The organism is Lacibacter sediminis (assembly GCF_014168535.1).
Lineage (GTDB): Bacteria > Bacteroidota > Bacteroidia > Chitinophagales > Chitinophagaceae > Lacibacter > Lacibacter sediminis.
The window spans coordinates 4,152,351-4,210,021 of sequence record NZ_CP060007.1; the positions used below are offsets into that span (position 1 = coordinate 4,152,351).

At 40.2% G+C, this 57,671-nt stretch carries 51 protein-coding genes (2 of these 51 cut by a window edge); 25 read left to right on the forward strand and 26 right to left on the reverse strand.

The window, feature by feature from the left end; genetic code table 11:
• Positions 1-47, forward strand: the final stretch of a protein-coding gene (locus tag H4075_RS17645) for an MBL fold metallo-hydrolase (RefSeq protein WP_182802140.1). 1,360 nt of this gene lie to the left of the window's left edge; only the last 47 of its 1,407 coding nucleotides appear in the window; the start codon falls outside the window, past its left edge; it ends in the stop codon at positions 45-47.
• A gap of 30 nt (positions 48-77) precedes the next feature.
• Here H4075_RS17645 and H4075_RS17650 read toward each other — a convergent pair whose 3' ends face one another.
• From H4075_RS17650 to nadB, 6 genes are all read right to left on the reverse strand, one after another.
• Entirely contained in the window at positions 78-743 is a 666-nt protein-coding gene (locus H4075_RS17650; protein ID WP_182802141.1) for a response regulator transcription factor, read from the reverse strand.
• On the reverse strand, positions 721-1,536 hold the full coding sequence (locus tag H4075_RS17655; protein WP_182802142.1) for a sensor histidine kinase: 816 nt from the start codon (positions 1,534-1,536) through the stop codon (positions 721-723). The genes H4075_RS17650 and H4075_RS17655 overlap by 23 nt, the downstream gene beginning before the upstream one ends.
• Entirely contained in the window at positions 1,509-1,760 is a 252-nt protein-coding gene (locus tag H4075_RS17660; RefSeq protein ID WP_182802143.1) for a hypothetical protein, read from the reverse strand. Before H4075_RS17660 ends, H4075_RS17655 begins: the two co-directional genes overlap by 28 nt.
• Positions 1,761-2,190: 430 nt before the next feature.
• Positions 2,191-2,643 carry a hypothetical protein gene (locus H4075_RS17665; RefSeq protein WP_182802144.1) on the reverse strand — a complete coding sequence of 151 codons (453 nt, stop codon included), beginning with the start codon at positions 2,641-2,643 and terminating at the stop codon, positions 2,191-2,193.
• A 125-nt stretch (positions 2,644-2,768) separates the two neighbouring features.
• Entirely contained in the window at positions 2,769-3,653 is an 885-nt protein-coding gene (locus H4075_RS17670) for a lysophospholipid acyltransferase family protein (RefSeq protein ID WP_182802145.1), read from the reverse strand.
• 37 nt (positions 3,654-3,690) lie between these two features.
• Positions 3,691-5,292 (reverse strand): L-aspartate oxidase, encoded by a 1,602-nt coding sequence (nadB, locus tag H4075_RS17675; protein WP_182802146.1) that lies wholly within the window; start codon positions 5,290-5,292, stop codon positions 3,691-3,693.
• 303 nt (positions 5,293-5,595) lie between these two features.
• Here nadB and H4075_RS17680 point away from each other — a divergent pair, with 303 nt between their 5' ends.
• From H4075_RS17680 to H4075_RS17695, 4 genes are all read left to right on the forward strand, one after another.
• Positions 5,596-6,903 carry a hypothetical protein gene (locus H4075_RS17680; RefSeq protein WP_182802147.1) on the forward strand — a complete coding sequence of 436 codons (1,308 nt, stop codon included), beginning with the start codon at positions 5,596-5,598 and terminating at the stop codon, positions 6,901-6,903.
• Between the two features lie 143 nt (positions 6,904-7,046).
• On the forward strand, positions 7,047-9,329 hold the full coding sequence (locus H4075_RS17685; RefSeq protein WP_182802148.1) for a hypothetical protein: 2,283 nt from the start codon (positions 7,047-7,049) through the stop codon (positions 9,327-9,329).
• Positions 9,330-9,332: 3 nt separating this feature from the next.
• Positions 9,333-9,623, forward strand: a complete 291-nt coding sequence (locus tag H4075_RS17690) for a DUF1360 domain-containing protein (protein ID WP_255460225.1) — start codon at positions 9,333-9,335, stop codon at positions 9,621-9,623.
• 12 nt (positions 9,624-9,635) lie between these two features.
• Positions 9,636-9,893 carry a hypothetical protein gene (locus H4075_RS17695; RefSeq protein ID WP_182802149.1) on the forward strand — a complete coding sequence of 86 codons (258 nt, stop codon included), beginning with the start codon at positions 9,636-9,638 and terminating at the stop codon, positions 9,891-9,893.
• Between the two features lie 2 nt (positions 9,894-9,895).
• Here the strand turns inward: H4075_RS17695 and H4075_RS17700 are convergent, their stop codons facing one another.
• The 5 genes from H4075_RS17700 to H4075_RS17720 all read right to left on the reverse strand — a co-directional run bounded on the left by H4075_RS17700 (position 9,896) and on the right by H4075_RS17720 (position 15,434).
• The gene (locus H4075_RS17700; RefSeq protein WP_182802150.1) at positions 9,896-10,678 is read right to left on the reverse strand and encodes a hypothetical protein; all 783 of its coding nucleotides are present in this window, start codon (positions 10,676-10,678) and stop codon (positions 9,896-9,898) included.
• Positions 10,679-10,688: 10 nt separating this feature from the next.
• The gene (ispG, locus tag H4075_RS17705) at positions 10,689-12,719 is read right to left on the reverse strand and encodes a (E)-4-hydroxy-3-methylbut-2-enyl-diphosphate synthase (protein ID WP_182802151.1); all 2,031 of its coding nucleotides are present in this window, start codon (positions 12,717-12,719) and stop codon (positions 10,689-10,691) included.
• A gap of 103 nt (positions 12,720-12,822) precedes the next feature.
• Positions 12,823-13,461 (reverse strand): tetratricopeptide repeat protein, encoded by a 639-nt coding sequence (locus tag H4075_RS17710; protein WP_182802152.1) that lies wholly within the window; start codon positions 13,459-13,461, stop codon positions 12,823-12,825.
• The gene (locus tag H4075_RS17715; RefSeq protein WP_182802153.1) at positions 13,458-14,453 is read right to left on the reverse strand and encodes a VWA domain-containing protein; all 996 of its coding nucleotides are present in this window, start codon (positions 14,451-14,453) and stop codon (positions 13,458-13,460) included. Before H4075_RS17715 ends, H4075_RS17710 begins: the two co-directional genes overlap by 4 nt.
• A gap of 174 nt (positions 14,454-14,627) precedes the next feature.
• Positions 14,628-15,434, reverse strand: a complete 807-nt coding sequence (locus H4075_RS17720) for a class D beta-lactamase (protein ID WP_182802154.1) — start codon at positions 15,432-15,434, stop codon at positions 14,628-14,630.
• A gap of 224 nt (positions 15,435-15,658) precedes the next feature.
• Here H4075_RS17720 and H4075_RS17725 point away from each other — a divergent pair, with 224 nt between their 5' ends.
• Complete coding sequence (locus tag H4075_RS17725) at positions 15,659-16,240, forward strand: hypothetical protein (RefSeq protein ID WP_182802155.1); 582 nt, start codon at positions 15,659-15,661, stop codon at positions 16,238-16,240.
• Positions 16,241-16,242: 2 nt separating this feature from the next.
• On the opposite strand, the gene H4075_RS17730 is transcribed toward H4075_RS17725, so the two are convergent.
• Positions 16,243-16,764: a hypothetical protein gene (locus H4075_RS17730; protein ID WP_182802156.1), complete on the reverse strand. Its 522-nt coding sequence runs from the start codon at positions 16,762-16,764 to the stop codon at positions 16,243-16,245.
• Positions 16,761-17,960, reverse strand: coding sequence for a glycine C-acetyltransferase (gene kbl / locus H4075_RS17735; RefSeq protein WP_182802157.1), 1,200 nt, complete (start codon positions 17,958-17,960; stop codon positions 16,761-16,763). The genes H4075_RS17730 and kbl overlap by 4 nt, the downstream gene beginning before the upstream one ends.
• Positions 17,961-18,105: 145 nt before the next feature.
• On the opposite strand from kbl, the gene H4075_RS17740 reads away from it, so the two are divergent.
• The 7 genes from H4075_RS17740 to H4075_RS17770 all read left to right on the forward strand — a co-directional run bounded on the left by H4075_RS17740 (position 18,106) and on the right by H4075_RS17770 (position 23,927).
• Positions 18,106-18,303, forward strand: coding sequence for a hypothetical protein (locus H4075_RS17740; protein WP_182802158.1), 198 nt, complete (start codon positions 18,106-18,108; stop codon positions 18,301-18,303).
• An 86-nt stretch (positions 18,304-18,389) separates the two neighbouring features.
• Positions 18,390-18,875, forward strand: a complete 486-nt coding sequence (locus tag H4075_RS17745) for an RNA polymerase sigma factor (protein WP_182802159.1) — start codon at positions 18,390-18,392, stop codon at positions 18,873-18,875.
• 50 nt (positions 18,876-18,925) lie between these two features.
• Positions 18,926-19,996: an anti-sigma factor family protein gene (locus H4075_RS17750; RefSeq protein WP_182802160.1), complete on the forward strand. Its 1,071-nt coding sequence runs from the start codon at positions 18,926-18,928 to the stop codon at positions 19,994-19,996.
• Between the two features lie 25 nt (positions 19,997-20,021).
• Positions 20,022-20,873 carry an outer membrane beta-barrel protein gene (locus tag H4075_RS17755; RefSeq protein ID WP_182802161.1) on the forward strand — a complete coding sequence of 284 codons (852 nt, stop codon included), beginning with the start codon at positions 20,022-20,024 and terminating at the stop codon, positions 20,871-20,873.
• Between the two features lie 153 nt (positions 20,874-21,026).
• Positions 21,027-21,434 carry a DUF4332 domain-containing protein gene (locus tag H4075_RS17760; RefSeq protein ID WP_182802162.1) on the forward strand — a complete coding sequence of 136 codons (408 nt, stop codon included), beginning with the start codon at positions 21,027-21,029 and terminating at the stop codon, positions 21,432-21,434.
• 276 nt (positions 21,435-21,710) lie between these two features.
• Positions 21,711-22,268 (forward strand): L,D-transpeptidase family protein, encoded by a 558-nt coding sequence (locus tag H4075_RS17765; protein ID WP_182802163.1) that lies wholly within the window; start codon positions 21,711-21,713, stop codon positions 22,266-22,268.
• 66 nt (positions 22,269-22,334) lie between these two features.
• Positions 22,335-23,927, forward strand: coding sequence for a hypothetical protein (locus H4075_RS17770; RefSeq protein WP_182802164.1), 1,593 nt, complete (start codon positions 22,335-22,337; stop codon positions 23,925-23,927).
• Between the two features lie 92 nt (positions 23,928-24,019).
• Here H4075_RS17770 and acs read toward each other — a convergent pair whose 3' ends face one another.
• Complete coding sequence (acs, locus tag H4075_RS17775; RefSeq protein WP_255460226.1) at positions 24,020-25,963, reverse strand: acetate--CoA ligase; 1,944 nt, start codon at positions 25,961-25,963, stop codon at positions 24,020-24,022.
• A 268-nt stretch (positions 25,964-26,231) separates the two neighbouring features.
• Here acs and H4075_RS17780 point away from each other — a divergent pair, with 268 nt between their 5' ends.
• From H4075_RS17780 to H4075_RS17790, 3 genes are all read left to right on the forward strand, one after another.
• Positions 26,232-28,082 carry a gliding motility-associated C-terminal domain-containing protein gene (locus tag H4075_RS17780; RefSeq protein ID WP_182802165.1) on the forward strand — a complete coding sequence of 617 codons (1,851 nt, stop codon included), beginning with the start codon at positions 26,232-26,234 and terminating at the stop codon, positions 28,080-28,082.
• 122 nt (positions 28,083-28,204) lie between these two features.
• Positions 28,205-29,098, forward strand: coding sequence for a gliding motility-associated ABC transporter ATP-binding subunit GldA (gldA, locus tag H4075_RS17785; RefSeq protein ID WP_182802166.1), 894 nt, complete (start codon positions 28,205-28,207; stop codon positions 29,096-29,098).
• A gap of 58 nt (positions 29,099-29,156) precedes the next feature.
• Entirely contained in the window at positions 29,157-29,585 is a 429-nt protein-coding gene (locus tag H4075_RS17790; RefSeq protein WP_182802167.1) for a DUF3592 domain-containing protein, read from the forward strand.
• 15 nt (positions 29,586-29,600) lie between these two features.
• Here H4075_RS17790 and H4075_RS17795 read toward each other — a convergent pair whose 3' ends face one another.
• On the reverse strand, positions 29,601-30,167 hold the full coding sequence (locus H4075_RS17795) for a DUF4126 domain-containing protein (RefSeq protein WP_182802168.1): 567 nt from the start codon (positions 30,165-30,167) through the stop codon (positions 29,601-29,603).
• A gap of 224 nt (positions 30,168-30,391) precedes the next feature.
• Here H4075_RS17795 and eno point away from each other — a divergent pair, with 224 nt between their 5' ends.
• The 5 genes from eno (at position 30,392) to H4075_RS17820 (ending at position 34,811) form a co-directional block, all read left to right on the forward strand.
• Positions 30,392-31,684 (forward strand): phosphopyruvate hydratase, encoded by a 1,293-nt coding sequence (eno, locus tag H4075_RS17800; protein ID WP_182802169.1) that lies wholly within the window; start codon positions 30,392-30,394, stop codon positions 31,682-31,684.
• A 70-nt stretch (positions 31,685-31,754) separates the two neighbouring features.
• Positions 31,755-32,048: an FtsB family cell division protein gene (locus H4075_RS17805; protein WP_182802170.1), complete on the forward strand. Its 294-nt coding sequence runs from the start codon at positions 31,755-31,757 to the stop codon at positions 32,046-32,048.
• A 96-nt stretch (positions 32,049-32,144) separates the two neighbouring features.
• Positions 32,145-32,393 (forward strand): anti-sigma factor, encoded by a 249-nt coding sequence (locus H4075_RS17810; RefSeq protein WP_182802171.1) that lies wholly within the window; start codon positions 32,145-32,147, stop codon positions 32,391-32,393.
• A gap of 35 nt (positions 32,394-32,428) precedes the next feature.
• On the forward strand, positions 32,429-33,073 hold the full coding sequence (gene nth / locus H4075_RS17815) for an endonuclease III (RefSeq protein WP_182802172.1): 645 nt from the start codon (positions 32,429-32,431) through the stop codon (positions 33,071-33,073).
• Positions 33,074-33,275: 202 nt separating this feature from the next.
• Positions 33,276-34,811, forward strand: coding sequence for a hypothetical protein (locus H4075_RS17820; RefSeq protein ID WP_182802173.1), 1,536 nt, complete (start codon positions 33,276-33,278; stop codon positions 34,809-34,811).
• A 94-nt stretch (positions 34,812-34,905) separates the two neighbouring features.
• Here H4075_RS17820 and H4075_RS17825 read toward each other — a convergent pair whose 3' ends face one another.
• The 7 genes from H4075_RS17825 to H4075_RS17855 form a co-directional block, all read right to left on the reverse strand.
• Complete coding sequence (locus H4075_RS17825) at positions 34,906-35,352, reverse strand: RidA family protein (protein ID WP_182802174.1); 447 nt, start codon at positions 35,350-35,352, stop codon at positions 34,906-34,908.
• Between the two features lie 105 nt (positions 35,353-35,457).
• Positions 35,458-37,302: a 2-oxoacid:acceptor oxidoreductase subunit alpha gene (locus H4075_RS17830; protein WP_182802175.1), complete on the reverse strand. Its 1,845-nt coding sequence runs from the start codon at positions 37,300-37,302 to the stop codon at positions 35,458-35,460.
• Between the two features lie 218 nt (positions 37,303-37,520).
• A complete protein-coding gene (locus tag H4075_RS17835; RefSeq protein ID WP_182802176.1) occupies positions 37,521-40,904 on the reverse strand; it encodes a VCBS repeat-containing protein in 3,384 nt (1,127 codons plus the stop codon).
• Positions 40,905-41,000: 96 nt separating this feature from the next.
• The gene (locus H4075_RS17840) at positions 41,001-42,551 is read right to left on the reverse strand and encodes a RagB/SusD family nutrient uptake outer membrane protein (RefSeq protein WP_182802177.1); all 1,551 of its coding nucleotides are present in this window, start codon (positions 42,549-42,551) and stop codon (positions 41,001-41,003) included.
• Positions 42,552-42,592: 41 nt separating this feature from the next.
• Complete coding sequence (locus H4075_RS17845) at positions 42,593-46,015, reverse strand: SusC/RagA family TonB-linked outer membrane protein (protein ID WP_182802178.1); 3,423 nt, start codon at positions 46,013-46,015, stop codon at positions 42,593-42,595.
• A 101-nt stretch (positions 46,016-46,116) separates the two neighbouring features.
• Positions 46,117-47,217: a FecR family protein gene (locus tag H4075_RS17850; protein ID WP_182802179.1), complete on the reverse strand. Its 1,101-nt coding sequence runs from the start codon at positions 47,215-47,217 to the stop codon at positions 46,117-46,119.
• An 87-nt stretch (positions 47,218-47,304) separates the two neighbouring features.
• Positions 47,305-47,934, reverse strand: a complete 630-nt coding sequence (locus H4075_RS17855; RefSeq protein WP_182802180.1) for an RNA polymerase sigma factor — start codon at positions 47,932-47,934, stop codon at positions 47,305-47,307.
• Positions 47,935-48,497: 563 nt separating this feature from the next.
• Between H4075_RS17855 and H4075_RS17860 the strand changes: the two genes are divergently transcribed.
• Positions 48,498-49,439, forward strand: coding sequence for a YitT family protein (locus H4075_RS17860; RefSeq protein ID WP_182802181.1), 942 nt, complete (start codon positions 48,498-48,500; stop codon positions 49,437-49,439).
• Between the two features lie 36 nt (positions 49,440-49,475).
• Here H4075_RS17860 and H4075_RS17865 read toward each other — a convergent pair whose 3' ends face one another.
• Positions 49,476-50,810 (reverse strand): T9SS type A sorting domain-containing protein, encoded by a 1,335-nt coding sequence (locus H4075_RS17865; RefSeq protein WP_182802182.1) that lies wholly within the window; start codon positions 50,808-50,810, stop codon positions 49,476-49,478.
• A gap of 135 nt (positions 50,811-50,945) precedes the next feature.
• Here H4075_RS17865 and H4075_RS17870 point away from each other — a divergent pair, with 135 nt between their 5' ends.
• From H4075_RS17870 to H4075_RS17880, 3 genes are all read left to right on the forward strand, one after another.
• Positions 50,946-51,248: a YtxH domain-containing protein gene (locus tag H4075_RS17870; protein WP_182802183.1), complete on the forward strand. Its 303-nt coding sequence runs from the start codon at positions 50,946-50,948 to the stop codon at positions 51,246-51,248.
• 102 nt (positions 51,249-51,350) lie between these two features.
• Complete coding sequence (locus H4075_RS17875) at positions 51,351-52,112, forward strand: Bax inhibitor-1/YccA family protein (protein WP_182802184.1); 762 nt, start codon at positions 51,351-51,353, stop codon at positions 52,110-52,112.
• A gap of 159 nt (positions 52,113-52,271) precedes the next feature.
• The gene (locus tag H4075_RS17880) at positions 52,272-54,326 is read left to right on the forward strand and encodes an OPT family oligopeptide transporter (RefSeq protein WP_182802185.1); all 2,055 of its coding nucleotides are present in this window, start codon (positions 52,272-52,274) and stop codon (positions 54,324-54,326) included.
• 150 nt (positions 54,327-54,476) lie between these two features.
• Here the strand turns inward: H4075_RS17880 and H4075_RS17885 are convergent, their stop codons facing one another.
• The 3 genes from H4075_RS17885 to H4075_RS17895 all read right to left on the reverse strand — a co-directional run.
• Positions 54,477-55,529, reverse strand: a complete 1,053-nt coding sequence (locus tag H4075_RS17885; RefSeq protein WP_182802186.1) for a glycosyltransferase family 4 protein — start codon at positions 55,527-55,529, stop codon at positions 54,477-54,479.
• Positions 55,530-55,689: 160 nt separating this feature from the next.
• Entirely contained in the window at positions 55,690-56,886 is a 1,197-nt protein-coding gene (locus H4075_RS17890) for a DUF1501 domain-containing protein (RefSeq protein ID WP_182802187.1), read from the reverse strand.
• Positions 56,887-56,960: 74 nt separating this feature from the next.
• Positions 56,961-57,671: the final stretch of a DUF1800 domain-containing protein gene (locus H4075_RS17895; RefSeq protein WP_182802188.1), read on the reverse strand. Its footprint extends 714 nt past the window's final position; only the last 711 of its 1,425 coding nucleotides appear in the window; its start codon lies off the right edge, out of view — the gene reads right to left on this strand; the stop codon is at positions 56,961-56,963.

The window sequence follows — 57,671 nt, forward strand, 5'->3', positions numbered from 1 at the left end:
AAGAACAGAAGATCAAAATAGAGAAAGAGAAAAGTGTTTTGAACTAATAAAAGTCCCGCTTTAATAGCGGGACTTTTTTATATCGTTACAATACCATTTTTTATTGCATACATCACCAAGCCCACTCTTGTTTTAATTTCAAGTTTTTCAAACAGTGTGTCACGATAACCATCAATTGTTCTTGGGCTGAGGTGCATTTTTTCAGCAATTTCTTTATACGTCATTTCTGTGCATGCATGCTTCAGAAATTCAATTTCACGATCGTTTAATTCATTAAGCGCTTTTATTTCGCTTTTATCATCATCCATTTTGTTGATGGAATGAATCAAACGCCCCGTTACCAACTCAGAATAGTAATACCCTTTTTTATGAACAGAGTCCAATGCTTTTTTTAATTCCGGCGGCTCGCTGTCTTTGAGAATATATCCTTTTGCTCCCGCTTTGAACATTCTGATAATCGCATTTTCGTTATCGTACATCGATAAAGCGATCACATTCACCAACGGATAATGTTGTTTTAACCATTGTGCTGTAGCATATCCATCCATTTCCGGCATGTTGATATCCATCAATACAATATCCGGCTCACCATGTTTTTTTATCTGTTGTGTAAAATGCTGGCCATTATCGGCTTCAAATAAAACTGCATAATCACCAAAACTATCTACCACTCCTGCAAGACCTTTTCGCAGCAAGATGTGATCATCGGCCAATGCTACTTTAATTTTTTCTGCCTGCTTCATCAATCGTTTCGTTTAATGGTACCTGAAGGTAAAGTTTTGTTCCTGCTCCCGGTTCACTGTTTATAGAAAACCGTGCGCCAATTAATGTAGCCCGTTCATGCATATTCCTGATGCCAAGACCAAATGACTTGTTTCCGGAAGCAGTAATTGGTTTCAGATCAAACCCTTTGCCATTATCCTCAATACAAATTTCCATTATATGATTATTAAATACAACTGTTGCATTGATTTTCCCTGCATCCGCATGGCGTATTACATTATGCATTGCTTCCTGCACAATACGGAACAAAATGAGTTCCTTTTGTTTATCAAGTTTTTCGGTTTCGCCTGAAATATTGAAGCTTGTTTGAATACTACCTGTTTTCTTAAGTAACTCGAGTTCATACTCAATGGAACGGAGAAGTCCCATTTCCTCTACATAATCAGTATTTAAACTGCGGCTTAGATCTCGAAGATCCTGGATAGCTTTACCGATGAGTTGCTGACTTGTTTTTATTTTTTCCATTGCACCCGAGTCATCAACAGCAGTAGTAGCAAGATTCAGTTTTGCAAGCGTTAATACCTGCCCAACATTGTCATGAATTTCCTGCGAGATATTCTTGAGTGTTTGTTCCTGTATCTCAAGTTGGGTTTGCAGAAGTGTTTGTTCATAAAGAAGCTTTGTTTGCTCCTTTTCTTTCAGGTAGTTATTCATACGTAAGCGATAAATGATGACAAAGACGATCAAAAAAAATCCCAATAACAAAATTGCTATTGTAAAGTAAATCAGTAGTTGTGATGTTTCTGAATCCATTGTTTACGTGCCATTGTTATGATACCAATTGCAATAGTTGCATATAAAAGTACAACCAGGTTGTTATTGATTTGATTAATAACAGGCTCCCATTTTTGCCAGTCACTGAATAATATATTCGACAGGGAAACATACAAAAACTCCCCGGCATTAAACAGAAATAACCCTGATGCGATCCAGAACATAGGTTCCCTCACAGGATTCACCGGGACTTCCTCACGCATGAAATCGATAAAATAAAAACAGCAAAATACGATCATTGCAAGACTACCGATCTTGAAGAAAATTGTATTGAAAGTTGCCAGTTCCCCAAAAACCGATAACTGTAACACCGCAAAAACAAAGAACCCCACTAAGAAAAACAGGGCTGTTTTTTTGAAACTTTTACTTCGGAAATATTGGCTTAACAGCCAGGTAAAAAACAAATATTCAATAGGCACTGAGAAATTATAAAGCCATGCATTGGATTGATGCAAGACGGCTTTATAATATTTTCCTGTTAACTCAACTGACACTATAAAGAACAAAAAGAAAGCTAACCAGCGCAATGGCGTTGCTTTTATGAAACGCCAACAAATTAAGCTGGTTAGCAATGCAAACACTTCGAAATAGTGATGTAGTTTGAAAAATGAAAGCATTATATATCAGATAAAATTAAGCACCGCCAACATTGCCTCCACCGCAATCACTAGGACATAGATCAGCATGATTATACCCTTCCTCACCAGTAGTCATCGTAAGCAATGCATCTTCGGTACCGGTATCGGGGTCTCCAATCTCATCAGAAAGACTTCTTACTTCATCCGGCGTAATAAAGTCATGATGTGTATTATCTCCGTTAACCTTGTATGTTGGAACAAACACAATGGTATTACGATCCCTTCTTGAAGCATCACTGGCATTTTGCGGATAACGGCCAAAATATAACCTCACCCCATCACCTGTTTTGCCGGATGTTGAATTATCCAAATTACCAATTAATCGAACAACCTCTTGCATATCGCTTAAAGAAAACCAAACAGATTTGGTGTTGTTCTTTTCGCCGCTCTTTTTAAACTTCTTTACAAGTCGAACGACTTCTTTTTTTGAAACTTTTCTTCCTGGCATGATGTAGTAGTTTACAATTAAATAAATTGGGTTTACAATTAAAACTAACAAGTTTGTAAACACAAAACATTCAACTAATCATAAACCGTTAAAACATTTTTATTTACCGTTAAAACACGGTACAATTATTTACCGACCCACATCTTTCTATATTCTTCTTTCCATTCATGTTTCCACCTTCTGTGGCTCCATAAATAATTAGCAGGGCGCTGCCGAATAGAGTTCTCAATTTTATCAACAATTAAACGGGTGAGTTCACCATCCTTATATTCATTTGGAGTGGAAGTCAGCAATTCAAAATCGCATTTATAATAACCACGCTTCACTTTATAAAAATCAGCATAAATAACAACAGTGTTACCTCTTCGTGCTCCTTTTTCCGGTCCTCTGGGAAACGGAGCTGGTTTTGTAAAGAAATTTGTCCAATATGCCTTTGCAGGGTTTCCGGGGTTTTGATCTCCCACAAGCGTCAATGCATGTTGTTTTTTTGTATGCTCACGCACCTTGTTTTGAAAATCTGTAGCCGGCACCAAAATAACACCTGTCTTTCTCCTCATGTCGTACACAATTTTTTCAAACGCCTTATTACGTATAGGCATATACACTACTACGAATGGCATTTTTGAAAGTGCCCCTAAGCCAAGATTGGTCATTTCCCAATTAAAGTAATGGCCTGAAACGATCAGCACATTCTGTTCTTTACCAACAAAATCATTCATCACTTCAATATTGCAGACAAATCTTTTTTTAATATCTTCTGTATTCCAGGAAAACATCTTTATCATTTCAAGAAACGTATCACAAAAATTATGATAAAATTCTTTCATGATCTTCTTTCGCTCTTCTTCTGTTTTTTCAGGAAAGGCAGTTAAGAGATTATTCATCACTACTTCTTTACGATAGCCAAGTACATAGAAAATTATAACGTAAGCTAGATCAGAAAGCAGGTAAAGTACTGCCAATGGAAGAAATGAAAGTAAACGCAGGAAACCGTAAACGATATAATACATGCCGTGAAATTAAAGATTAAGCCTTTTCATCCAAAGCCTACAATACAATGTTCTGAAGTAATGGGTTTTTAGCAGGATAATCGGTATTGAAATGCAATCCCCTGCTCTCCTTCCGGAACGATGCCCCTTTTGTAATAAGATAACCAACTGTGATCATGTTACGCAGTTCCATGATCTGCGGCGAAATTGAACTGCTTCGGTACAGATCTTCCGTTTCTTCCCACAACAGATCTAAACGGCGCATGGCCCGTTGCAAACGTTTATCGTTACGCACAATACCAACATAGTCACTCATCACCTGTTGCAGTTCTTTTAAGCTTTGCGTAATGAGGATCATCTCTTTGGGCTGACTTGTTCCTTTTGCATTCCAGTCAGGCAATGCAGGTTGTTCAGCATTTAATAATTTGATCTTATCAACCGCATCCATATAACTACGGTGAGCAAACACCATTGCTTCTAATAATGAATTACTGGCTAAACGATTTGCACCATGCAACCCTGTGCTTGCACATTCGCCGGCTGCATATAAATGTTTAATGGATGTACGCCCCCACTCATCTGTTTTAATACCGCCGCAACTGTAATGCGCAGCAGGAGCAACAGGAATCATATGTTGAGTTACATCAATCCCAAGACTTTTACATTTTTCATAAATATTCGGGAAGTGATGAATGAACTTCTCAATATCCATATGCTTACAATCAAGCCACACATGTTCGGTACCACTGATCTTCATTTCACTATCGATGGCTCTTGCAACAATATCACGGGGAGCAAGATCTTTACGTTCATCATATTGCTCCATGAACGCTTCGCCTTTGTGATTACGAAGAATACCTCCATCACCACGCACTGCTTCTGTAATTAAAAACGCCTGTCCTTTTTGCCCCGCCTGGTATAAAGCTGTTGGATGAAACTGGATGAACTCCATATTTTCAATGCGGCCCTTTGCACGGTAAACCATTGCTACACCATCGCCACTTGCTATAACAGGATTGGTTGTTGTTCGGTAAACCTGTCCATTTCCGCCGGCAGCCAACAACGTGATCTTTGCCTGGATGATCTCAATCGTATTCGTTTTCAGGTTCAACGCATACACACCATAACACTGCACATCCGGGGTTGCTTTCGTTACAAGAAAACCAAGATGATGCTGCGTGATAAGATCAACAACAAAATAATGATTCACTAAAGTAATGTTCTTACTCCGGCGAATGGTTTCAAGTAACGCCCTCTCCATTTCAGCACCTGTTACATCTTTATGATGAAGAATGCGGTGCTCACTGTGCCCGCCTTCTTTTCCCAAAGAATAGTCGCCATCTTTTTCTTTATCGAACCGTGCACCCCATTCAATAATTTCATTTACACGCAAAGCACCTTCTTTCACCACGATCTCCACAATCTCTTCATTACACAACCCATCACCGGCGATCAGCGTATCTTCAATATGTTTATCGAAACTATCATTCTCAAGGTCGTTAACAACAGCTATACCACCTTGTGCATACTTGGTATTGGTTTCATCAGCATTTGATTTGGTTACGACCAACACCTGTTTATCCGGACAGGCTTCCGCAACTTTAATGGCATATGTTAATCCTGCTATGCCCGATCCTATAACGAGAAAATCTGTTTGCATCTATTTTGATTAAAGCAATAAAGATAAAGAAACCACAGCAGCTTAATTTACGGTTTGCAGTAGTATATCTTCTAAGTATTAAATTATCGTCACTTACCTATTTAGGGTATTGACAAATGCTTTTTGAATACATACTTTTACACTCACAACACATAACAACGAGTTTACATGTAAGCAAACTCCTGCCCTGCTAAAACACCCAATCACTACTTCGTAAATCCATCAACGTATCATGACCATCCGTATGTATTTGCCTGCCGCAAATGCCTACACAGTTATTATTTATTATTAAACCTTATTATCATGACAACCGATCACGAAAAATCGATGATTCCGTGCTGCCCGGAATTGATCAAAGATGACCACTGCGATGTTATCAGTTTCAGCAGGGTACTTAATTATCCAACAGCTGTATCACCCGGCAACAGGAGAAGAATTAATGTGGAAGTAATTCTTCATTTTAAGTTCAGCCGTTGCACACTTGGTTTAACCTTAGGCGACCCGGTGTATAGTACCACATTGTTACCGGGAGAAAAAGTGCGGTTAGCGACAACTGACAGAAGAAGTCGTTTTTCATACGACAGTGAAACCAAACTGAGTTACCGCAATGAGCAGATTTCGGAAGACCAGTATTATATGACAGCCTTTCAAAAGTATATGGCCGATGCATCTGCGTCACAATCCGGTCATGCAGAAAGTTCATCAGAAGGTCATTGGGATTTTAGCGGCTCAGCTGGAGGAAGTGTAAATCCATTTACACTCAGCGCCAGTGCAAGTACCAAAGCAGCTGGTAATCATAACAGCAGTTCGGTTGCTGATTTTCTCAACCAGCAAAAAACACATGTGCAAAGTGCGGCTTCGCAATCAGTAAGTGCAACACGCAAGGCTCATTCGGTTTCAATAGGTGAAGTGAGCACAAGAACGCATATTGAAGGAGAAAGCGAAGATCATTTTGAAGCATCATCACGTGAGTTTGTGAATTATAACAAATGCCATGCAGTAACATACATGTTTTACCGGCTCAATAAAAAACAAAAAATAAAATTTGAGCTCGTATCTATTGAAAGAAGAGTATTGGATGAAAGTGCTCCTGTTTGGGGAGTACTTGAACCTTCGGCACCAAAACTTCCTATTTCACTGGTTGCGCAGGATATACCTGCAACTGCATTTCTAAAAACACAGGCGCTTACAAATGTGGCAGGCATTGCTTCATTCAATGCAAATGTTGATACAGCAACTTCATTGTTGCGTTCTCCATTGTTAACAAAAACAGCAATTGGTTTTAATCAGGATTTTGGCACGGCGTTGGATAGTGAAACACGTTCCAAAGCATTGAAAGAAGTTGATGAACAGCTCGCAGCAAAAGGACTAATTGACAAGGAAGGAAAAGTAACACAGGAAACAAAGAAAAGCATTGAGATAGAAATGGAATTTTCTTTGCCAACACCTGGTATAATTGCCAAAGGATGTTTGGATGATTGTGATGTATGCGAGCCGGCATTAAAAGAAAGAATGCAATTGGAAAATGATTTACTCCGCAAACAAATTGAACTGCTCGAGAAATCGCAGGAATACCGCTGCTGCCCTCCGGCTCCGGTCATTGCAGACTAAGATCAGTTTCATAAATTAATTTTTGCACTGGCTCTGGCTTATCAGCTTAAATGCAATGATGGGGGCCAGTGCAAAATTTTTTCCTCTCGCAACACAGACAGTATTTTCTACAGAGCTTTTATTCATCTATTAAACCTATCATCATGTTTATTTCCATGCAGGGAAATTGGAGCATCAGTGTGAAATCGAAAAACGCTGCCTTTCCCCAACGCTTTACAGTTATTGGCGCATCAAGTGGTAACGGTACTTATAACGGTGTTGTTGGCGCTCCACCTGTTAACGTTACAGGTAACCATTGGTTAATTGCCATTCAAAATGATCCGGGTTCCGGTTTCAGACAATCAGATACACGTATCAAGTTCCCAACCATCAGTGCCGGCATGTTCCGGTTTGATATTGAAAGTAACGATGCCGGTGGTGATCAGGACTTCAATGATCTTGTACTCACCTGTTCATCCGCTGCTTCGGTAAGCGATTACATTCTATATGGTAATGTTACCGTATACAGTGGTAATTGTATTTTTAATCCATGTCGCAGAAGATGGGTGGTGATTGATACGTACAAACAATTAATCGATGCATTGAAGTATGATAAATTGAGAGAAGTCATTGAAAAATTATATCCAGAACGTATTCCACCAATACCACAACCAGACCCTCCTCCTTTCTTCTCTCCATTAATGATCAATATTGGAGATGATGTTGCATTACCTCCACGAGTGGCAAATGTTTATACAAGAACAAATTTCCAGGCTGCTGATACAACAAAAGCCAGAAAATCAAAAGAGGAAATTGCTGCACCACAAAATCTCCTCAGTGATTTTGAGTTTGCAGGAACAAGAAATCTTTCCAATACAAAAACTCTTGCAAGTGACCGGTACATGATCGATAAGATCGGTTTAGCAAATTTGAAAGACAGCATTCGTTTTATTTGTAATACCGATCCCGGCAATAATCTCACACTCAACTTTGTTGAATACGACAGAAGCAGCAGTGAACTTGCAGGTGGACCATACATCGGTAATGGGAATACGTCTATGCTTGGCAGTGCTATTACTGATATGAATGGAAATTATATTTTCCGTTTTACACAAAGCCTTAGTGAAGTAGTGCATGAAGTGGAGGAAGATGTTGCTGGTAGTGAAAATAGTTTGGTGCAGGTTCGTCCTGATGTATTAGTAAGGATCACTGATAGTTTTCATCCCTCAATAACATTGTTTGAAAGTGCACCGCATTTCAACATCAATCAACTGCAACGTTTAGATTTTTGTTTCCCTGCTGATATTGTGCGACCATCATCCTTCTGTTTCAATGGCAATCTCGTTGGCAGTTTAGGTAATGTATTTATTGGTGGCAATCAAAATACCAGTGCAAGCACATCAGCCGCTGCATTAGACAGAAATGGTTACAACAATCATCTTCGTTCAACAGGTGTCATCAGTGTACACAATTCACAGGCAGGTTTCAGTATTGATTGTGCAGCATGGAAAAGCCTCATCGATATAAAAGGTTGCATGTTTAACCTGCAACGCAAAAAAGGCGATGCTGTTATCAGGTATTACACCATTCGTTACCGCAAGCCTGGAACCGGTTGGCAATTCGTCAACCAACAATACCGTCATCCGAAATTTTCAAAACGAAATATTCCATTTTACAGCGGCGATGTTACCGGACCATTTAATACATCATTGAATGTTGACGGAAGCGGTGCTGTAATTGTACCGGCCTATATCAACATTCAGTCTGAAGTATATCTAGATGGTGTTGACTGGGAGTTTTCCAATTTAGACAGGTACATGCAACTCAACAGTGCAATTTATGAAGCAGGCACTCCCGGCAAAGTCTACTTTTTAATTGAAGGATATGATGAAAAAGGAAATCTTGTTCCAAATGCAAGAGACCTCGTTGCACTTTACATCAACAACCGTCCAATTGAATTTGGATTAAGCGGCGTTGAATTTACTTCGCCACTTGAAACATTGCCTTGCAATCTTTATAAGATGACAGCAGCAGAAATGAACACGCCCCTTCGTTTGAATTTTAAAGCAAATGATGCATGGGGCTTTATCAACGATTATTCATTGAGCATGAGCAAATGTCCAAGCGATGTGGAAGTAAATGTAACCACACCATTAAGTATTTCAGGAAACAAAACAGGATTACTCAAAGCGGGAAGTAATGCATCAAACACAGATGCGAACGGATGCCCCGGTTACACAGGTACACTTGGCGATTTTGGAACAACAGGTTTTGTTACGGTACAAATGCAACCTTCAGCTGCTGCCGGTGGATGGTTACAACCCAACGAAGAATTTGCAGTTATTTCATTTGGTTTAACTGCCAACGTGCGAAGAACAAATGGTTATAACAGCGGGCTTGAAGGAACCTACCAGGCAAGCTCGACATTTTATATTCAAAGAAAATAATGAATGAGTGATGCATTGAAACTGTTGCTCTCCATCCTTGCCACATGGCGGCTCAGTCATTTACTGGCTGAAGAAGATGGGCCATGGGATATCATCATCCGCATTCGCAAAAAACTCGGGCATGGGTTCTTCGGAACCCTGCTCGATTGTTTCTATTGTCTCAGCATCTGGATTGCAATTCCATTCGCTGTTTGGATGAGTAATGATTGGATAACCGGTATCATTCAATGGCTGGCCATCAGCGGTGGAGCATGTATTCTCTTTAAAGCAACAACAAAAAATAATTCAACTTAAAATCATCGAGTTATGTCTTGCTGCGGAAGTAAACGGGAAAGTTTAAAACAATCATTCGCCTCACAGGTACAGGAAACTGAACAACACTCCACAAAAATGTGGAACGATGTATTGTTCGAATATACAGGTAACAACAGTTTTACAGTAAAAGGAAGTGTAACAGGCAACCGTTACAATTTTAATAAAACAGGAGAACAACAATTAGTTGATTACCGTGACGCCAGTGGAATGCGTGCTGAACCTTTGCTGAAAAAAGTTAGTGTGTCCTGAACTTAGAACACAATCAGGAAACTTCCGTTTTCAGGATCTTCCATCATTTCAGCCATGGAAGCGGTAAAGAAAACGGTCTTCTTATCATCAAGCAGCTTTGCACTTTTACCTTCAAGTCGCTTTACAGGTCGGGGTAATTTTATCGTAACGCTCATCACCATCTGGCCCAAAAACATTTCGGCACCTTTCATTTGATCGCCGTAAGTTTCGGTCATTGATTCTTTGGTAAGTGCAATACGTTGTATGCTTGTATCGGTAATGATATAAGGCGATGCTGTTGATGGCATATTCCCCATCACGTTTGCCAAGCCGCCCATACCTGCGCCGGGTGCTCCTTCCTCCGGCGCTTCTTCACCGGGTTGCGGTGTTTTCTTTTTTGATTTATTTACCGAATCAACATAGTAGTAAGCTTTAAAAAACTTTTGCAGGTCTTTAATATCCTTCACAGGATATTTTGTTTCCATGTTGAATTTATTATCATTCATGCTCATCACCATGTGCAAGGTACCGTTCTTAAAATACGCCTGGTCTTCTGCTGAAAGCGGTTTATCTAATGAATCTAATTGTGATGCAAGCGACATGGTAGTGTCAATAGATTTGTCTTTAATACTGTCGGGGACTTGTCCGCCACCCATGCTCTTCATCATTTCCAAAGCCTGGCTCATATCGGCTGCCATTATATACTGACCTTTACCCGCTGTACTCAAATCAATTTCTTCGTTGATGGTACAACTTGCAAACGATGCAACAACTAAAATACCTGCGATGATGTTTCCTATTTTCATGTGCTTTCTTTTATGCCGGTTCAACCCAGGCATTATTTTCTTTTAATAAATTAATGAGTTCATCTACTGCCACCTCACTATCCACACTGCGCTTCACCACTTCTTTTCCTTTGTATAATGTGATCTTTCCGGGACCACTACCTACGTAACCAAAATCAGCATCAGCCATTTCACCGGGACCATTTACAATACATCCCATGATAGCGATCTTCACTCCCTTTAAATGATTGGTCACCGAACGGATCTTAGCAGTTGTTTCCTGCAGATCGAACAATGTTCTTCCACAACTCGGGCATGAAATATACTCTGTTTTGGAAATACGTGTACGTGTTGCCTGCAAAATACTGAAAGCCGTGTTATTGATGAATTGTTCAGGTGATTGGTTGCTTAAATAATTTCTGCCGGCCGTATTCTGCGAATAGTTCGCAGCTTGTAATGAATAACTTTTTGTACTCATTCCTAAACAGATACCATCGCCCATACCATCGAGCAGTAAAGCGCCGCACTCTGTTGAATAATGAATGAGATGTTCATCAGCCGTTTGCCAGTTACTGTCTGTCATTAATGCAACCGGATTTTTGATCTTACGGTTCATCAATTCTATAAACATACGACGCACACTTTGCATCGCATTTTTATTCGTACTGCTTAAACACAATACAACAGTTGGATCATTTGCCAATACATCGAGATAGGTATAATCGTTGAGGGCTGTGTCATCATTATAACAATCGATCATAACGAAATTCATCTCCTCATTTTTCACTTCTGCTTCAGCAAAACCACTATCAGCAAAAATGGGAAAGTATTTCTGTTCGCCTGCCACGGTTGCAGCAGATGCTTTCCATGTTTCAGGATAAACAATCACTTTCAATGTACCCGGCAATTCAAAATTCAATCTTTGATTAGCAATGAAAATATAATCGGCTGCCATATCACCTATGCTCCACTTATCTGTTCCTTCATCATATTTATAACCCACACGCTCTAATTCTTTAGGTGTGATGGAATCAAGCTTACTGAGATCAGCAATAACAACAGGCACTTGTTTACCACCAATATTGCTTACTGCAAAACTTTCCCTGCGTTTGTACTCAAAAGGAGAATAAGGTAATCCGGAAGTGGAAATAGCCGGAATTTTTGTTGTTGGTTTTTCAGTTTGCTGATATCGTTTCACCAGGTCTCTGCAAACCGGTATTTCAAACTCGGGGTCTTCAGTTAAGCTTACACGCACAGTATCGCCAATACCATCCTCGAGTAATGTACCAATACCTGCAGCGCTTTTTACACGGCCATCTTCACCATCACCTGCTTCGGTAACGCCCAGATGTAACGGATAACATTCATTGAACTCATCCATCATGTGATTGATGAGCATACGATAGGCCTGCACCATCACCTGCGGATTACTGCTCTTCATGCTGAGCATGATATTGTGAAAACTTTCTGCACGTGCAATGCGCAAGAATTCCATAGCGCTTTCCACCATACCAATTGCAGTATCACCATAGCGGCTCATGATACGATCGCTCAATGAACCATGATTGGTACCAATGCGCATGGCCGTTCCATACTCTTTACAAATTTTCACCAACGGAGTAAAACGTTCACGGATGCGATCGATCTCTTCCAGGTATTCCGAATCAGTATATTCGATCTGTTCAAACTTTTTCTTATCAACATAGTTACCGGGATTCACACGTACTTTCTCAACAATTCGTGCAGCGATCTCGGCAGCGTTTGGTGTAAAATGGATATCGGCTACTAACGGTGTGTTGTAGCCTCTTTTGCGTAATTCATCTTTGATGTTCTGTAAATTCTCTGCTTCTTTTTTTGAAGGTGCTGTAATACGCACCAACTCGGCACCGGCTTCAATACAGCGGATGCTTTGTTCTACCGTGGCAATAGTATCCATTGTATCGGTCGTAGTCATCGTTTGCAAACGGATGGGATGGATATTACCCAGCAGCAGATCGCCGATCTTTACTTCTTTTGTTGCCAGTCTTTTATAATCAGTTAAGGAAGCAGAATATAAATGCATATTTCAGATTGCCGGTTTTCGATTTCAGATTGGTAAAATTACAACCTGTTGATGCATTTGGTTCTAATAAATCTGAAATCGTCAATCTAAAATCAAAAATTCTTTACCAGTCTTTCTCCGGCTGGTTGGGAACAGCGGTCTTTTTCCGCACTTTTTCCTGTAATTCACGCTCTTTTTGCTCAAGTGCCTTGAGGTATTGCTCAGCCTGCTTCTTGGTAAGCTTGCTTTTTTGAGGCTTGGGTTGTTGTGGTTTAGGCTCTTCTTTCTTTTTTTCCTGTTTCTGCTTTTGCTCCTTCTGTTCTTTCTTCTGCTCCTGTTTAGGCTCCTGCTGTTTTTTCTGTTGAAGTGCCAGTTGCAGATTTTTTCTTACCTCTTCATCGTCGGGGTTTAAACGTAAAGCCTGTTTGTATGCATCAATCGCTTCAGTTAAACGGTTGCCTTTGTGTAATAAAACACCTTTGTTGTAAAGTGCTTTTGTTTTCAATTCAGGATCATCGGTGGCGCTGATCACTCCATCAAATGATTTTACCGCATCATCAATGCTTTCTTTTTTATAAAGCGTGTTACCGAGATTATAACGGGCAATCAGGTTTTCTTTTTTGCTCAAAGCTTTTTGGTAAGCTTCCTCGGCTTTATCATAATTCCCTTCTTTGTAATAACGGTTGCCTTTCATTACTTCCCCTTCCTGTGCGTGGGTAAGCAATGCAGCAAATAAAACCAATATGGTTAAGAAAATCTTCATGCTTTTTTACGTTCATGAATAAAAAGTTCAAGAATTAACAGCAATAATGCTGCCGTCAAAAACCAGAAGAAGTAGTTGTTGTAGTTTGTATTACTCACCTCACCTTCAACACCTTTCTTTTCAAGTTGATTGATGATGGTGGTAACTTCTTTTAACATCTCATCTGTATTTTCCAGATTACCGTATAACCCACCATTCACTGCTGCCAGTTGACGAAGCAATGGTTCATTCAATTTCGATACAATAGTCTGACCAAGATTATCCTTCTTGAATTCTTTTGTTTCGGGATCGGTGATGGGCGAACCCTCTGCAGTGCCTAAACCAATGCTGAGCAATAAAATTCCCTTGTCTTTCAGTTCACGAGCCATGTTCTCTGCCGCTTCATCATGATCTTCACCATCAGTGATCAACAGCAGCACTTTGTAACGCTTGCTTTCCTGCGGAAAACTTTCAGCTGCCAGGCGCATTGCTTCACCAATAACAGTTCCCTGCGTTGGCACTGCATCGGGAGCAGCCGATTGCACATATAATTTAGCAGCACCCTGATCTGCTGTTAACGGCATGGGCAAATAAGCTTTACCTGCAAACCAGATGAGCCCTACACGATCATCCGGTAATTGATCAAGAAGTTTATTGATGAATTGTTTTGCTTTATCCAAACGGGTTGGCTTCACATCATCGGCCAGCATACTTTTACTCACATCCATTGCAATGATGATATCCCTTCCCTTACGATTTACATTTTCTGCTTTACCGGCAGTCCGAAGATTGGCTGCACCAACTGCTGTTAATGCAATGGCGGCAAGAATAACATAAAATTTCGCTGCAAATTTTTTCGTGGAGTGATTGGCAGTTAAAAGATTCACCAACTGCTCGTCACCGATTTTCTTTTTTGTTTTCTTTTTCCAACGCTTGTTGAGTACAAACAAAAGAACCACTGGTATAAGTACTACCAGCAACAGTAAATATTCGATATGTGCGAAGGAAAACAAGGATAATTGTGATTAAGGCATAAATACAAAGTACGAGTTACAAGGTACGAAGTACAAGATTACAGAATGAAACAAAAGTTAAGCCAGTTTTTTCCAATAGGCAATACACAATTGGCAATTGGCATGTAAACCTATCACTACAGACTGCTTTGCCTATTGCCCATTGCCAATTCTTTACTTCTTCCCTTGCATAAAATCGTAATGTTTCAGAATATCTTTCAGCAATGCAAGACGGTTGTTACGCATGTTGTAGTTTTTCTCAGGTGATTGAACCAGCAATACAAAAAAGTATGGGTGACGGTTCTCCTCGATCCAGCCAACGATCCAGCCGATGTTCTCTCCTTTTTCGTCAAAACCCCAACCGGTTTTGTAAGCGAGTTTGTACAGTGAATTATCTTCCTGCATCATTACTTTGCGAACGATCTGCTGGGTACGCTTCTGAAAAGGAAGTTGTTCAAAATACAAGCGCTTCACCAAACCCAGTTGCTCATCGGGTGAAATTTTGATAGTATTGTTCAACCAAAAAGAATCAACAGCACTGCCTATATTTTTGTTTCCATACTGTAATGTATCGATCCAGAATTGCATGGTATCCTTACCAATTCTGCGGGCTACTTCCTGGTAATATGGAACGGATGAAACTTTAAAAGCTTCTTCCATCGTCATATCCTTATTCAATTCTGTTCGTTCTCTCTCCACTCCATCCCACTTGATCACCATCTTTTCATCAAAGATCTTCCCCGTCTCTAAACCAATGAGAGAATTCACAATTTTAAACGTGGAAGCAGGCGTATAACGTTTTCTGAAGTTGGCCGAATCAAAAATGGTGAACTGTGCCTGTGCATTATCAAACAAAGCGAAAGAACCTGTTGCTTTGTACTTATCGAAGTATTGTTTGAGGTCGTTATCAATCGAAAAATTATTGATGGAGCAGGAGTTAAAAAGCACAACAAAGAAGAACAAAACTGGTACAAACCGCATGATAGAAATTTTGCACAAAAGTAAAGTGAGAATGTGAATGGCCTCCTAAAACTTTCCAAACAACAATAAGCGCCTTTTCCGCTGAAAGACAAAACCTTGGCTGATAAGACATCCGTGGACTGATCCCCACCATCAAATAAAAGCAAACAAACTGATCAACAACAGCGATCATCTTCGAATAAAATTTGCATATTGCAGTACTTATTTAAGCAAAAATCAGATCAATGAAAAAGAATCAACTCTATGTACTAACACTTCTCTTTGCAATCATTTCTTTGGGTCTTAATTCCTGTTCAAAAGAAAAATCCTTCAGTAGCGGCGGCAGTGGTGGAACTGGCGGTACAGGTGGCGGAGGAGGAACTGGAGGAAGCGGCACCTACTTTATGAAATTTAAACTTGATGGTGTACAAAAAGAATTCAGCGGAACCACAAGCGCATTGATCACCAGTTTCGATGCCGGCGGTACAATTATTCACACAGGTGCATTTCAGGGAATACAGAGTGCATCAAATACTACTGCCAATCTAATGGGCATTAATGTCAACGATGTAACTGCTTTGGTTACAAACAAAAACTATACTGACGCTTTAGTTGGTATAACAGTACAAGGTGTGCTTCTTTATTTCGACGCATCCGGAGACCAGTTGAGTTCTATGTTTGTAACAACTGATGCAAATGTGATCATCCGTCTGTCGGAAATAACAACTACAAGTGTAAGTGGAACGTTCAGCGGAAAATTGGCATCCCTTACCAGCGGAGCTTCGGCAACAGTGACCGAAGGAAGTTTCCGTGTAAAACGGTTATAAATTCATTTCTCCCGCTTCAGCAATCCCTGTTGCAGCCCAACTACTTTATAACTATCAACGGGTGGTATTTCTTTTGAAGTACCACCCGTTGATGTTTTTGGCTTTGTTGCAAATGTTGTAAATGAAACCTGTATTCCTTCTGCTGTTAATTCATACTTACTCACAATAGTGCTACCTGAAACAGAAAAAACGGAAGTAAAACTATTACCGATGAAATGACCATCTAGCACAATTGTATTTCGTTCATCGATCTGCCAATGACCTGTTGCCGTGTCAACGGGCATCAATATATACGGACGATTATCTTTCTGATCATCACCATAAATAATTTGCCAGGTATATCGACCACTATCAGCGGGCTGAATATTCAACCGCATTGTAAATTGTTGCGAAGCTTTCGTTGGTCTGTTCCAGGTAATTGTTCCTTTCCAGTTGCCAACAAATGATTCAGGAAAAGCATTTTGCTGTGCCGATGAAAACAAACACATCAGCAGCAATGCATTTACAATGAAGAAACTCCTCATACACTAACTGCTTTCAATACACCCAACTCCTTGCCTACTTTGGTAAATGCAGCAATGGCTTTATCTAAATGCTGTTGATCATGTGCTGCGCTCAATTGTACACGAATACGTGCCTGCCCCTTTGGTACTACAGGGAAGAAGAATCCGATCACATAAATTCCTTCTTTCAACAGCTTAGCAGCAAATTCCTGTGCTACTACTGCATCATATAACATGATTGGCACAATTGGATGATCGCCCGGTTTAATATCAAAACCCGCAGCCGTCATTTTACTGCGGAAGTATTTTGTATTGGCTTCAAGTTTATCACGCAGTTCAGTTGTTTCACTTAACAGATCCATTACTGCAATGGATGCGCCCACAATACTTGGTGCCAATGTATTACTGAAAAGATAAGGGCGTGAACGTTGGCGTAGCATTTCAATCACTTCTTTACGTCCGCTGGTGAAACCACCACTGGCACCACCGAGTGCTTTACCCAAAGTGCCGGTAATGATATCGATCTTACCCATTACCCCACGGTATTCGTGTGTACCACGACCGGTCTTTCCGAGAAAACCACTTGAATGGCATTCATCCACCATAATGGCCGCATCATACTTATCTGCGAGTTCAACAATTTTATCGAGCTGGGCAATGGTACCATCCATGCTGAAACTTCCGTCGGTTACAATCACACGGTTACGGGCACCCGCAGCTTCCTGCAGTTTCGCTTCCAGATCAGCCATGTTGTTATGCTCATAACGGAAACGCTGGGCTTTACACAAACGTACCCCGTCAATAATACTGGCGTGGTTCAAGGCATCGCTGATGATGGCATCCTGTTCGCCAAACAAGGGCTCAAATACACCACCATTGGCATCAAAGGCTGCGGCATATAAAATGGTATCTTCTGTACCGAGGAATTTAGAAATCTTCGCCTCCAGTTCTTTATGAATATCCTGGGTACCGCAGATGAAACGAACGCTGCTCATCCCAAATCCACGCAGGTCGATGTATTTTTTTGCCGCCTCAATCACTTTCGGATGCGAGGAGAGGCCGAGGTAATTATTGGCGCAGAAATTCAACACAATTTTCCCGTTTACCATGATCTCAGGTCCCTGTGCACTTTCTATAATCCGCTCAGTTTTAAAAAGTCCGTTGGTCTTGATCTCATCCAGTTCATTTGCAATGCGTTGCACTAATTTCTCGTTCATAACTAAAGGTTTAAGCGACAAAAGTAAGAGGATTCGGAGGTTCTTTTATGCGTAACCGATTGCATGTTAAAGAAATTCACACAAATATGTGGTTCAAGTGTAACATTTTCCTTCTACCTTCGTCTTATCCTTCAAACAGGTGTTTATGAAAAAGCAAATCATCCTTCTTGGCGCTGTGGTATTAGTTACCGTTTCTGCATGGGCATTGCTTACCATTACACCGGCTAAGAAATCGGCTGCTGCTTCTCCAAAATGCAGCAAAACCTGCCAGGAAAAACCGGCGGCCAACAGTGCCCCGCAAACCGGCTTTTTCATTTTCGATTCTTTTTCAGGTACGCTCTAAAAATATTTTTATTTTCCTGTAACTTTTATTTTCAGTATCCGTAATACTGATAGTTAAACTTATCATCACGGATCACTAACTGATTTATGACCGCCAGAGAATATAATGAATGTGTGACCCGGTATGCCGACAACGTATACCGTTTTATCCTCAAGAATTTGGGGCACGAAGAAGATGCACGGGATGTTGTGCAGAGTGCTTTCGAAAAATTGTGGGTGAATAAAGACAATGTAGATAATGAGCGCAGCAAATCATACCTGTTTACCATTGCCTACAACCAGATGATCGATCACATTCGCAAACACAAACGGGTGAGCTTGCGGGATGAATTTTCGGAGGAAGTGAGAATACAGGACCGGCCGCAGCATAATATGAAGAAAGTGCTGGAAGAAGCACTGGCCCGGTTGAGTGAAACGGCAAGAAGTTTGGTTTTATTAAAAGATTATGAAGGATACAGTTACGACGAGATCGGAGAAATAACGGGATTGAACGAAAGCCAGGTAAAAGTTTATTTGCACAGAGCAAGATTACAGTTGAAGAATTATTTAGTGAGTATTGAAAATGTAATGTAGTTGAAAGAACCAAGGCACAAGATCCAAGGTTCAAAAAATAAACACAAACAATGAATATTAACCGCCATAATTACGAAGAGTTTTTCCTCCTGTATGTTGACAATGAGTTGACAGCCGGGCAGCGGAAAATTGTGGAAGCATTTGTGGCGACCAACCCTGATCTGCAGGAAGAATTTGAATTAATTCAACAGGCAAAATTTACAGATGATGTAAAACTGGACCAGTCATTCATCAACTCTTTACTTAAACCTGTTGATGAAGAAAGTACTGTCAGCGAAGAGCAATTATTACTTTATGTTGATAATGAATTAAGAGCTGATGAAAAAGCTGCAGTTGAAAAAGAACTGGTAGCAAACACTTCTTTACAAAACGAATTGCAATGGCTCCGTCGTAGCCAGGTATCGCCTGATACATCTATTGTATTCCCTGATAAATCATTATTGTACAAGCAAGCCGAACCTGCACGTGTGTTCTCTATGAGCATGACTGCCAGGAGATGGAGCGCAGCAGCTGCCGTTGTGGTATTGCTGGGCAGTGCGATGTGGTTGATGTTGGATGGAACAAAAACAACGGATAAGCCTGAATCCATTGCTGTAGTTAATGAACCAACAGTAAAAGAAAATCAATTCACCACACCTTTACCTGTTAAAGATTTGGTGAAGAAAACGCTTGAAGAACAAAAAAATGAATTCGGCGAAACAGCAGCTTCAACCGAATCAACTGAAAAAACAAAAACACCTGGTACAACTATCAATAATTCTGTTGCAGCAGTTAACACAACTGAAAAAAAAGGAACAACAACTACTCCGGTTGTTGAACAATCAATAGATATTGCAAAGGCTGATGGTCCAGAAAAAATAATTGAAGAAAAAATTGACGCTCCCAGTAACATTTCTAAAACTTCAACCGTACAACCTATAGCAAACAACATCAGTTATGCTGCTTACAACAACGATGTTGCCGACGAAGAAGAGGATGCACTCCTTAACGAAGAAAGGCAACGTAGAAGTGGAATAGCAGGACTGATTAAAAAAGCAAAACGGACGTTTGAACGTAAAACCGGTATTCAATCAAGCTCTTCCGAAGTACGCTTTGCAGTGTTTGCGGTAAACACCCAATAACAAAAAACTTTAAACGGAAATTTTTATGAAGCAGTTTTTATTCTCATTGCTTGGTCTAGTACTATGCCTCGGCCTCAATGCACAAAGCGACACCACAAAACCACAAAGTGCCGATACGATCAAAGTCGGCAACATGATCATCATCAAAAAACATGATGGTAAAGAAAAGAAAACAGAAAAAGATGACGAAGATGATGACGAAGGCACATCAGTTGAAATCAAAAAACGTAAAGAGTATAAAAAATCAAACGTAAGTACCAACTGGCTTATTCTTGATCTTGGTTTCTCCAACGTAAACGATCAAACAAATTATGCATCTCCTGAAGCACAGGCGTTTTTCCCAGGCGGAACAAAAGAGCAAATGGGTCTTCGTAACGGTCGCTCTATTAATGTAAACGTTTGGTTCTTTATACAGCGGGTTAATCTTATTAAACATGTGGTAAATCTGAAATACGGTTTAGGAGTTGAAATGAATAACTACAGCTTTGAAAAAAGTATCCGTTACAATACCGAGCCTGTTACAAATATCACTATCGATAATTTCAAGTACAGAAAAAATAAACTGGCAGCCGATTATTTAACTGTACCCGTAATGCTCGATTTCAACTTTGCTCCCAAGCGCAAAAAAGGTTATGGCTTCAGCGCCGGTGTAAGTGCAGGTTATATGTATGCAGCCCGCCAAAAAATGAAGAGCGAACAAAACGGAAAGGAAAAAGTTAGAAGCGATTTCAACCTTGAGCCATGGAAGCTTTCTGCAATTGGTGAATTAAACCTTGGTGCGGTTGGCTTATACGGAAGCTATGCACTCAACAACTTACATAAAAACGGACTGGAACAAACTCCTTACAACTTTGGTATAAGATTCAGCAGCTGGTAATACAGCTCACGCTGTATTCTCTGGCTAACCGCTTCTCTTTCGAGGAGCGGTTTTTTTATGGGCAGGTCACGCAAAGAGGGTGACCCACCCGCCTTGAATAAACACTTCTATAACTTCAGAATTTCATTACTTTGCCGAACTAAAAAGAAAAACATGAGTTATAAAGTGATCGACATTGAAGGCATCGGGCCAAACTATGCAGCACGATTGGAAACAATGGCCATTTTTACAACAGACGATCTGCTGGCGCAAGGCGGAACAAAAAAAGGACGGGTTGCAATCAATGAAATAACTCAGATTCCTGAGAACCTTATTCTTACCTGGGTGAACCATGCCGATCTCCATCGTATAAACGGCGTTGCCGGACAAACAGCCGAGTTACTGGAAGCAGCAGGAGTTGATACTGTGAAAGAACTTGCAACACGCAATGCCGAAAACCTGCGTATAAAAATGGTAGAGACAAATGAAAAGTTTGGGTTAACCGGTAAAGTTCCATCGGCAGAAACATTAGCAGCCATGATTGCCGAGGCAAAAACACTGGAGCAAAAAGTTTTTCACTAAGCATTCTTACGAATAAAAAATAAAGCCGCCTCATTTACAGGGCGGCTTTATTGTATCACTTCAAACAAGGTTATCCACCACTTCTCCATAAAGGGATTGTTAATTAAATTCACGTTCATACTATAGCATAATTATTGCCCGTTAATTCTGTACTGTTGAAATGAGTCATAAAAAATTAATGAGCAATTTCCCAATACAGTGCTATTGATTTTTTATGACGAATAGCAACTGGTAATTAAACAAATCAGAAAAGAAGCAGTTGAAAACAACGTGTACATGAAGAACCGATCAACCCCACTTATTTTTTGTTGCGTGCTGATGCTGTTGTTATCAGGGTTTAGTTTTTTCAGCCGGAGTAAAACATCTATTCACAAACCAGCTGTAAGAAAATCAGCTTACTACAAAGTAGTTATCGATAAAAGTAACTACGAGTTGAAAGTGTATGATGAAGAAGGATGGTTGTTTACTTATCCTGTTGTGTTTGGTTCAAGTGAACTGACCGACAAAATGATGGAAGGCGACCGCCGCACACCGGAAGGCACTTACAGGATTATTGCCAAAAAACTCCATGCCGAATGGGGGCATTTTTTATTGCTCGACTATCCCACACAAAGTGATATTGAAAAATTCAATGCCCGTAAATCGCAGGGTGTTATTCCAGCCAATGCAAGACCGGGCGGAGGTATTGGCATACATGCAACACGAAGAAATGAAGATCGTTTTGTAGACTACTATTACAACTGGACCTTGGGTTGCATTTCCACCAAACGTGAGTACGCTAAAGAATTATATACACTCCTTCCTGTTGGCACTGAAGTAACCATACTCCGGTAAAATACCGTCTTAAGGGTATACCCTTAGTAAAAAGGAAGTGCTTTATTTGGTTTCAAACTCCACAACATGAAACCAATGAATTTTCTGTTACTCCTCTTGATGGGTAGCAGTCTTGCAACGCAAGCCCAAAAACTTTCCAAAGAAGGAACACACGAAATTTCAAAAAAAGCAAACAAAGGCTACTTGTATGAGCCAACGGTAGATGAGGCAAAGAACGAGGTGACCATGACCTATGTTACCAAAGCATCAGGTCGGAAAGCAAAATTTGAAATTTACAAATTTGACCTTGAATTCAATTTCAAGGGAATGGAAGAAAGCGAACAACCCCTTGAAAAACTTAAAGGCTACCGGGCAGATAAAGGCGATGAATGGGAAATGCCTGCAGTATCAGTTGAAAAAAATTTCATGGGTACGCTGATGCTGCGCAGGAAGATCATTAAAAAGAAATGGAACTGGTTTTGGGGTGGTTATGATATTAAGATCGAACAGAAAGAAAAACTTAAACCTAAATCAGAAGATGGAAATAAGTTTTTCTATCTGTCGCATGCTGAGCAGAATGAAAGCGGAAGCGTGATCATCATTGCCGGTGAAAAAGGAGACCGCAGCGATCCAATGCGTCAATACAAACGCATTCACATATTAAGATATGATGCAGAACTAAATCAATTGGCAGATAAAGTACTTGAATTTCAATATCCGCAGTTAATTGCTGCTGTTAATACAGATGATGCAGATGAGGATGCAGAACTGGATGAAGATATTACGATCCTGTTTGCTCCAATGGGCGGCAAAGGAATGAATAAAGTGGCCGATCCAAATGGCGGAAACTATAGCTATGTACGTATTGCTTCAAGTGCAGAAATTAAAGAACGTGTATCCATTTCTTCAAATCATGGCATCTTCGATGGTTCATTTGTAAAGGTTGGAAATGCTATGATGATCTACGGACCAGCTAATGATAATAAAACAGACTATCTGAATGAAAAACCAGCCGACGATCAATTCAAAGCAAAGAATTTTCAAATTGTAAAAATTGAAAATGGACAAGTAGCTTATGTTACAAGCACACCAATTTCAGAGTTTGAGAAGAAAGCGCAAAATCCCCCTTCACAAAAAAAGTCACCTGATTACAAAGGCCGAAAATTCAGAGTAGCAGACATACGCCAAACAATGAATGGCGATCTGTTGATAACAGGTCAGAATTATTCAACACCCAGCGGATTACGCCGTTCATCTGGCACAACAGATTACACAGATATTATCATGATTCATTTTGACAGTAAGGGAAATCTGAAAGCACAGTATGGTGTACGTCGTGAAGAAAATGATAAAGAAGCTAAAATGGCTCCAAACTCGCAGATACTTGTTGAAAGCACCGATGGCAGTAGTTTATACTGGGTGATCCTTGAAATGGAAGGTGTTAAAACAGAAAAAGAACTCGGCGACAGTAAGTATAAATTCCTTGTTTATCCGAATGTAACAAAGATCAATTTAGCAACAGCCAACATTGGTGAGTTTACTCAATTTGGCCAAGGCAAAACAGATTATTATGTGAACAATAAATATCCATTTCTGCCGATTGGCAAAGGGCAGGTTGTATTTCTTGGTGAAACCAAGAGTGGAAAAACATTATGGTTTGCAAAAATGCCGCTTGAATAAAATTCTTCAGCGATTTAAAAAACTTACACGGATCGATACCCAAAATCCACTTGTAAGAAAAAGCCCCGACGTAGGTTTCGGGGCTTCTCTTTTTATAATTTTCCATTTTTAATTTCTTCAACAACTCCGGGGTCGAGCAGCGTTGATATATCACCGAGATTTGAAATTTCACCTTCAGCAATTTTTCTCAGAATGCGTCGCATGATCTTACCACTTCTTGTTTTTGGCAAGCCGCTTACAAACTGAATCTTATCAGGTTTTGCAATCGGGCCAATAACACGGGTTACTGTTTGTAAAATATCCTTGCGTGTAAGATCTTCATCATTGTTATGCATGTGACCATAAATCACATACGCATAAATACCTTGTCCTTTTACATCATGCGGATAACCAACCACAGCGCTTTCCACAACACCTGCATGCATATTGATGGCATTCTCTACTTCAGCAGTACCAATACGGTGACCGCTTACATTCAACACATCATCCACCCTTCCGGTAATTCGGTAGAATCCATTTTCATCTTTCAACGCACCATCACCCGTGAAGTATAAATTTTCATAGGTTGCAAAATAGTTTTGCCGGCAACGCTCATGATCGCCATAAGTTGTACGAAGTATTGCAGGCCATGGTGCTTTTATACAAAGGTTTCCTTTCAAATGACCATGCTCATCTTTCTCCGTCACTTCTTTTCCATTTTCATCAACCAAAATCGGTTGCACGCCCGGCATCGGTAATGTTGCCCAACTTGGTTTAGCAGGTGTAACACCAGCCATGTTTGAAATTAAACAACCACCTGTTTCTGTTTGCCACCATGTATCAACAATAGGACATTTGCCTTTGCCTACATGTTCATCATACCAATGCCATGCTTCTTCATTGATAGGTTCACCAACTGTGCCCAATATTTTTAATGAGGAAAGATCTTTTCCTTTTAATGGATCTAAACCAAAGCCCATCAAACTGCGGATGGCAGTTGGTGCTGTGTACAGAATATTTACTTTATGCTTATCAACGATATCCCAGAAACGACCTGCATCGGGCCATGTAGGAATACCTTCAAACATCAATGATGTAGCGCCTGCACTTAACGGACCGTATAAAATATAACTATGGCCTGTGATCCAACCTATATCGGCTGTGCAAAAATGCACATCACCTTTCTTGTATTGGAATGTATTGACAAACGTGTAGTTCGTCCAGATCATATAACCCGCACTGCTATGCACCACACCTTTTGGTTTACCTGTTGAACCACTTGTATACAAGATGAATAATGGATCTTCAGCATCCATCTCTTCTGCAGGAAAACTTACCACACCATTTTTCTCCACTTGGTGCTCAGCAAACTCCATTTCATCTTCCCACCACACATCTCTTCCTTTCAACATAGAAACAGGTGTGCGTGTCCGTGTGTAAACAATTACTTTTTTTACTGTGCGGTTACCAATGAGTGCATCATCAATTACACTCTTCAGCGGAATATCTTTATTACCACGATAAGCACCATCGCAGGTAACAATAAATTCAGCTTGTGCATCATACAAACGATCAGCAATACTTTGTGCAGAGAAACCTCCAAAGATCACACTATGTATAGCGCCAATGCGTGCACAGCCTAACACCGCATACGCCAACTCAGGTACCATGCCCATATAAATACAAACACGATCGCCTTTTTTCACACCATTGTTAATGAGTACCTGTGCAAACTGGCAAACACGTTTATGTAAACGGTTATATGTTACTACACGAACTCTTTCTTCAGGATTGTTTGGCTCCCAGATGATAGCAGGTTTGTCGCCCATTGTTTCCAGGTGGCGATCAATACAATTTTCAGTGATGTTGAGCTTTGCACCTTTGAACCATTCTACTTTTGGTTCTTTGAAATTCCATTCAAGAACCTTGTCCCATTTTTTTCGGAAATGAAAATGTTCAGCGATTGAACCCCAGAACTCTTCCGGTTGTTCAACACTTTTTTGATATGCTTCTTTGTACTCTTCGTAAGACTTGATCTGGTAAGGATATGACATCATTCGTTCTTTGGGCCGTAAATATAAAAATATTGCAGCCTTATGCAGCGAATTTTATTCGGCATCGGTCTTTTTATTGAAAGAAAACAGACAATACCCTATTGATCTGTTCGATGTCTGTTCATATGGTTGGTTTTTTATGAAAGCCCTTGTTGTTCAGCAAGGGCTTTTTGTTTGTTGTGAATGAATGTTTACATTTAAGTTTCTTAAGCAACCGATGTACAACCTGAAGCCATTTTGTTTTTTAATAGCGATTGTTAGTTTCTGCATATTGACAGTTCAATCGTATGCACAATGTTCAAGCAATGTTTTATTTTCTGAAAATTTTGGCGGCAGCAACAATTCTCCCTTAACAGGTTCAAGACTTCCTGCCGGTGTTACTACGTATACATTTGATTCGCTTGGTACTATTGATGATGGCCAATATGGTATTCGTAAAACAACTGCTGACATTGCAACCGGTCAGCGACAGTTTAGTGTTTGGCATATTGGCAATGATCGCTCAGGAGGTAATATGATGATCGTTAATGCTGATTACACTGCAGGAAAGTTTTACGAAACAACTGTCAGCAATCTCTGCTCCGGTTCGCAATTGTATTTTTCTGCATGGCTGGCCAATCTTATTCCGGCAGGAAGCAGCAACCCACTCGATCCGATACTGCGTTTTGAAATTGCAAGTGCAGTTTCAGGAACGGTGCTATCATCTTTTCTGACACCAACTATTCCACGTTTCAGTTCATTTACATGGACACAGTACGGATTTAATTTTTCGTTGCCCGCAGGTGAAACTTCAGTTGTGCTTCGCATCTTTAATAACCAGGCGGGTGGTATTGGAAATGATCTTGCACTTGATGATATTGAATTTACACTTTGCGGCGCAAGCATTGCGCCGGTTGTTAACGGAACAATGCTCAATACAAACGATGCATGTGTTGGCAGTAATATCAGTATCAGCGGAAATGTAACAGCTATATCTTACACAAACCCTGCATACCAATGGCAATTTAATAACGGAAGTGGTTGGGTGAATATTCCAACAGCTACTACTCCTGACTTAAGCATCAACAATATTCAAAAAGCAGATAGTGGTAATTACCGTCTACTGGCAGCCGAAGCAGCTAATATCAACTCAACAAATTGCCGTTCAATCTCACCAAGTATTCCCATACATGTATTTGCACCTGTAACACCAATGTTATATACCAATGCTCCTGTTTGTGAAGGCAAGGATCTGTTACTGATCGTTCCGGTTAATGCCATTGCTTATATATGGACGATAAACGGCAGGCCCTTTAATATGAGCACTGATACTTTGCGTGCCAGAAATGTAACTGCCGCCAACAACGGAATGTATCATGTCCGGCTGATCACAAAAGGTGGTTGTTCAAGCATGGATTCAGCTACTGTTGTTATACAATCAAATCCATTACAACGCTTTCTTCCATTTGATACATTGTTGTGTGATGCGCAAACATTAGATGTGGACGCACAACAACCAACTGCAGCAACCTATTTGTGGAACGATGGAACAACTTCAGCACAACGTATTCTTTCAACTGAAGGAATCTATTCATTGTTTACAAGCGATGCTGTTTGCGACCGTACAGATAGTTTTACCATCACAAGAAATTATACACCCACTGTTCAGCTTATCAGCGATACTACGCTTTGCGTAAATGAACCTTTGCTGTTGAATGCAACAAATCCATTAGCTGAATTTTATTTGTGGAGTACGAATGAAACTGACAGCAGTATTACCATTACTTCACCAGGCACTTATTCTGTTGCTGTTGGTAATGGTTGCGGAATTGCGGTTGATGATATCACTGTTGATTATAAAGATTGTGCGGATATGATCTTTGTGCCAAACGCCTTTACGCCAAACGATGACCGGTTGAATGATGTGCTCTATGCAAAGGCTTATTTCCTTATTGAAGCATTTGATATGAAAATTTACAACCGTTGGGGACAACAGATATTTTCTACCAATTCATTGTTTACCGGTTGGGATGGCCGTATGAACAATAGCAAAGCTCCACCCGGTCAATATATCTGGACTGTCAGCTACAAACGCAACGGCAAATTGTATACACAAAAAGGAACGGTGCTGCTTATTCCCTGATGATAGCTTCAAACTGAAAGAGAGGTATGCCATACCTTCTTACATTGCCATGCGAAATATAATATGCTTAGGTATGGCATACCTATTCCACATTTCATTTATTTTTGAACCAAACACAGCACATGTCAATTGAGGTCAATAACCTGGTGAAACTTTATGGTGAGCAAAAAGCGGTGAATAATATTTCCTTTAAAGTAAACAAAGGAGAGATCGTTGGCTTCCTGGGGCCGAATGGTGCAGGAAAAAGTACAACCATGAAAATGATCACCGGTTACCTGCAACCAACAAGTGGCACCGCTGTTGTGTGTGATGTAAAGGTGAATGATAACCCGATGGGCAGTAAACAAAAGATCGGTTATTTACCGGAGAGTAATGCATTGTATTACGACATGTATGTAAGAGAATATCTGGCGTTTATTGCAGAAGTTCATAAAATCGGAAATCAGAAATCGAAAATTGAAGATGTTATACAACAGGTTGGTTTAACACCTGAAGCTCATAAAAAGATCGGTCAGTTATCAAAAGGTTATAAGCAACGTGTTGGTTTGGCTGCTGCACTTATTCATGATCCGGAAGTATTGATCTTAGATGAACCAACAAGCGGACTTGACCCCAACCAGATCATTGAGATACGTGATGTGATCAAACAACTTGGATTGAACAAAACAGTTTTATTCTCCTCACATATTTTACAGGAAGTGCAAGCCATATGCGACCGTGTGATCATTATCAATAAAGGAACGATCGTTGCAGATGATCAGTTATCTAATTTGCTTAAGAAAGTGCAGGCAGGAGAAGTGATCCTTGAATTAAAAGAAGAAGTAGATGAATCGCTTTTTAATTCAATTCAAAATTGTATTCGCATAAACAGTACCACCTGGAAATTCAGAACAGATAATCCTGATGCAGTGAAAAAACAATTGCTGCAACTATCGATTGAAAAAAATCTCAACGTGCTTTCGTTGAAGAGCGATGAGAATTCATTGGAAGATGTGTTCAGGAGTTTAACATCTTAAAATTGTCTGTTCACCTGAAAGGTGACTGTACAACAAATTCATTAAACTAAAACAGTAAATGACTATTGTAGATTATTTATCCATAATTGGGATAATAATTATAGACATCATTAGTTATCGTATTGTTTTAAAAAAGACAATTGATGAATTTTTAAAATTAAATAAACTCGTAGTCAACGGTCAGGTAAGTACAGGAGAAGTTATTGATGTTGTTGAAAAATCAGACTTGGATGGTCGTACCCAATACGCCCCATTAATCCGGTATTTTGCCAACAATGTTGAGTATAAATTTCAATCTGAAGATTTTTCCTTTAATAAGCCTGTAGTCGGAGCGGCGATCAACATTTGCTATAACAGCAACGATCCATTAGAGGTGATTGATAACCCAAAAACCGTTTTATTGTTCAAAGGCTTTATAATTATTTTCATTCTAATAGTCTTGACCGGGTTGAATTTTGGGATTTTATATAAAGTATTTTCTACTTGAAAAAATAAACAGCCATCACTTCCTTAACCTTCTCACTCCTTTCATCACAATCCATCCAATCAACACTAACATCAACACAGCAATAATTACAGGTGCAGTAAAACTCAACGCCGTACCACCAATAGCAGCTGCATTCTCACCTGTTGACACAATAACATTTCCAGTTCCTGCTGTAGTCTTACTTGAAAATAATCGCAGCAAGCCAATGCCTGCATGCACCGTTCCTGCCGCACCACCTCCTGCAATGATGGCCATGATCCATTTCAACAACGGACTGAATTCTGCAATGGGTAAAAACGATGCAGCCAAAACAGTTCCTGCTGCGACAGCTAAAGGTGTGGCAATCATATCGAGCAGGTTATCAACAAAAGGAATATAATAAGCACCGATTTCAAGAATAGCTGCAGTACCAAAACAAATCAACGCAGGCAGGCTTCCCATCCATTCCATATCTGCAGACAGTGCAAACCACTGCTGGTATGCTGCAAAGCTGGCTCCAAGCATGGGCACAAATACCCGGAAACCACAGCACGCACTGAGTGCAATGCCCATTGCAATGGAAGTAAGTATCGCTGTGTCCATACAATCGTTTGTTGTACTTAAAAATAATCAATTTCACTGCCTTTTATCCTTTGTTGCTGCCTTTGAATGTCTTTTCTTTGCAGCGCAAACAAAAAGTCAGAAAAGAGAGAAGTTAGAAAGTCCGAAAGAACAACTCTGCTGATCTCCATCTTCGGAACGAACAATCTTCCGGTCTTTTCTCTTCCCGACTTCCGGACTATAACATTAACTACAAACTGAATTTTATGAGCTTTATCGCCGACATTCATGCTAGACAAATTCTCGACAGCCGTGGTAACCCAACTGTAGAAGTAGATGTGATAACTGATAATGGTATTATTGGCCGTGCTGCCGTACCAAGTGGTGCTAGTACGGGTAAACACGAAGCGGTTGAGCTACGTGATGGTGATAAAAGCAAATACCTTGGTCGTGGTGTTTTGAAAGCTGTGCAAAATGTGAATGATGTAATTGCTGATCAGCTGATCGGTATTGATGTTACACGCCAGGCTTACATCGACAATCTTCTGATTAAAATTGATGGTACAGAAAATAAAGGTTCACTTGGTGCAAATGCAATGCTTGCTGTAAGTATGGCTGTTGCAAAAGCTGCTGCTGAAGAAAGCGGTTTGCCTTTATTCCGTTACCTCGGTGGTGTAAACAGTACAGTAATCCCTGTTCCGATGATGAATATCATGAACGGTGGTGCACATGCTGATAATAAAATCGATTTCCAGGAATTCATGGTCATTCCTTTTGGTGCTCCTTCTTTCAGTGAAGGTTTACGTTGGGGTGTGGAAATTTTCCATCATCTCAAAGCAGTATTAAAGAAAAAAGGTTTCAGCACAAACGTTGGTGATGAAGGTGGCTTTGCTCCTGAAATTCAAAGCAACGAAGAAGCAATTGAAACTGTATTGGAAGCCATTACTGCAGCAGGTTACAAACCAGGTGAGCAAGTAGGTATTGCAATGGATGCTGCATCAAGCGAAATGTATGATGAAGCTACCAACACGTATAAATTCTATAAGAGCAACCCTGGTAAAGTGATCAGCAGCGATGAAATGGTTGCTTACTGGACTGAGTGGGTAAATAAATATCCGATCATTTCTATTGAAGATGGTATGGCTGAAGATGATTGGGCTGGCTGGAAAAAATTAACTGAAAGTCTTGGAAAAAGATGCCAGTTGGTTGGTGATGATCTCTTCGTTACAAATGTGAAGCGTTTAAAAGAAGGTATTGATAAAGGCATCAGCAATAGTATCCTCATTAAAGTAAACCAGATCGGTACAGTTACTGAAACCATCAATGCCGTGCAAATGGCACAGAACGCAGGGTTCACAACGGTTATGAGTCACAGAAGTGGTGAAACTGAAGATACCACTATTGCTGACTTAGCAGTAGCATTGAATTGCGGACAGATAAAAACCGGTTCTGCTTCACGTACTGATCGTATGGCGAAGTACAACCAGCTTATCCGCATTGAAGAAATGCTGGGCGAGAATGCAATTTATCCGGGCGGAAAGATTAAATTTGGTAAATAGCAACTAGTTAATGGTTCATAGTTCATGGGCATTAACTGTGAACTATGAACCATTTTTATTTAGATCTCATATGAAAATTCTGAGCAATATCCCACCAGTACTGAAAAACAAATATGTTTTAACGATCATTGGTTTTGCGGTATGGATGTTATTTGTTGACAGGAATGATTTTATTACCCAGATCAGCCGATTTAAGAAGCTGAACGAATTAAAAAGCAGCAGCACCTATTACGATCAGAAGATCGAAACGGCCAAAACCGAGCTGGAAAAGCGAAAAAACGACCCTTCGGCCTATGAGCGACTGGCCCGTGAAAACTACTATATGAAGCGTGATAATGAGGACATTTTCCTCTTTAACGAATAAAAAGACCTGCCCCGTACAATACAAGTTTACCAACAGCGTTTAATAGCAAAGCAGATCCTTTGAGAAGCCCCTACGCAACAAAAAACAGGATTGCTTATGACACATAAATTTACGCCGGAAGACTTGTTACAATATCTCTACAAAGAAACGACCCCAGCCGAGAATGCCGCCATCGAACAAGCGTTGGCCGAAGATTGGACCCTGAGAGAAAAATTCGAGGTGATCAAAAAAGCAGCTCAACGACTTTCGAAGTTTACATTTTCTCCCAGAACAGAAACCGTTCTGTCTGTGTTGAAATATGCAAACAAAGACCTTGCAGCTTCCGATATTTCCTCTTCAAACTGATCTTTCCCTAATTTCGCCGTCATTCCCAATTCAGAATGACAACAAAAGAGCGTTACCAATCCGTTATTGATTATTTTTCTGTTCATGCACCCGATGCAGAAACAGAATTGTTGTACGACAATCCTTTTCAGCTGTTGGTTGCCGTTATCCTCAGTGCCCAATGCACCGATAAACGGGTGAACCTAACCACTCCTGCCATCTTCGAGAAATATCCTGATGCTAAAAGCATGAGCAAGGCCACGTTCGATGAATTGTTTCCACTCATTAAAAGCATTTCATATCCCAACAATAAAACCAAACATCTGATTGGTATGGCACAGAAACTCGTTAACGAGTTTAACAGCGAAGTGCCATTAACTGTGGATGAATTGGTTAAGCTGCCGGGTGTTGGACGTAAAACTGCCAACGTTATTACATCGGTTGTCGATTCACAACCTAACATGGCGGTTGATACGCACGTGTTTCGTGTAAGCAAGCGCATTGGATTGGTAAAGCAAACTGCAACAACTCCATTAGCAGTAGAGAAAGAACTCATCAAACATTTTCCAACAGAACTTATTCATAAAGCACATCACTGGCTTATTTTACACGGTCGTTATATTTGTGTTGCACGCACGCCGAAATGCAGGGAATGCGGATTGCAGCATTGCTGTAAATATTTTGAGAAGAATAACCGCTGAGTCTTATCTCACAAACGCAATCTTCTCCTTACACTATTGCAACAGCAAATTCTTTTTCTTACCTTCTTTTTTGTTGAAAAGCTTTTATCCAATACAACAGTAAACGTTCATGGTTAGGTCAACCTGTTTATTGCGAACAAATTGCTTCTCCCTGCATATCCGTTGAAATACTGTAAAAAAATGTCAGCTAAAACGATACGTTATGAGGCATAAAAAAATAGTATTCATACCTGCAATAATCATTGCCGGATTATTTTTAGTAAGCTTTGGCTTAAACAACATGAACGATATCCCCATTCTTTGGGAAATTAGCAAATTAAAATCGGCACATCTGCCATTGGTCAACAAGTCTATTGAAGTGCATCCAATAGCGGAAGACATTTACAAAAAAATTCCCGAACGAACAGCCTACAAAACCTATCCCTTTTATATGCCCGGCCGTGAACCCAAAGGCTATTATGAATGGCTGTTAAAACAAGAACCAGAACTGGTTTTTGATGTAGCTAAACTAAAAACGGAAGAAGACTGGATAAAAGCAGGGGAACTTATTTATGAAATGCCGCAAAATTTTGACCGGTTTATTGACAGTGCTGTAAACATGGAAGAGTTGCAAGGCATGGCAGCATTTATGACATCCATACATATGCCGGTGAGTAAAGATGGAACGATCCCTTTTTTTCAAATCGTGGTTCGTAAAAAAGGAAAAATTGAAGTGGGCACATTTGCCTGTGGCAATTGCCATAACAAAGTAATGCCTGATGGTTCGGTAGTTAAAGGGGCACAGGGCAATTATCCGTTTGATAAAATTTTCGGAGGAGGTCTCCTGGCAAACATACAGGAGAGCAAAATGGCTGATAGCGCTGCATCGGTTATGCTGAGCCAGAGTTTCCGTGGGTTATTTGGTGCACCGTGGATCGAACACGAAAGCCAGGAGTTTGTAAAGAAACCCGAATATAAAAGAGCTATTGCAGTTTTACTGGCAACAGTACCGGGTGTAATGCACCGGCATAGCAGTACGCTTGGTGCACCAACTGCCATTCCCGATTTGTTTAACCTGAAAGAAAGAAAATATCTTGACCGCACCGGCATGTTGTTGCACCGTGATATTGGTGATTTGATGCGGTATGCAGTATTGAACCAGGAAATGGATTTCACCAATTCGTATGGTGGTTTTAAACCCGATACAAGACCTGATAGTGTTTTGCTAAAAAGATATACCCGCTTCTCCGATGCACAGGCTTATGCGCTTTCAAAATATATTTATTCGCTCAGGCCTTTACCCAACCCTGATAAAGCTCCGGCAGAATTAATTGCAAAAGGAAAAGCAATATTTGAACAGGATGTTTGCATTGATTGTCATACTCCCCCACTTTACACCAACAATAAATTAACTCCTGTACTTGGTTTTGTACCGTCGAAAGAAGATAAAACAAGGTTCGACATTTCTGACATTTGTGTTGAGACTGACCCTACACTTGCACTATATAGCCGGCGTGGTACAGGATATTATAAAGTGCCCTCGCTTATTGGTGTATGGAACAGACAAGCACTCATGCACAGTGGTTATGTTACTTCACTTGAAGAAATGTTTAATCCTGCAAGACAGAAAGATGATTTTATACCCTCTGGTTTTAATCCAAACGCAGGTCAACCGTTTGCGGTAAAAGGCCACAGTTTTGGTTTAGATCTTAATGTAGAAGATAAAAAAGCGCTGCTTGCTTTTCTCAGATCATTATAAGAATCCGAAATTATTTGAAGAGAGAAATTATTCTATTATTCCTGCATTTTAAGGTCTGCGGACTTTGAATAGCAGAAGATGAGCAATAAATAATTTATTGTTTCGGGAAATGTGCAATCAACTCAACTTCCAGTTTTGCATCTGGCATGTATAAGCGAACGATCTGCACCCATGTTGCAGCAGGAAAATCGCCTTTGTAAAATTGCTTGCGCACATGGTTGAGTTGTTTCATCGCTTCAATATCAGTAGTGTACAGATTTTCTTTTACCACATGCTGAAAGGTTAAGCCATATTGTTTAAGTGAACGTTCTAACCCACTGTACAATCGTTTCACGCCTTCTTCATTCATATCTGTTGCAACGGTACCTGAGATGTATAACACATCACCCACTTTCAACGTTTGCGCATAACCGGCAGATGTATCCTGTTTGATTGGATTGCCCCAATGCCATTTTTCTTTTTCAATGGGCGCTTTTGTTTGTTGTGCAGTGGCGGCAAATGAAAGAAGAAGAAATGAAACGATGAATAAGTTTCTGTTCATGATAATAAGATTTGAACGTAAGATAATTTCAGCTTTCGTAAATGAAAACAAAAAATCCATCAACGGGTATTGATGGATTTAATTATGTTGAAGACTGACAGTAATTTACAAATACTTCCCGATCTCTTCAATCAATTCACCTTTGGTGATCGGCACACCCTTGATCTTGTTGTAGCCTTTCGCATCAACAAAATACAGATCACGGATGATCCGGATGAGCTGACCATTATTGATCTCGGGCACCAACACCGTATCATAGCTCTTCAGTATCTCACCAAGATTTTTTGGGAAAGGACGAATGTAACGGAGATGAGCGTGCGATACTGATTTGCCCTGCGCCTGCAGTTCAGCACAGGCACTTTTGATTGCGCCATAAGTACTACCCCATCCAAGCACCAATACTTTACCTGTTGCTGCTCCACTGTCTAATTTCTGTTCAGGAATATAATCAGCAATTTTATCAACCTTGGCCTGTCTTGTTTTCACCATGTGCTGGTGGTTATCGGGATCATAACTGATGTTGCCTGTTATATCCTGTTTTTCTAACCCGCCAATACGGTGTTCCAACCCCGGCGTACCAGGGATAGCCCATGGACGAGCCAGTTTTTCATCACGCTTGTAGGCCAGTAATTTTTCTTCGCCTTCATCAAGTCCTTTTTTAAAGTTGACTTTTATTTCAGGCAAATCTTTTGATTGCGGGAACTTCCATGGTTCAGCACCGTTTGCAATATAACCATCGCTCAGGAACATAACCGGCGTCATGTGCTGCACAGCAATACGTGCTGCTTCATACACCGCATCAAAACAATCAGCTGGCGTTGATGCAGAAATGATCGGCATCGGGCATTCGCCATTACGGCCATAATAAGCCTGCATCAGATCACTCTGTTCTGTTTTTGTGGGCAACCCTGTTGATGGTCCACCACGTTGAATATTGATAATAAGCAAAGGAATTTCCAGCATCACTGCCAAACCCATTGCTTCTCCTTTTAATGCAATACCGGGACCGCTGCTTGTTGTAACAGCCAATGAACCGCCATATGCAGCACCAATAGATGATGTAATAGCGGCGATCTCATCTTCGGCCTGGAATGTTTTTACGCCGAATGCTTTGTACTTACTGAGATCGTGCAAAATATCGGAAGCAGGTGTAATTGGATATGAACCTAAGAACAATTGCAGTCCGCTTTTTTGTGAAGCGGCTATTAAACCATAACTCACCGCCTGGTTACCCATAATGGAACGGTATAAACCTGGTTCCATCTTTGCTTTCTCTACTTTATAGGTTGTAGTAAATGTTTCCGTAGTATCGCCGTAATTGTAACCGGCTCTCATAACACGGATGTTACTTTCAAGAATATCAGGTTTCTTACCAAATTTTTCGGTGAGGAAGCTGATGGTACTTTCCATGTCACGGTTGTACATCCAATACAAAAAGCCCAGCACAAACATATTCTTTGCACGGTCTTTTTCTTTCATACCCATCGTGATGTCAGTGAGCGCTTCTCTCGTCATCTTGGTCACATCCATCTTGATCACTTCGTAGTTTGATAAGCTATCGTTCTCAAGAGGATTAACGCCTTCAGGGTAGTTGGCAAGACGAAGATTCTTCGCATCAAAACCATCGGTATTAACAATGATCTTCCCACCTTTCTTAATGGCTTTGAGATTGGCTTTTAATGCCGCCGCATTCATGGCTACCAATACATCACAATCATCACCTGGTGTGTACACATGATCACTGCTGAAACGCAACTGATAACCACTCACACCGGCAAGGGTTCCTTGTGGAGCACGGATCTCTGCCGGAAAATCGGGGAAAGTGGCAAGATCGATTCCCATGAGGGCGGTATTATTGGTAAACTGGCTACCGGTCAATTGCATACCATCACCACTATCGCCGGCAAACTTGATGACTACATCGTTTAATAGTTCCTGAGTTCTTGTCATAGCAACGCAAAGTTAGGTGTGCTCAATCTATGAAAAAATTCAATCTAAAATATTCTTACCGATTTTTTCAGTCGAAAACAGGTAGAAAGTTTTATTTCGACAGAATTTCTGCCAGATGGCAGTTGAAACCCTGCTGAAAATCATTGTTAAAGGAGGAGAAAATGAAGAAGCGATTGCAGATTGCCCAATCATCCTGAAAATTATTTGTCTGCTGATCGCTATTTTGACTTCTTAATTGCAACACCTATCCTAAACACTCTCATTGAATCATTATTGACTGCAGCAAGCAATATCTTTTCTCCGTTTGATAAACGAATAAGCGACATGTCCTTTACATCACCATTCAAAATAAAGCCGCTGGTTGCCGGTGGAACTGATGTGAAGGACTTATTGCTACCACCTCGAAGGAAACAACCATAAGACGCATCATATCTTCCAGTCATTACTTCGGCCTGGTATTCATTGCCCGCCAGCAACAGGTCTTTAAACCCATCGTTATCCAAGTCATCGCAGATAATAGTATTAACCGGCGAGAATTGTGCTTCTACCGGCAATGCATGCTTGATAAATTTGCCATTACCTGTATTTTCAAAAAAACAAGTCCTAGTTTCATTACAATGCAGCTCCAAAATTTTTTGGGGTGCTTTTCCTTTAAAGATATCCTGATAGCTGGCGTGTGCATAGTCCTCATTTAAAAGAAATTGTTTTTTTATCGCAGGTACCCGTTCAGCAAAGCGGCCTCTGCTGATGGCGGGATAAGAACGTTTGATACCATCAGCGTCTTTTATGTAATAGAATAAAAAAGGATCAATACTGCCGTTGCCATCCAAATCAGTTGCGAATAATTGCATTGGTTCCTGCAGGCTGACTTTGTATTCACAATTCAACCCAAGGTTTCCAGCTACAACGTCAATATCTCCATCATTATCGATATCGGTAGCGTTCAAACTACGCCACATACCATTCATTTGAGTTAACCCGGCTGATGCAGTTACATCAATTAATTTACCCTGTTTATTCTTAAAAAATTGTAGCGGCATCCAATCTCCCGTAATGATGAGATCTGTTTGCTGATCATTATCAAAATCTGTCCACACTGCAGCAGTAATCATTCCGGGTGTTTGCAAAGCCGGACAAATTTTTGCGGTAACATCAGTGAAAATGCCATGATCATTATGCAATAAAAAACTTTTAGGAGCTACCGGGTACTTATTTGAGACTCTGCCACCAATAAACAAATCGAGATAGCCATCGCTATCAAAATCACCGGCGCTTACACAGCCGGCAATTGTTCTTATCGAATCAGGAATGGCATGAGGCTGCAATTTGAAATTGCCTTTGCCATCATTGATATACAAACGTGGTTGATAATAAATTGAATTTTCTTCATACTGCATGCCGCCGTAAGTAATCAAAAAGTCGCTATCACCATCTTTGTCAGCATCAAACAAAATACAATCCTGGTCTTCTTCAAACTTAATGCTGTCGGTGAGGTTTTTTGAAGTGAACAGTTGTCCTGCTTTCTGCGTAAAAAATTTACCAGAGAAATTAAATGCACCGCCAATAAAAAAATCCGTTGTACCATCATTATTGATATCACCAGTAGTAATAAACGGTCCCATTTGAGAATACTTCTGCGGCAATAATTGTTGACTGGCATAATCGTTGTAAACGTTATCGCTGTGTTTATAAAACAAACCGTTGTACCCTGTTATATCGGAAAAGAGAAACGAAGGACTAACAGAAGCAACAGGATCAACAACTGCGTTTTTCCATGCAAGTGACAGAGTGGTATCTGCCTTTACATTTTTTAACAGCTGCTTCTTCCCATCGGGCCACACAATCACCAGCGAATCTGCCTGATCATTTTTTCCTATTCCAAAAACCAGTTGCTGATCTACTGATGAGAAATATCCACGAACGGGATTTTGTTCCTGCAGTTGCACTTTACCACTAGAATATACAAACAGCTTTGCACCAAATCCTTTTCTGTTGAGGCTGTCTCCATTTACTTGCACACTTAAAAAATGAGATTCGGGAGCTTTGTTTTTCTGATAGGTATTATTGAGGAAAATAAATGCAGGTTTATTAATATTATTTACTACCAGATCAAGATCGCCATCATTATCCAAATCAGCATAAGCTGCGCCGTTCGACATCGAGGGTTCATCAACACCTGCATTAATTGACTGATCTGAAAATGTGAGATCCTTATTATTGATGTATAAATAATTGGGCAGGGTTACATGTTCTAACGAGGCCAGTTTTTTTCTGATTGCTTTTTGCTGTTCTTCCCTTGTTAAGTTTTTATTGAACATATTATTGCTGAACTCAACGAAATCAGCATCAATAAAATCTCTGCCTATGCCATTAGTGACATGCATATCTTTCCAACCATCATTATTAAAATCAGCCATCAACACACTCCAACTCCAGTCAGTAGCATGTATGCCGCTTAAACGGCCTATTTCACTAAAAAAAGGAATACCGGTATTGTGTATTTTAAAGTTTCCGTTATTCAACTGCAACATGTTGCGCATAAATTCCGGCTCGTAACCCATCGCCCGTTCTGATTCATACCGGTCGTAATTCATAAAAGAGAGAGAAGTCTTTTTTCGTTTATTCGTTTCCGGTAGCATATCAAGCGTAACGATATCCGTTAAGGTATCATTATTAATATCTGCAGCATCAGCCCCCATGCTGGAGTAAGACTGGTGTTGAATAGCTTTGTCAATACAATTGACAAACGTACCGTTGCGGTTATTCAGCCATAGTTCGTCATTGAAAATGAAATCATTTGCTACATAAATATCCGGCCAGCCATCATTGTTAAAATCACTAACAGACACACCAAGCCCATAGCCATCTTCTTTAATACCGGCCGCCATTGACACATCTGTATAAACAGGATGACCGGCATTTGCACTATCGCCATCATTGCGGTAGAGTTTATCATTAGCAGGTGAATGGCCGCTTTTGTCACGTGGTAAAATCGTATTGGCATTATTGGCAGCTAATAAATAATTGGCGAGGTACATATCCAGATCGCCGTCTTTATCGTAATCAAAAAAAACAGCCTGCGTGGAATTGCCTGTGTTGGCCAGTCCGTATGCCTCTGCTTCTTCTTTAAAACTAAGATCGTGTTGGTTGATGAAAAAAAGATTTTTTGAACGGGTCACCAGGTCCTTACCAAATACGCAAACGTATATATCATCATAGCCATCATGGTTAATATCAACAACGCTTACACCGGTGCACCAAACATTGGTACCAATGCCTGCTTTCTCTGTGATGTCATCAAATTGATTGTTGCCTTTATTAATATACAAACGGCTGCTTACCTGGTTGCCGCTAAAAAAAATATCCTTCTGCCCATCGTTATTAAAATCGCCAATGCCCACACCTCCACCCATGTAACCAAACTCGTTGATGAAAGAGTATGAAGAATCATTATCGTGGATATCATTACTAAAATCTATACCCGATGCTGTTGCCGGAAGTTGCGTAAACAATGTATTTTCTTGTTGGCGGTTACACGACATCCAGAAAATGATGCCGATAAAAAAAACAAACTGTTTGCAATAAGTGAAAAGCTTGCTCATGCTGGTTACAAGTTATATTTAAAAAAATACAGAGCTACAGATCGACAAAAAAATAGAGGCTATGGGAATAGCCTCTATTTAAATTAACTACAGCATTTATTTTATCAATGGGTTGGTTGAAGTTTCAATTGCAGGAATTGGGAACATATCTACCTGGCCCGGTACAGGATCAGGTTTTAACGAAGGGAAGTAGCCCTTTTTCCTCCAGCGTAAAACATCTATACTTGCCACTTCTTCGCCACCTAATTCAACTGCCCTTTCATGCATTACTGCTTTCAAAGCGTCGTTTTTAGTTACTGGTGCAACAGGTGGCATAGCCACACCTGGACGGCTGCGCACCTCATTGATATAAAGTGCTGCCTGTGCAGGTGTTCCTATTTCTGCTTCACATTCAGCCAACATCAGCAATACATCTGCGTAACGTATTACACGCTGATTAATACCACCGGGATGAAACCCTGAGTTTACATATTCATAAATACTGTACTTGCGGAAAAACCGCTTAATGTTTACACCATTTTTTGTGCTTTTTGCAATATTCATTGCAGCAGCTGTAAGTTGAAGTGGTGTAACTGATGGGTTATTGATATTGTCAACAGCACCGGGAGCTGTTAAGATATTATCACCTTCTTCATAAATGGTAAATTTATATCTCGGATCATTCGGTTCAAATTCATTTAAGAATCTGTCAGATGGAATAACATTTCCCCAAGTGATACCATACTCCTGGTTGCGCACCGTACTCAATGGACTTGTAGAACCCTCACCAATATAACCCCAGTTAAAATTGTTATCACCTTTATCAACAAACACCACTTCAAAAATAGATTCAGCATTAAATTCATGACCGGTTGTAATCGTCACACCACCATCACTCTTTATATCGCCGTCAAAATTCCACAGGTAATTAGGTACCAGCGAATATTTGCCATATACTTTGAGCAAGGCAGTTTTAGCGGCAGCATAATCGCCTTTTTGCATCAGTACTCTGCCCAGTAAAGAATTAGCAGCCCCACTTGTAGCCCGACCATTATCAGATGAGCCATAGCTCGCTGGCAATGCTGCTGCCGCTTCAGTAAGATCCTTTATGATAAAAGCATAAATATCTGCAACAGGTGATTTGCCTTTAAAGCCAATAGCAGAAGAAACCGTTTCTGTATACAACGGAACTTCTCCCCATTGTGATACTAATTCAAAATAAGCCCAGCCTCTTAAAAATTTAGCTTCGCCAACCACTCGGTCTCTTAGTGCAGTGTTATCATTTATTGCCGGTGCTTTCGCAAGTACCAGGTTAGCCCTGTTGATCATTTGGTAACAGCCACTCCATACATTGCTCATTACAGCGTTTGAGTTGGCAGGTGATGGTTGCTTTAACAACTCAGCTCTTGGTGCTTCTAACTGATCTCCACCAGACCAACATTCACCGCCTCTCATATCATGTGTAAAAAACCATTCCCGGCCAACCAATTGTGCAGATCGTAAAGTTGAGTAAACAGCATTTACACCGTTCTGCAGCTCACCTGCTGTTTTAAAATAACTTTCAGTTGTTGGGTTATTTTCATCCAACACCTCCAGTTTTTTATCGCAGCCCTGCATACTTATAATTGCCAGGGTTGCTGCTATGATTGATTTTATATTTTGTTTCATAATACTTTAATGTTTTAAAAAATAAACTTGGGATAATGCCATTAAAAACTTGCCTGAATTCCTGCCTGGAAAGACTTAGGCTGCGGATACACAGCAAAGTCGATACCATTGGTTAATGATGAACCGGGTGTTCTGTTACCCACTTCCGGATCGTATCCCGTGTATTTTGTAAACGTGAGAATATTTTGTGCCGATACATAAATACGCAAGCTCTTTACTGTTCCTTTTGTATGTACTCCTAAGAAATTAGACGGTACAGTGTAACCTATCATAATATTTTTCAGGCGCAAAAATGAACCATCTTCAAGAAACCTGGTAGAGGGGCGGGCATTGCGGTTAGGATCACCGGCAATTGCACGTGGAATAGTTGTATTTGTGTTGGTTGGTGTCCATGCATTCAATACCTGTGTTCCTGCATTAAAGAAACGAACCATACCTTCCGTAATAACCCTTGTAGCGTTGTAAATCTTATTACCCTGAACACCCTGGAAGAAAAGAGATGCATCAAAGTTTTTGTAATTGCCGCCAAGATTAAATGCATAAGTTACTTTCGGAATAAAACTTCCGAGGAACTGGCGGTCATTGTTATCAATTTTTCCATCGTTGTTAAGATCTTTAAACTTAAGATCACCGGGAGCTGTAGCAGCTGTTTGTGTAGCATGTTTGGTAACTTCTGCTGCACTTTGAAAAATACCTTCCACTACCCATCCGTAAAAACCCTGAACAGAATATCCCGGAGTAGTATTGGTGATGTTATCGCCACCAAAATCTGCATCATTGCCCGCCTCAATTTTTGTAACACCTTCAGCTAACTTAGTTACCTGGTTGGTTACAAAACTCATGTTTGTACTTGCGTACCATTTAAAAGCACCTTCTCTTTTATTGTAACCCAATTGAAATTCAAACCCGTTATTTTTCATCGCACCAACGTTTTGCGATACCGTGTTGTTGATGAATCCAAAAGATGGCGGAATTGGCACTCCCAAAATGAGGTTATCGGTATTTCTTCTGTAATACTCAGCTGAGAACGTGATCTTGTTTTTAAATAATCCAAGATCAAGACCGATGTTTATCTGTTTTGTTTTTTCCCATTCAAGTTCCTTGTTACCCAAGCCAGGAATATTAGAACCAGGGCCACTGGTAAGTGAATTACCAAAAGGATAAGATGAACTGTTGGCAAGTACACTCACTAACCAGGGAGTGTTACCCAATACCAACCCATTAAGACCAGTGATTCCATATCCAACTCTTACTTTCAATTCTGAAACGTTGGGGATGTTCTTCATAAAATCTTCCTGGTCAACTCTCCAGCCAATTGAAGCTGAGGGGAACGTTGCCCATTTTTTTCCTGGGGCCCACACAGATAATCCGTCACGCCTTACAGCTGCACTTAAGATGTACTTGCCTTGATAGTCATAATTCAAACGCCCCAGATAGGAGATGAGTGTATTTTCACCAACCAGTGTTTGTGCAGATATATTTGTTGCATTATTCAATGTACGCAGGTCGTTTGATGGCTGGTTACCACTGGCATTTTCCTGCTTTGTTTGTTGACCCTGTTGCTCATACACAGCAATCACATTGAGATGATGATTGCCGAAAGTTTTATCGAATGTAAGTTGCTCGGTAAATAATTTTACAGTGGAAACATTGCGGTTGTTGGTAATTGTTGCCTGCGTGGCGCTTGAACCTGCAACAGCACCGTTATCATTAAAAATTGGTGCAAAGCGATAGTCCAGGCCAGTTGCATAGTCAATACCAAAGGTGGATTTAAATTTCAGCCAACTGGTTATTTTAGCTTCAAGAAAGGCCGTGCCAAAAATCTTTACTGTTGATCTTGTGCCCGGATTTTTCAATGCAGCATCTTCAACAGGGTTGGTAGGATCGCCACCATCTTTCGTAGCATCCACACCTCTGTAACCACCGTTCGACGTTGGATCATAAACAGGTATATGCGGCATCATCCTGATCACATTTACCAAATTTGTTCTTGATCCTGTTTCATTGTTATCATAGTTCTGGGTACCGGAAGCTATATAAAGGTTTTCGCCGAACGTGAAAACTTTGCCGATGTTATGATCTGAGTTAATACGAAAATTATAACGGCGATATGCTACGCTTGGGGCAATACCCTGCTGATCGGTATAACCGGCTGAAGCGTGAAAACGTGATACTTCATTACCACCACTTAAACCTATATTATGCTGATTCATTCCACCTTTCTTAAAATAAGCATCCTGCCAATCGGTATTGGTTTGACCATAAGTTTGCGTTGCCCCAGGATAAACAGGTTGATTTATTTGAGGTTCGGTAAGTCTTGGCACCTGGCTGCCTCTGTAGGCAAGCGCATATTGCTTAAACTGTTCTGTATTTAGCAATGAAAGGCGACTGGTTACTTCCTGTATTCCAAAATAGGAATCAAGTGTAACACTCATTTTACCGTCTCTTCTACCTTTTTTTGTATTGATGATGATCACACCACTTGTAGCTCTTGAACCATAGATCGCTGCCGCAGATGCATCTTTCAATACGTCTACTGATTCAATGTCTTTCACGTCAATGGCAGAAAGGTTTCCTGTTGGAAAACCATCAACCACATACAATGGATCTGATGCAAAACTGATTGAACTAATACCCCTGATCCGAACAATTGGTTCAGTACCCGGGCTTCCGTTATTGGTTACCTGCAAACCGGCAACACGACCTTGCAATGCCTGCGAAATACTTATTGCAGGAAGTTCATTCAGTGTTTTACTGCTTACAGTAGAAACTGCTCCGGTTACTAATGTTCTTTTTTGTGTACCATAACCAATTACTACCACTTCATTTAATGCCTTGTCTAATAAGGCCATCACCACTTTTACTGAAGTTTTGCCATCAATACTTACTTCCTGGGTAACCATACTAACAAATGAAAACACCAACACCTTGGCATTATCCTCTACCTCAATGGAAAACGAACCATTATTATCCGTTGTGGTTGCTTTGTCTGATCCCTTTACTTGTACCGTTACGCCGGCAAGCGGCTCTGCTCCTTCACCGGTTACAGTGCCGGTAATGGTACGTACGATGATGTTATCTTCAAACTGGCCTTTTTTCTCCGAAATAATGAAAACGCCTGAAGTTTCGTCAAACCTGTATTTAAGTTTGGTTTGGTGCAGCACTGCATCCAATACTTCTGATAACGGGGTCTCTTTTGCTTTCACCGTTACAATCTTTCCCGGGGGAATAATATCATTGGAGAATGTAAACCTGTAGTTGGTTTCTTTTTCAATTGCTTTAAAAAACGTGGTCATTTTTACCCCATTCAGCGTAAGGGTTACTTTCACATCCTGGGAAAACCCTCCTGCATGTACCACCAGGCTACATACAAACAGAAAAATTGCAGTCAGTTTCATAATTTTAAGCAGCTTCGTTAAAGATGGATTTGCAATACTCCACCTGTAGGGATGATTTTTTTTCATACCTTCATTTTGGTTTTAATTTAAAAAATAGAAACTCTTTTATTTTAAAAGCGTTTCAAAGTTTTGGTACAGGTAGAATGCTGCAACATTCTCCTGTATTTTTATTTTGACAGATTTATGGTTAATATTTCTCCCTGTTCAATCGTATAATTAAAACTCCTTGATTCTTTTAAGTAATCAAGCACTGTATTCAGATCCTCCTTTTCGTATGTTCCTGTAAACCGGTAGTTGCAAATAGCAGTGTCCTTAAAATTAATTTTTGCCCCGTACCACCTTTCCAGTAATATGGCGATGTCTTTAAACTCTTCATCATCAAAAATCAATTTGTTTTCTTTCCAGGCTATTTCCTTAATATCACCGGTACTGGTAAGCACTAATTTTTTCGGCAGGCTGTCTGTTAGATAAGTATCTTTTTTTGCTGTGTTTAAATTGTTATTGAGATTGCTGGTATTCCCATTTTGCCATTCGATTTTTTGGTTGGGATAAAGCAACATCTTAAGATTATTATTTTCTTTAAGTGTTACTTCCACCAATCCGCTTATCAAAGATGTTTCAGTGTTTTTTTCATCCAGGTAGGCTTTTACATTAAATGCTGTACCTAATGCTTTTACATCCATTGCAGGGGTATGCACAATAAATGGCCTGGTACGGTCGTGTTTCACCTCAAAAAAAGCTTCTCCTTCCAGGTAAACATCCCTTGTTGTAAGGCCATACTTTTCATTGATCTTGATATTGCTTCCGGCATTTAATGTAACAACTGAGCCATCGGGTAATTGAATATTCTTTCTTTCGCCATAAACTGCTGCGTAGGTTTTATTATTAACTCTGCCTGCAACAAAATAGTTGATCGTAACAAACAGGCCCGCCACAATTATTGCCGCAGCAGTAATTTTAAGCAATAAAGGCAAAACCTTTCCTCTCGTTCCTTTTTCAAATTTCTCCATCTGAACAACCGGCGTACTCTCTTTCTGCTCAAGGCTGTTTTCTAAACGTGAAGTCTGCTCATCAAGATCGGCAAGAGCCAAAGCATTGAACAGCTGAACATATTGTTCTTTGGCATCCTCAATTAATAAAGCCTTGTCTGGGTTTTCGTGTTTATAATTCTCCCAAAAAGCAATATCACCCGGTGAAACCCCTTTACAATAGTTAATAAAAGATTCGTCAGAGAGCAGTTCCTCAATGGTTATTTTGTCAGCGTTCATAACGTATTAGTATATCTGTTTTAAAGCAGAGTAAGCGGCAGGCGTTTTTTACCTGTTATTTGAAAAGATTTTTAAAAAAGACCGGCCTTAATACTTTTGGGCCATAGCAATAGTGGCGGCAGATGCCAAAACATTGAGCAGTGAGATTAGTGCAGCGCTTCGAGGTTGGCGGCTTTGGGCTATACCTAATTTGAGTTTCTTTAATCCCTCATGAATTTTATTATAAACCGTGCGATGAGATAAGCCGGTTCTTTGTACAATATCCTGGTAGCTTAGGCCTTCGTAAAACTTAAGAATTATCAGTTCTTTTTGGCGGTTCGGCAGTTCATTGATGTGATCCCTCAACAGTTGAAACAAATGGCTTTGTTCGTCTTTACGGATCAATTTTTCCTCTGGGTTAGGTTGTGGATCTTCGGGGTAGCTACTCCATACCACTTCTAATAAACCCGACTGTTTGCTTTTTTTCCAGTCTGCAGTAAGTTTTCTTAAAAAGGAAGTAATCAGGTAAGATTTTACATCTCTTGCATCCTGTATTGTTTCCCTTTTTTCCCACAGGTATAAAAATAATTGTTGAATGATATCTTTCACCAAATGGGCATCCTTCATTTCCTTCAACCCAATAAATAAAAGTGTGTGGTAGTATTTTCTATATAAGGCTAAAAACATTTCTTTATCGCCCTGTTTCAGCCCTTGCCACAAGTTGTTATCATTATCCATAAGCAATCGTAACGAACGTTGGTGAATACTCTTTCAATAGTACTATCCTTCTCCAATTACAAAGTAAAGTATAACATATTTTGCAATTTGAGAAACCTGTATCCAGCGATTCTTCATATAAATAGATTTATCAGCATCATTGAAAAACGAAAAACTTGCAAACATTCAAGAAAGGCTCACTGATAAATCATTGACATATGCATTGCAAATTATCAAAAAAATTATTGAACATATTTACTCCGGGCAACGCCTATTTGAGTTAGTTGATCTGATTAGATTATGGATTCCCCTCGTTAAAAATGTTATTAAGATAAATCGAACAATTAATTCTTACAGCTTCAATATCAACAACTCGTTTAAGACATTTTGCTTTCTTTCGTCTGTAATAAAAAAATCAGGCAGATTTAATCCAGAGAAATTTTAACTCACCTAAGCTTCTTATGATTTTTTTCACAGGTTACCGGACAGAAAATTGTATTTTCCGACGATTCGGGTCATTGACCCACTGATCGCTTCAGATCACTGCTTTCGCAGATATTACAGGAACCTTTAAACAACAGCACATGACCCAAAGCAGTCAACAAACTATCAGCAAACGCCCTCTTACTAATTATGAAAGGGCAAAGGCTTACCGGCAACGAAAGATCAGTTTTCAATCGTTATTGAAGGATATTTTCCTGATGATAATAGGTATTAGCTCCGCAGCTTTTGCCTTGAAAAGTTTCCTTTTGCCCAGTAATTTTATCGATGGAGGAGCAACCGGCATCGCACTTTTGTTGGGAGAAATAACCAGTTTACAATTCCCTGTTTTACTACTGTTGGTAAATGCTCCATTTGTATTTTTTGGATATCACACATTGGGGCGCACGTTCTTTATTAAAACTACGTTAGCCATCATTGGGCTTGCATTAGCTACAGCATTTATCAATTTTCCGCATGTAACCAACGACAAATTACTCGTTGCAAGTTTTGGTGGTTTCTTTTTGGGCGCAGGTATTGGCTTTGCCATCAGGGGTGGTTCGGTGATTGATGGAACGGAAGTGTTGGCTTTGTATTTGAGTAAAAAAATTGGCGGCTCGGTTGGCGATATTATTTTAGTGATCAACGTTGTTGTATTTTCTGTTGCAGCTTATATCCTGTCAATCGATACTGCGTTGTATGCATTGATCACTTACCTCGCTGCTGCAAAAACAGTTGATTTTGTAGTGGAAGGTATTGAAGAGTACACTGGTGTTACCATTGTATCATCTCACTCGGCCGAGATCAATGAAATGATCACACAACAATTGGGAAGAGGAGTTACGAATTATAAAGGCAAAGGCGGTTTCGGAACACAAGGGCACAGCAAAGAGAAAGATATTCTTTACACCGTTGTTACCCGTCTTGAGATCAGTAGTTTAAAAACGGAAGTACACAAGATAGATCCATATGCATTTATGGTGATGAACAGCATTAAAGACGTGAAAGGAGGATTGATAAAAAAAAGAAGATTGAAAGGCAATTAATAAAAGACAAACCCACCAAATGGTGGGTTTATTTTTTTATTGTTTGATGAACTGATGTGCCTGTTGCTCTTTTCCGTTTGTTATTCTTACAACGTAAGAACCTTTCGCCAGCGATTGTATAGGTAATGACCGTTCATTTATTCCTGTTGTTGATTTTGTTGATGAACGATAAACTGTTCTTCCATAAAGATCAACTACAGAAATAATGATCAGCTCAGGTTTCTTTGCAGTCCAAGTAACCTGCAAGCTGGAAGCAGAAGATTGAAATACCTTTGAAATATTCAGCATTTCTTCTTCACGAACTGAAGTTGGAGCATCACCAACCGATGGCGCAAATGCTAGTCCTTTAAAACTGGTATTTGCAACAGCCGTAGCAAGCGTGGTGAGTGAAGCTGTAATGTTAGCATTATAACCTGATGCATCAACCAGTGAATAAAGATTTGAACTGCTGGTTGCGTATAGTGTTACTGTAGTACCACTAACTGTTCCAGTTAACCCTCTAGGCGCTGTAACAGCAATCGAATTATTCTTAACCCATGAACCTCCAACTAATGAGTATTTGGTAAGAGTATTAGCTAATGGTCCGCCAAAATTGTTGCCGTCGCACACGTATAATACATCCGGGCCGGTAACGGTATTATCCAGATCAACTAGTAAAAAACCAAGAGGTGTGGAATTGGCAGTAGGTAATCCCGGAAGGTTGGTAATTGTTGGGGCAACCGTTACAGGAAATGTGCCGGAAAAAACGCCGACTGATACATTGTTAAATTCGCAGGAAATATACAATTGATTATTGAACACGTTTAGTTGATAGTTCGCAAGGTTGGCTGTGTTCACTGCAAGTGAAGTTGTTGCTCCAAGTGTAACATAACGAACTCCCCCGCCTCCGTTAATATTTGAACCCGCAACCGCTATGTCGGTGCCATTGGGGCTATAGGCACTTTCAACTCCATCGCCGCTATATGCTCCTGTAACAGTAGTTGTATTGATCACTTCATTTTTATCGATTCGAGCAACAATTCGTGGAGCAATGGCCGATGTGAACGAAGTAACGGGTTGCGAAAACTCATCTACATCATAACCCGGCAGAAACAGATATCGGTTGTCAAGTGATAGAGTAATCAATCCGCCATATGCACTATTACTCAGCATAAATTTCCTGTTGGCTCCCGACGTTGTAACAGGCATTGCCACTGTTTGCACAAGTGTCCCGGTAGTTGTATATTCATCAAGGAAACAACGGGCCGCAGCACCTCCGTTGTAAACAGTTCCATTTCCAAGCCTGACAACCACTAAATTACCGGTTGTAAACTGGGCTTCGCAGACAAACACAATGAGAAATAATATTATAGACAGATAATTTTTTTTCACATACAGAGGTTTTGGTATTCACAAATATAAGATGTGCAGCGGCCTGTAATTCTATTTTCTATTCACATTTGTGACTTGCTGGCACAAGTCCTGAACTGGACTGATAATTGACATACTGTACATAAACACACAACTATGGTCAACCCCAAACACATCGCAACATTCCTGCTGGGCGCAGCAGCCGGCTATGCTTTGTTCAAGTACAACAGCATGACCGATGAAGAAAAAGAAAAAATGTATGCAGATCTGAAAGAGAAAGCTAATAAGCTGAAAGACGAGGCAGAAAAATCGTTCAACAAAGCCGGTGATTATTTTGAAGAGCTGAAAACAAAAGGCTCAGAGAATATGAAAGATTATATGAGCGAAGCGGAGAACATCTTTAATGACGTATTTAAGAAGAAACCGACGGAAAGCAACGGCAGTACGGGCAATGTTTAAAAAATCAGTTTTTTTGAATGCCATAAGACTTAGTTAAGCCTTGTGGCATTCCTGTGTGATACCAAATTATCTATTAACTTTATTGCTCTAAATTTTAAACCCATGTCTTTATTTAAATCAGGTAATCCAACCCTTAGTGAAAAACATTTCGACCAAACCGGCAGTGCATACAGCGGCGATACCATGACCGTTCGTGGCACCATGAACAAATTTGGTTTCTTAATGCTGATGGTAATGGCCGGTGCAGCTTTTGCCTGGCAGTGGTTTGATGCTGGAAAGAGCATTTTCCCATTAATGATCGGCGGTGCATTGGGCGGTCTTGTCATTGCGCTTGTTATCACATTCAAAAAAGAATGGAGCGGTTATCTTGCTCCTGCTTATGCTATTGTTGAAGGTTTATTTGTTGGTGGCATTTCTGCTTACTTCAATTATATCTTCCAGGAAAAATATCCCGGCATTGTTACACATGCTGTGCTACTCACATTTGCTGTTGCAGCAAGTATGTACCTCATGTATACCTTACGTATCATTAAAGTAACTGAACGTTTACGTTCTATTCTTTTTGTGGCTACGGCAAGTATTGCTTTTTTCTACTTGCTCACATGGATACTTGGTTTCTTCGGAATCAATTTTGGTTTTATGTCTGCCAACAACGGATCAATGTTCAGCATTATCTTTTCGCTCGCTGTGATTGGTATTGCAGCATTTAACCTCCTGCTCGATTTTGATATGATCGAAAAAGGAAGTGAAATGGGTGCTCCAAAATATATGGAATGGTACGGTGCATTTGGTTTGCTGGTAACCTTAGTGTGGTTATACCTCGAAATACTTCGTCTCTTATCGAAACTCAACAGCCGTAAATAACCTTCAATCTATTCTTATAAAAAATCCCTGCGCAGTTGCGCAGGGATTTTTTTTGTAAAACCTATAAGGTCTTCTGGCCTGCCATGCAGCACTGCAAGACCTTATAGGTTTATTCACAAAAAGTTTTTCCTATCTTCCTTTTATTAAATCAACTGCCGTATGTCTGAGCAAAAATTTCAACCCTTTGTTCCTGATGACAGCAAGATGGCCGAATTCACGATCAAAAGTGTATTGGTTGGCGCTGCATTCGGAATCATCTTTGGTGCATCAACAGTTTATCTCGCATTGAAAGCCGGTTTAACGGTGAGTGCATCTATCCCAATCGCTGTTATTGCTATTACACTTGGAAGGTGGGCACTTAAAACAACCATTCTTGAAAATAACATCATCCAAACAACAGGAAGTGCGGGTGAAAGTATTGCGGCAGGTGTGGTGTTTACATTGCCTGGGTTTTTATTTCTGAGTGAAAAAAGCAGTGCAGAGTTCTTCAACTATTTCACCATTCTTACACTGGCGATCTTCGGAGGCATACTCGGCACCTTGATGATGATACCCTTACGGCGATCATTAATTGTAAAAGAACATGGCACACTTCCCTATCCTGAAGGCACGGCCTGTGCCAGTGTTTTGAAAGCGGGTGAACGGGGCGGCTCATTTGCCAAAACTGCTTTCATGGGATTGGGATTTGCATTTGCCTATGCTATTCTTCAAAAGATCTTTCATGTAATTGCTGAGACTCCTTTCTGGATGACAAAGCAGGCAAATAAATTTTTCCCTTCTGCAAAAGTGAGTGGAGAAATTACGCCTGAATATTTAGGTGTTGGTTATATCATTGGTCCAAAGATCAGTGGTGTGTTGGTGGCAGGTGGCGTGATTGCATGGTTTGCTTTTACACCTTTACTTGCTTCACTTGTACCACCAGATACAATTGCGTTGCAACTAGCGAAACTTGGTTACTTAGCAGATCTGGCAAAACCAGGTGGGCCTGGTGGATGGGATCCTGTTACTCATACTTTCGCAGATTACTCAACTGCCATCTATCGTGCATATATCCGTCAAATTGGTGCAGGTGCTGTTGCAGCGGGTGGTTTTATTACACTCATCAAAACAATTCCAACTATTGTTTCATCTTTCAAAAGCAGTATTGGTTCTATCAAAAAAGTTGATGGACAGGCTGTGGAAGTAAAAAGAACAGAACGTGATCTCAACATCAAGATCGTTGGTATTGGCAGTTTGGTATTGATCTTATTAATGGCTGTATTACCTCAAGTTCCCGGCGATAATATCGGAAGTAAATTATTACTTGGATTACTCGTGGTGATCTTCGGTGCTTTCTTTGTTACAGTATCATCAAGGATTGTTGGTTTGATCGGCTCTTCTAACAATCCTATCAGTGGTATGACGATTGCAACACTCATGGGCACCTGTCTCATCTTTATTGCAGTTGGCTGGACGGGCAAAGTATTTGAACCAATGGCACTTGTTGTGGGTGGTATGATCTGCATTGCAGCAGCTAATGCTGGCGCTACATCGCAGGATTTAAAAACAGGTTACATTGTTGGCGCCACACCTAAGTATCAGCAGATCGCTTTGTTTGTTGGAGCTGTTGTTTCTTCTATTGCTATTGGCGCAACCATTAAAGTACTTGACACTCCAACAGCTGAAATGCTTTCACAAGGCATTACACATGCGATTGGTACCGACAAATATCCTGCACCACAAGGCACGTTAATGGCCACTTTGATCAAAGGCATTCTTTCCTTTAACCTCGACTGGCAGTTTGTTTTGGTTGGTGTATTCATTGCTATTACAATGGAACTCTGCGGTATCAAGTCATTGAGTTTTGCAGTAGGCTTATACCTTCCGTTGTCAACTACACTGCCCATTTTTGCAGGTGGTGCAATTCGTGGCATTGTTGACAGAAAGAAAAAGAAATCAGGTGAAGTGTTAACTGCTGAGGAAGAAGATCTGGGTAAAGGAAATCTTTTTGCTACCGGGCTTGTAGCCGGAGGAGCATTGGCAGGTGTATTAGTTGCCATATTATCCGTCAATGATTCCATTGCAGCTTCGCTGGGAAAAGTAAATGCAGAACATGGATTGGTGGGATGGTTTGGCGAAAACGGATACTACCTGTTAGGTGCTATCTTCTTTGCAATAATGGGCTTTACACTTTACCGTATTGGCATTAAGAAAACAGAAAAGATCGAAGAATAATCATTGCATGACGTCCTCGTCTGACAAATAAAAATATACATCTTCCCGTCAGACGAGAACGTCAGACGGAAAAAACAAAAGCCTCCTGAACGGAGGCTTTATGTTTTAAAACTACAACTATGCGAACGGGTTAGTAAGTACAGGGTTGAGTTAGATCAGTCCAAGTAACGAAGCGGCTGCTTTTGCAGGACGAAGAATAAAAAATTCCTGCGCCGGTCTTGCGGCAACTTCTTCATACAGCTCAGTGTATTTATTGGTGATGTTGCTGATGCTGTATTTGTAACGCATCTTCCATCCGTTATTCACTAATTGATCACGGTATGCTTCGTTTTCAATTACGTTTAAAATACCACGGCGGATATCAAGAATATTATAAGGATTTACTTTGCATGCTGCATCGTCTGAAATTTCATCCATTGGTGAAATGCGGCTTGTCACCAACGGGCGACCAACTGCACATGCTTCAAGGATGGGTAAACCAAAACCTTCATAAGTTGAAGCAAACACAACCATATCACACAATTCATACTGATGTTTCAGTTGATCAAACGAAAGGTTAGTATGTGTTTTAAAATCAATTTTATTTTCCTGGAGAATGAGTTGTGTTTCCACATCCAAACTGCCAATGATATGCAATTCACAATTCACACCTTTTAATGCTTTCGCCAGGTTGTGAATGTTCTTATTTTCTTTTGTCCCTATCTGAAGGATACGTGGCTTTTGTGCGTTGAATTTCTTTGGTGTAAACTCAAATCGTGGATCAAAAAAGTTTGGAACCACTTTCACCTTATCTGCATTAACACCAGTGAGGTTGATCAATTCACGTTTTGTTTTTTCGCTGATCACCGTAATGGTATTTGCACGCCACATTGGTAATTGATACCAGAAGAATTTAAACAGCCAGTATTTAAAATTGGTCTTGCCATATTTTGTTAAGAACACACAGTCGTGGATAGTCAACACTGTATTACGCTTTTTCATACCAAGTGATACATAATGAATATCACCGGTGATGTGATTGATCTGCGATTGACTGCTGCGTGATTTGAAAATATTTGCGAAGATGTTGCGGATAGATGGCACCTCAACTTTATTAGCTTTAATGCCGGTTGTTTCTGCAACCTGAGCCTGCACATTATCGAATAATGATTCGATACTGAATGCATGAAGCCTTTTTTTACGGAAGAAGTAAGATACTTCCATAGGAATTGGACGATGTTTGGTTTCTCAAATAATTGGACAATACAAATATAGACGGCATGTGCGCCTTAAACAATAGGAGTTTTCACCTAATAATCAGACAGTAATTTTACGAGATGCAGAGTGGGCCACACTTAATGTGTTGCACACCCGTTCTCCGTTATCAAATGAAATCCAATGGTTTAATGGACTGTTTTAAGATTGCATCGGCATCTGCTCCCATCCATTTGTTGAGAACAGTTGCGTACACCTGCTTGAAATCGAGTTGGAATTTTACGTCGCCATCATCAAGGTTTGTCAAATCCGGCAATGGGTTATAAATGCCTTGCTTTTTTAAACCTCCGCCGATGAAGAACATATTGTTTGCTTTACCGTGATCGGTACCGTTGCTTGCATTTTGTGCCACTCTTCTTCCAAATTCTGAAAAGGTAAACAACAACACATCATCAAAACGGTTATTTGCTTTCAGGTCTTTTACAAATGCTTTCACTGCATCATTCAGCTCTGTAAACAAACGCTTCTGCTGACCCTCCTGGTTGATGTGAGTATCAAAACTTCCCAAAGAGATGTAATACACTTTGGTATTGATCTCACTAAAGATGAGCGATGCAATTGTTTTTAATCCTTTACCCAAATCAGAGTTGGGATAAGATTCTGCTGATGGACGTTGCTTGCTTTGTTTAAAAATATAATCAGCACTTGAAATGGTTTCAGCCATTGTCTTGTATAGATAATCAACCGGGCGCTCATGTTCCTGTTGATGCTGCTTCATGATTTCTTTGAAGTAACGTTCCTGGCTGGTTGTATACAACCGGCGTGGATCTTCAACAGCTATGCCTTTAATATCATTGCCTTTCAACGCAAGACTTAACACATCATCGATCTCCAATGCCTGTGTTGGTTTATCGCAACCTTTGCATTGGTCATCTAAATATCTGCCAACCCAACCGGTGTTCCAGTAATCACGACTATCACTTGCTGTGTGCCAGATATCCATACTGCGGAAATGACTTTTATCCGGATTGGGATAGCCCACACTGTTGAAAATACCCATGCTGCCCTCATCATACAATTCTTTAAATGCAGTAAGTGATGGATGCAAGCCTGCTTCATCAGTTAATGCCAATGCGGCATTGCGTTGAATACCTAAACGTGGACGATTGCTGTAATACAAATCGTTCCGGTAAGGGATCACTGTATTCAATCCATCGTTACCACCACTCAACTGAATGATGACCGTTACTTTATTTCCCGGAGGAACAAGTTTACCCGTTTCAAATGCTTTTAAGAATTGCGGCATCAACATGGATGCTGTTGCAAGTGAACCGAGCTGGATGAATTCTTTACGCTTTATATACATGAGGGCAATTTTAGATTTTAGAATGACGATTTCAGATTAAATCTTACATCTGAAATCCGACATCCGAAATTGTTTTAGCACATTTGATATTCCGGTGTACACATCAACTGAATGATGGCTGTTTGAATATAGCGTTCACGTGTTGATGCATCTACAAATTTTTCAACAATTGCTTTATTCATCTTGTTGCTGTCTGTTTGCCAAACAAGTGATGCAATATGGCTGAGCAATTGTTCCCGTGATGTTTTTTCTAATTGTTTAATAGCGGGTTCCCATTTAATGGTAGTCTGCACTACCCTGCCGGGCATACGTCCTGCTTTACCCATTTCCTGGTCATCGTCACTTTTTGCTTTGAACTGAAATGCTTCTTTCGTTGCCATTAATTGTGGAATACGCATACGGAACATGAGCGATGAACTGTCGATCCAGTTAAAACCGCCGGGCCAACCTGCTACATTTGGCGGATAGAATAATATTTGCCCCAATACTTTTTGCAGGAACAGTTGTGCATCTTCATTTTCTATCTGCATGGGCATTGCTCTGCGAATACCAACCAGCAGATCAACCGGCGACTTAACTCTTGAACCAATATTTTTTTCTTCATAAAACCAATCGCTGGCAAAAATATCTTTCAGTATTGTTTTGATCTCGTAACCTGATTTATAAAATCGATCTGCCAGCCATTTTACTTTTTCCTGATCAACTTCTTCATTCACAAAAAACTTATACATCTTGGTAGAAATGCAGGTAGCTGTTTGTTTTTGTTCGAGTAAGAGATCAAGAAT

Bases quoted from the DNA above. Each gene is read 5' to 3' on its own strand.
- H4075_RS17650 (WP_182802141.1), bottom strand. From the start codon at position 743: ATGAAGCAGGCAGAAAAAATTAAAGTAGCATTGGCCGATGATCACATC.
- H4075_RS17655 (WP_182802142.1), bottom strand. From the start codon at position 1,536: ATGGATTCAGAAACATCACAACTACTGATTTACTTTACAATAGCAATT.
- H4075_RS17660 (WP_182802143.1), bottom strand. From the start codon at position 1,760: ATGCGTGAGGAAGTCCCGGTGAATCCTGTGAGGGAACCTATGTTCTGG.
- H4075_RS17665 (WP_182802144.1), bottom strand. From the start codon at position 2,643: ATGCCAGGAAGAAAAGTTTCAAAAAAAGAAGTCGTTCGACTTGTAAAG.
- H4075_RS17670 (WP_182802145.1), bottom strand. From the start codon at position 3,653: ATGTATTATATCGTTTACGGTTTCCTGCGTTTACTTTCATTTCTTCCA.
- nadB (WP_182802146.1), bottom strand. From the start codon at position 5,292: ATGCAAACAGATTTTCTCGTTATAGGATCGGGCATAGCAGGATTAACA.
- H4075_RS17680 (WP_182802147.1), top strand. From the start codon at position 5,596: ATGACAACCGATCACGAAAAATCGATGATTCCGTGCTGCCCGGAATTG.
- H4075_RS17685 (WP_182802148.1), top strand. From the start codon at position 7,047: ATGTTTATTTCCATGCAGGGAAATTGGAGCATCAGTGTGAAATCGAAA.
- H4075_RS17690 (WP_255460225.1), top strand. From the start codon at position 9,333: ATGAGTGATGCATTGAAACTGTTGCTCTCCATCCTTGCCACATGGCGG.
- H4075_RS17695 (WP_182802149.1), top strand. From the start codon at position 9,636: ATGTCTTGCTGCGGAAGTAAACGGGAAAGTTTAAAACAATCATTCGCC.
- H4075_RS17700 (WP_182802150.1), bottom strand. From the start codon at position 10,678: ATGAAAATAGGAAACATCATCGCAGGTATTTTAGTTGTTGCATCGTTT.
- ispG (WP_182802151.1), bottom strand. From the start codon at position 12,719: ATGCATTTATATTCTGCTTCCTTAACTGATTATAAAAGACTGGCAACA.
- H4075_RS17710 (WP_182802152.1), bottom strand. From the start codon at position 13,461: ATGAAGATTTTCTTAACCATATTGGTTTTATTTGCTGCATTGCTTACC.
- H4075_RS17720 (WP_182802154.1), bottom strand. From the start codon at position 15,434: ATGCGGTTTGTACCAGTTTTGTTCTTCTTTGTTGTGCTTTTTAACTCC.
- H4075_RS17725 (WP_182802155.1), top strand. From the start codon at position 15,659: ATGAAAAAGAATCAACTCTATGTACTAACACTTCTCTTTGCAATCATT.
- H4075_RS17730 (WP_182802156.1), bottom strand. From the start codon at position 16,764: ATGAGGAGTTTCTTCATTGTAAATGCATTGCTGCTGATGTGTTTGTTT.
- kbl (WP_182802157.1), bottom strand. From the start codon at position 17,960: ATGAACGAGAAATTAGTGCAACGCATTGCAAATGAACTGGATGAGATC.
- H4075_RS17740 (WP_182802158.1), top strand. From the start codon at position 18,106: ATGAAAAAGCAAATCATCCTTCTTGGCGCTGTGGTATTAGTTACCGTT.
- H4075_RS17745 (WP_182802159.1), top strand. From the start codon at position 18,390: ATGACCGCCAGAGAATATAATGAATGTGTGACCCGGTATGCCGACAAC.
- H4075_RS17750 (WP_182802160.1), top strand. From the start codon at position 18,926: ATGAATATTAACCGCCATAATTACGAAGAGTTTTTCCTCCTGTATGTT.
- H4075_RS17755 (WP_182802161.1), top strand. From the start codon at position 20,022: ATGAAGCAGTTTTTATTCTCATTGCTTGGTCTAGTACTATGCCTCGGC.
- H4075_RS17760 (WP_182802162.1), top strand. From the start codon at position 21,027: ATGAGTTATAAAGTGATCGACATTGAAGGCATCGGGCCAAACTATGCA.
- H4075_RS17765 (WP_182802163.1), top strand. From the start codon at position 21,711: ATGAAGAACCGATCAACCCCACTTATTTTTTGTTGCGTGCTGATGCTG.
- H4075_RS17770 (WP_182802164.1), top strand. From the start codon at position 22,335: ATGAAACCAATGAATTTTCTGTTACTCCTCTTGATGGGTAGCAGTCTT.
- acs (WP_255460226.1), bottom strand. From the start codon at position 25,963: ATGATGTCATATCCTTACCAGATCAAGTCTTACGAAGAGTACAAAGAA.
- gldA (WP_182802166.1), top strand. From the start codon at position 28,205: ATGTCAATTGAGGTCAATAACCTGGTGAAACTTTATGGTGAGCAAAAA.
- H4075_RS17790 (WP_182802167.1), top strand. From the start codon at position 29,157: ATGACTATTGTAGATTATTTATCCATAATTGGGATAATAATTATAGAC.
- H4075_RS17795 (WP_182802168.1), bottom strand. From the start codon at position 30,167: ATGGACACAGCGATACTTACTTCCATTGCAATGGGCATTGCACTCAGT.
- eno (WP_182802169.1), top strand. From the start codon at position 30,392: ATGAGCTTTATCGCCGACATTCATGCTAGACAAATTCTCGACAGCCGT.
- H4075_RS17805 (WP_182802170.1), top strand. From the start codon at position 31,755: ATGAAAATTCTGAGCAATATCCCACCAGTACTGAAAAACAAATATGTT.
- H4075_RS17810 (WP_182802171.1), top strand. From the start codon at position 32,145: ATGACACATAAATTTACGCCGGAAGACTTGTTACAATATCTCTACAAA.
- nth (WP_182802172.1), top strand. From the start codon at position 32,429: ATGACAACAAAAGAGCGTTACCAATCCGTTATTGATTATTTTTCTGTT.
- H4075_RS17820 (WP_182802173.1), top strand. From the start codon at position 33,276: ATGAGGCATAAAAAAATAGTATTCATACCTGCAATAATCATTGCCGGA.
- H4075_RS17825 (WP_182802174.1), bottom strand. From the start codon at position 35,352: ATGAACAGAAACTTATTCATCGTTTCATTTCTTCTTCTTTCATTTGCC.
- H4075_RS17830 (WP_182802175.1), bottom strand. From the start codon at position 37,302: ATGACAAGAACTCAGGAACTATTAAACGATGTAGTCATCAAGTTTGCC.
- H4075_RS17835 (WP_182802176.1), bottom strand. From the start codon at position 40,904: ATGAGCAAGCTTTTCACTTATTGCAAACAGTTTGTTTTTTTTATCGGC.
- H4075_RS17840 (WP_182802177.1), bottom strand. From the start codon at position 42,551: ATGAAACAAAATATAAAATCAATCATAGCAGCAACCCTGGCAATTATA.
- H4075_RS17845 (WP_182802178.1), bottom strand. From the start codon at position 46,015: ATGAAAAAAAATCATCCCTACAGGTGGAGTATTGCAAATCCATCTTTA.
- H4075_RS17850 (WP_182802179.1), bottom strand. From the start codon at position 47,217: ATGAACGCTGACAAAATAACCATTGAGGAACTGCTCTCTGACGAATCT.
- H4075_RS17855 (WP_182802180.1), bottom strand. From the start codon at position 47,934: ATGGATAATGATAACAACTTGTGGCAAGGGCTGAAACAGGGCGATAAA.
- H4075_RS17860 (WP_182802181.1), top strand. From the start codon at position 48,498: ATGACCCAAAGCAGTCAACAAACTATCAGCAAACGCCCTCTTACTAAT.
- H4075_RS17870 (WP_182802183.1), top strand. From the start codon at position 50,946: ATGGTCAACCCCAAACACATCGCAACATTCCTGCTGGGCGCAGCAGCC.
- H4075_RS17875 (WP_182802184.1), top strand. From the start codon at position 51,351: ATGTCTTTATTTAAATCAGGTAATCCAACCCTTAGTGAAAAACATTTC.
- H4075_RS17880 (WP_182802185.1), top strand. From the start codon at position 52,272: ATGTCTGAGCAAAAATTTCAACCCTTTGTTCCTGATGACAGCAAGATG.
- H4075_RS17885 (WP_182802186.1), bottom strand. From the start codon at position 55,529: ATGGAAGTATCTTACTTCTTCCGTAAAAAAAGGCTTCATGCATTCAGT.
- H4075_RS17890 (WP_182802187.1), bottom strand. From the start codon at position 56,886: ATGTATATAAAGCGTAAAGAATTCATCCAGCTCGGTTCACTTGCAACA.